Source organism: Deinococcus misasensis DSM 22328, assembly GCF_000745915.1.
Taxonomy (GTDB): domain Bacteria; phylum Deinococcota; class Deinococci; order Deinococcales; family Deinococcaceae; genus Deinococcus_C; species Deinococcus_C misasensis.
The window spans coordinates 174,747-232,417 of sequence record NZ_JQKG01000001.1 but is presented as its reverse complement, the minus strand read 5'-3'; the positions used below and the strand labels follow the sequence as shown (position 1 = coordinate 232,417).

Genomic DNA, 57,671 nt, shown 5'->3' with positions numbered 1-57,671 from the left:
GTGCGTCACTTTGAAAAGGCCATTTCGGGGAAAACGCCCCTGAAATACCCTCTGGAAACCGATGCCATGGTGCAAATGCAGGCTCTGGAACAGGTGCTCTGCAAAATCAACCACCCTTCGGTGTAGCGAAGGGTGGTCTTTGAAGGAAGGTATGGAGGTGTGTGAGGTTCAGTAAACGTAGGACAGCCACTGTCGGACAGTGTCCAGCAGTTCTGCACGCTGGAAAGGTTTTTTGATCACCTGACGTGCTCCGGCATCCAGAGCTTTTTGTTGCATGTTTTCGCTGTTCTCAGAGGTAACCACCAGAATGGGTGGCAGTTTTTCTGTGACACTTCTCAGCTGTTCCAGAATTTCAAGACCGTTCAGGCGGGGCATGATCAGGTCGAGCAGCACCAGGTCGGGTTTGTCGTGAAGAATGCGATTTAAACCGTCCTCTGGGTTGCTGGTGGTGACAATGTTCTGGTACTCCCCTGAACGCAATGCTTTTTCGATCAGAATCAGGTTGACGTTCTGATCATCAATCACCAGGATTTTGGGGTTGCTTGCCATAGGACCTCTTTCTCTAGTGGGAGTGTAAACGGTCAGGTGTCACAAGTGTCTTACATCGCTTTCATAAAGTGTAATCCATTGCAACTCCATGTGAAAAAGTGACGTACATTGATTCAAATGCTGCCCATCATCAAACAAGTGCTCGACAACTTCAAGTTCGACATCGAACCAAACAAAACCCCTGCCCAGAATGCCGAAGATGTGATCAAGGGGGCCTCCACCCTCTCTGCGGTCATTGCAGCTGAACCCATTCCCGTGGCCGACATTTTGCTGATCACTCCGGTCCAGATGAAAATGGTCATCCACATCGGCAAAATTTACGGCTTTGAACTGAACCGCAAAAGGGCCAGAGAGATCGTGATGGAACTTGGGGCGTCTTTTGCTTACGGTCTGGTGGCCCGTCAGGCCATGCGTCAGGTCGCCAAGGTGGTGGCCCCAGTGCTGGGTGGGGTGATCACAGCCCCTCTGGTGTACGGATGGACGTTTGCTCTGGGCAAGATGACCGAGGAGTACTTCAAGCGCAAAAAACTGGGACTGGAACTCACCGACGCAGAACGCAAGGAACTGGCCCGCAAAACCTTTGACGCCGAGTACCGCCGTGCCGAAGAGAACCCTGACCTGATCAGCAAAAAGTCCTTGCCCTCTCAGGCATCCAAAACCGAACCAGAGACCTTCAAACCCGATCAGAATTGAGGGTTGACACAGAGGCACCCCTCAAGAGGTGATTCTGCCTTCCAGCAAGAAATCCAGCACGCATTTGCGCCATACCTCGGGCTGTTCCCGCATGACCCAGTGCCCGCTTCTGGGAATGATCATGTGGCGGGCACCCGGGATTTTTTTCACAGCGTAATGGGTTCTGCTGGCTGGAGTCACCCGGTCTTGCTGGGCGTGCAGCAGCAAGGTGGGCACCTGCAACTGGGGCAACTCCTGATACAGGTTGGTGTTGTAACGGGTCCACCCGAGTTCAGACTGCATCCAGCGCAGGAAAGTCTCTGGATTGTGCATTTCGTCTTGCAGCTCCCTCAGGAGTTCACGGGTGACCAGTCTGGGGTTGTGGATCACCAGCAACTTCAGGACCAGTCCAAGCACCGCTGGGAACCTTTTGCTCACATCCCACAGCCACAGCGCAAACTTTTCTGCTCGAATGCCCAATCTGGGAATCAGGGGCACATGAATGGTCCCAAAAAGGCCGAAGCTGTCCACCAAAACCAGTTTTTCGAACAGCTCTGGATGCTTGAGTGCCACTTGCAGGGCAATGGCCCCTCCCATGGAAAAAGCCACCACCGAGGCTTTTTGCAAACCCACCGCCTGAAAAAAATCAGGCAGGAATTCCACGTGATCCCGGGTTTTGTAGCGCTTCTCGGGGTCGGTGCTTCTGCCATAACCGGGAAAATCTGGTGCAATCACATGAAAATGCTGGGCAAAGTGCATCAGGTGCTTGCCATAACTCAGCCACGCAGAGTCGATGGCTGTGCCGTGCAGCAAGACCAGTTCGGGTCCCTGTCCAGCTTCCAAGTAATGAATGGTGCGTCCATGGAGTTCCAATGTTCGAGAATGTTCCTGTTGCATGTGTCAACCTTGAGGACTGCCCTTTACAAGTGGTTTGTCTGCTGAAGCCCTCCTCTGCCTTAAGCAAGAAAAAAGGACAAATCAAGCGTGAAATGCCTTGAGAACTTCAGTGTGGTTGGAGGTGCACTGAAACCAGAGGTCGTTTCAAAAGCGTTCCATCTGTTAGTCTAATGGGAAACCATGACCCATGATTTCATTGTGATTGGCGCAGGCAGCGCTGGATGTGTGATGGCCCGCAGATTGCTGGATGCAGGGGCCAAAGTGCTGCTGCTGGAAGCAGGAGGCAAAGACGGGGATCCGCGCATCAAGATCCCTGCGGCCTTCAGCCAGTTGTTCCGCACCTCCTATGACTGGGAACTGTACACCCAACCCCAGAGGCACCTGCTGGGTCGCAGCCTGTACTGGCCCAGAGGGCGCACCCTCGGAGGCTCTGGTGCCATCAATGCCATGATCGTGATCCGGGGCCATCAGGAGGATTACAGCAAGTGGGGGAAGGATTGGGAATGGGAAAAGGTGCTGCCTTATTTCAAGCGCATTGAACAGCACTTCTTGAACACGCCTGATCATGGTCAACAGGGTCTGATGCATGTCTCAGAGAGGCAATTCACCCATCCCATCACCACGGCGATGGTTCAGGCCGCTTTGCAGATGGGTTTTCCAGCCTGTGCAGATTTCAACACCGGAAAGCCTTATGGTTTTGGCCCCTACCATGTGAACCACCGCAAAGGAGAGCGGCATTCGCCCTTTCATGCCTACCTGCAAGGCAAGACAGGTTATACCCTCAAAACCGGAGCGCAAGTGCTACGCATCCTGTTGCACCGCAAAGAGGCCAGAGGGGTTGCTTACCTCCATCAGGGCAGGGTGCAGCAGGCTTTTGCATCGCAGGGGATCATCCTGACCGCTGGAGCCATCCATTCACCACATTTGTTGATGCACTCGGGCATTGGGGATCCGCAAGTGCTGAAAGCAGCAGGTGTGGACTTGCAGCATGCTTTGCCGGGGGTGGGTCAGAATTTGCAGGACCATCCAGCGGTGCCTCTGATTTTTCAAGCGAAGGCTTCAGATACCCTTGAAACCGCCTTGCAAGCTCAAAACGTGCTGACTTATGCCCTGAAAAGGCAGGGTCCTCTGGCCAGCAATGTGGCAGAGGCGGGAGGATTCATCAAGACCCGCAGCGATCTTACTGCGCCAGATGTGCAGTACCACCTTGCCCCGGTGTACTACAGGGACCACGGCATCACCCCTCCGCCCATGGCTGCATTCACACTGGGACCCACCTTGCTGACCCCGGACAGCAGGGGAAAACTCTGGATTGATGGACCGGATCCCACCAAAGCCCCCTTGATTGACCCCCATTACCTTCACGAGCCCGATGACCTGTACCGTCTGGTGCGTGGTGTGGAAATTGCCAGAGACATTGCCCATCAGGCAGCCCTCAAACCGTACAGGGGCAAGGAGTTGCTGCCCGGACACAAGGACCTGCAGTTCCATGTCCAGAGCGCATTGCAGACCCTTTACCACCCTGTGGGCACCTGCCAGATGGGAGATCACGATCAGGCCGTGGTGGATGCCCGTTTCAAGGTGAGGGGTCTGGAACGCCTGTATGTGGCAGATGCTTCTGTGATGCCCACCCTGCCACGGGGCAACACCCAGTTTCCCACCATGATGCTGGCTGAACGGGCGGCAGAGTGGCTGCTCGAAGATCTGGGTCATCGCGTTGATTCGTGAAAAGAGAAGATTCGCCTGAATCCTCTCTTTCAAAAACCCCTTTGATCGAGACAACCTCTGGTTTTTTGTTCGAGACCCTATACCCAGGCCACCACTTGATTGCGGCCTCTGGATTTCGCTTCGTACAGGCCAATGTTGGCCCGTTTCAGCGACTGTTCCCAGGTGGTGTCTTCAGGAGAGACCACACTGATGCCCACACAACAGGTGACTTTCAGGGTGCCCTCGGGAAGGGTGTAGGTCAGTTGCCCGAGCCTGCGGCGCAAACGCTCGGCCAGCACAGCGGCATTTTCCAGACGGGCATGGATGGCCAGCACCACAAATTCCTCTCCAGAGAGGCGGGCGGTGATGTCCACGCCGTTCCTCACCTCTTGCTGGACGATGGTGGCCACCTCCTTGATCACCATGTCTCCGGCATCATGCCCGAAACGGTCGTTGATCCGGCGGAATTCATCGACGCCGATGGTCAAAATGCCAAAGCTTTCACCATAGCGCTTGAAACGCAAAAATTCTCCGAGCAGCAGTTGGCTGAAATGCTGGCGGTTCAAAACCCCGGTGAGGGGGTCCAGAATGCTTTCCTGCAGCAGTTTGTTGTTCAGTTCGGTGAGCTCTTGGCTGATTTTTTCGTTTTCACGTTCCAGCAGCAGGCGGTGAACTTCAGATTCCACCATCCGCGCAACAGGGGTGAACAGGTCAAGGTCCCAGTTCTGGGGCTCGGATGCATACACCCCGAGGTGCCCGAGGAGCTGTCCGGTGGCGTCCAGCAAAGGCCAACCCAGATAACTCTGGTGTGGGGCAGCAAGGGGGTGTTTTTCTTGCAGGCCCTCTGAAAGGACCACGGGGGTTCCTGCATACACTTCACGGCATGGAAGTTGGGAAACATCCAGCACCAGATCGGTCAAATCCTGTGCACCATCAAACCCTGCCACCAGACGCACTTGCGCCCGTGAAATGTCAATGGACTCGGCGATCAAAACCCTCGAAGCATGAAAAAGCGAAGACAATTCATGGGCCAGCACGCGCAAGAATTCGTGACTGGAACGCTCTCCTGAAGCCTTGAGGAGGCTGCGGAGGATCTGTTCTGGCTGTGTGGTCATTGCCTCATTTTAACCAAAATGGAACACTTTCGGACAGGGCAAGCACACTTTGTCTCTTCAGCCGTCTTGGAGCCAAAACCACAAACAAAAACCCGAGCTTTCGCTCGGGGTAAAGAGGGTTTGGGAACTCACTCAAGAGTAGAGTGCCACCACAAGATAAAACCCAAATGAAATTCGACCTTCATCAGAAGTTCAGCTGATTTTTGACTGCTGGGCAGCAAAAAAGAGCAGACAACACCATCACCTTTCAACGTACATCTGGTAATTCACGGTGCGGATGTCCGACATGGCGGTTTCCACATCGTTCCATGGCACATCGAAGGTCAGGAGGGTCTGGCTGGCCTCGGTTTCCTGCTTTTGTTTGCGTGGGGAAGACTGCACCGTTTGCCGTCTGGAGAAAAACAGACGGAAGCGATCGTGGGTCATCAGGCAGCGTGCAGTGTCATGGGCAGTCAACAGGGACTGCTCAGAGCACAAAATCGCAAGGTGGGCAGCCTCGGGGCAAGAGGGCCGTTCTTGCAGTTCATCGAGTTCCACCAGACCCGCCTGCACCATCACCTCCAGAGATTGCAAACGCTCTGGAAGGGGTTTGATGGTCTCAAAGCAGGACAGCACCTCTTGCAGGGGGATGATCGCCAGAAACTGGTCTTTGGCGTCCAGCGTCTGAGGCCCATTCACATACAGGCCCAGATAGGTGTGCAGGCCGGGGGTGGGTTCAACGCCGTACTGCGGATCCATTTTGGGTGTGAAAGGAGCAGGGTAAGCCACTGGACGGCCTTTGGCCCTCTGCATGGCCTCGGTTTCCGAGTGGGCGGCCACCAGCAGACGCCGGGTGGCCAGACAGTGCAACTTCACTTCAAAAGCATGCAGCTCACTGCTCTGGGAGGGGTCCAGTTGCAAGGTGTCATGCTCAAGGTGCTGGATGGAACTCCAGGTGATGTGGGGCGTGTCGCGCCACCCTTTGTGGGTCAGGAATGAAATCCAGAAATCGTCCCGGCTGGCATGAAACTGCAAGCGGTCCGGCTCGGGCAACTTCTGTGAAGAGACCAGCACCTCGGGGTGGTTGCTGCACAGCACATTGCTTTCCAGAGCTGTGGTCAGCACATGGCCCTGCACCGAGAAATTGGCCCCAAGGGTGCTGGCAGGCAGAATGCGAACCACATCCCACACGGCCAGCAGTTCATTGACCGGCAGATAAACCATTTCTTCGGTTCTCAGGGGTGTGGGGACCGACTGAAACTTCAAAAAGGGCATGGCTGGAGAAAGCTTTTGCACTTCTGGATCTTGAAACTCCGTGAAGGTGTACACCCCACTGTTCAAGGTCAGGGGTGTGGCCGGGCTTTCATGGAGGTGGGCAGCATTGAGGGTCACTCTGGCCTGATGCACGGCATCTTGTGCATTGTGCCCGAGGATGATCAGGGTGATTTCGGTGGCCTGTTCAAGGGTGACGGTATAGGTGTTCATGTGTGTCCTCGCGCGTTGGGGGGAGTGGGCTGGATACCGGCGGATTCATTGCAATGTCAGGTCAATGAAGACAGCACATGCACAGGTCACATTCACGTGCAAGGAGGATGCCATGCATCCTGAACTTCACGATAATGGGACGGTTCATTCAGAGTTCTTACAGCCGTGCTGCAGAAAAGAAAAGCAAATTTGAACAGTTTTTGAACATTTGGCTGCTTTGCAGGGCCAACCATCAAAAAACCCCTCCAGCATTGGAGGGGTCAGGAAAGAACAGGTTATTTTCGTGGTGGGATCACGTCAACGTCAACGGTGCGACCATTCTGAAACGTGGCTCTGGTGTTGCTCTGGGTTCGTGTGCTGCTCTGCTGTTGCACCTGTGCCCCTTTGAACATTTTCCAGATGGCCCTCGCCTGACGGTATCCTGTGCGGATCATTTGCACCGTGGCTTTGAACTTGCGGTATCGGTACTTGAGTTTGCTCCACATGCCCATGGTTTCATGATGAAAGGTGCTCTGGTGAGGATGATGTGTTGTTCAGACCCCATCAAGCGGCAGGCAAAACCCGGCTTTTCAGCTTCAGGAGGCCATATTTGGGCGCGAAGATCAGGGCCACAATGAACAGGATGGTTTGCAGGACCACAATGCAACCGCCCGTTGAGGCATCCAGAAAATAACTCAGGTAGGTGCCAAACACACTGCTGAACACCCCACTCGCCACCGCCCAGAGGATCATGCGTTCAAAACGGTCGGTGAGCAGGTAGGCGATGGCTCCGGGCGTGATCAGCATGCTGATCACCAGAATGATGCCCACGGTTTGCAAACTGGCCACGATGGTCAGGGCCAGCAAAGTCAGCAGGGCGTAATACAGGTAAGTGGTGTTCAGGCCGATGCTGCGGGCATGGGTGGGATCGAAGCAGAACAGCAAGAAATCTTTGCGTTTCAGCAAAATCACCAGCAGGGCAAACCCACCAATGATCACGGTTTGCAAAATGTCTCCGGTGGTGATGCCCAGCACGTTCCCAAACAAAATGTGTGACAGGTGCACGTCGCTCGGGGTGACCGAAATCAGGACCAGTCCCAGAGCAAAGAGGCCCGTGAAGACCACCCCCATCACGGTGTCTTCCTTGATTCTGGAGTGGGCCTTGATGAAGCCAATGGCAATCACGCTGCCCAGACCAAACACAAAGGCTCCCAGAGCAAAAGGTGCCCCGACCATGTAAGAGAGCACCACGCCGGGCAACACCGAGTGGGACACCGCGTCGCCCATCAGGGACCAGCCTTTGAGGGTCACAAAGCAGGACAGCACCGCACACACAGCGCCGACCAGAGCGGAAACCAGCATGGCTTTGACCATGAAATCGTATTGCAAGGGGGCCAGAAGCTCTGACATGTCAGTCTCCCAGCGCCATGCGAGGTGCAGAGGCAGCCATGCTTCTGGAGAGCAGGTGCTGTGCCCCAAACACCTGAGCGATGTTTTCGGGGGTGAACACCTGCGTGGTGTGTCCGTGGGCGAACACGCTCTGGTTGGCGATCAATGCCACCTCATCGCAGAACTTTTCGATGGACTCAAGGTGGTGCGTGGAAATCAGAATGGTGTGACCTTGCCCTTTCAGTTCTTTCAGCAGTTTGGTGATCAGGTCTTCGGTGGTGGCGTCCACACCGCTGAAAGGTTCGTCCAGCAGGAGCACGGTGGCTTCCTGTGCCAGAGCACGGGCCACAAACACCCGTTTTTTCTGGCCTCCTGACAGTTCACCAATCTGGCGGTCTTTGAAATCCAGCAGGTTCACCCGCCTGAGGGCCTGCTCCACACTCTCACGGTCTTGGCGTCCGGGGGTGCGCAGCCATCCCATGCGGCCATATCGGCCCATCATCACCACATCCCAGACAGTGACCGGGAAATTCCAGTCCACATCCTCGCTCTGGGGCACATAAGCGACCACGCCCTGCTTCTGGGCTTCCTGAATGGGTTTTTCGTTGATGCGGACCTCGCCCGAGTAAGGCTTGAGGAGGCCCATGATGCTTTTGAACAGGGTGCTTTTTCCGCTGCCGTTCATGCCGATGAGACCGCAGATGGTGCCGCTTTTCAGGCTCAGGGAAGCATTGACCAGGGCTTGATTGCCGTTTGGATACACAATGGAAAGGTTTTGCACTTGAATGCGGTGGGTCATGGGGTGCTCCTTCAGGGTTTCAGCCCCTTGATGAGGGTGTTGATGTCGTATTCCAGCAGTTTCAGGTAAGTGGGCACCTGCCCACCCTGAGCGGAAAGGGAATCCACAAACAGGTTTCCGCCAAATTTGACTCTGGTTTCTCGGGCCACCTGTTGCATGGCTTTGTCCGGCACGGTGGTTTCACAGAACACCACTGGAATGTTGTTTTTGCGAACCGCATCAATCACTTTCTGCACCTGTCTGGGGGTGCCTTGCTGCTCTGCATTGATGGGCCACATGTAGACCTCTTTCAGGCCATAATCCCGGGCAAGGTAACTGAAGGCCCCTTCGCAACTCACCAGAAAACGGCGGTTCTCCGGGAGGGTTTGCACGGCTTTTTTGAGGCGGGCATCCAGAGCTTTGATTTTTGCAGTGTAGGTTTTGGCGTTGTTGTTGTAGGTGGCTGCGTTCTGGGGGTCCAGTTTCACAAACGCCTTGCGGATGTTCTCCACGTAAATCACTGCATTTCTGGGAGACATCCAGGTGTGCGGGTTGGGTTTGCCTTGATAGTCCCCTTCCGAAATGTTGATGGGTTTGATGCCTTCGGTCAGGGTTGCAGAAGGCACGTTCTTGACCCTCTGGAAAAAGCGCTCGAACCACTTTTCAAGGTTCAGGCCGTTGTACAGCACCAGATCGGCTTTCTGGGCTTTCACCAGATCGCTCGGGGTGGGGTCGTAGCCGTGGATTTCTGCGCCGGGTCGGGTGATGGACAGCACGTCCAGTTTGTCTCCGGCCACGTTCTGGGCCATGTCCTGAATGATGGTGAAGGTGGTCAACACCACCTTTTTTTGTGCTTCAGCTGTGCCGAGCAGCAGCAGGATGGAAAAAATCAAGTGTTTTTGCATGGGTGCTCCTTGGAAAACCACAGGGGCTTCTGTCCCCTAATCTATATTTTAGGTATACCTAAAAATTGGTTTGTGTGCAAGTGCATTCAACACAAACTGTTTTGCAGGACAAGGCAGGATGTTTCAAAACAGCAAAATCCCCAACTTGCGTTGGGGATTTGAAGGGGTTGCTTGTGCCCGAGGGTTTACAGTTTGCCCAGTTCATCCAGCACATAAGCACTGGTCAGGATGCCATTGAGGTAATCCTGTACAGCAAAGCTTTCGTTGGGGCTGTGGGGAGCGTCGATGTCCAGCCCCATGTCCACAAACAGAATCGGTGCGCCCACAATGCGGGTGAAAGTGGCAGCAATCGGAATGCTTCCGCCCGTCCGAATGAACACAGCGTCCCGGTTGTACACCTTTTGCAGGGCACGGTTGGCGGCCTTCACATAAGGGCTGTTCAGGTCCACCACGAAAGGATCTCCGCCGTGATGCTCTACAGCTTCCACCTGGGTGCCCTCTGGGGCCAGAGTGGGGATGTGCTTCAGGGCCAGTTCGGTGATGCGTTTGGGGTCCTGACCGGGCACAAGACGCATGCTGATTTTGGCTCCCGCTTTGGCGGCTATCACGGTTTTGCTGCCCTCACCCTGATAGCCACCCCAGATGCCGTTCACATCCAAGGTGGGACGTGCCCAGATCCGTTCCAGCACGGTGTAACCTTCTTCGCCGGGGAATTGATCAATGCCAATGGAAAGGCCCCATTTCTCCTGATCAAACGGCAAACCTGCCCACATGTCCCGCTCTTCGGGGGTGAGTTCCTGCACCCCATCGTAGAAACCGGGAATGGTCACACGGCCCTTGTCGTCTTTCAGTTGGGCCACGATTTCACACAGGGCATTGATGGGGTTGGGAACCGCACCACCATAAGCCCCGCTGTGCAGGTCGCGGTTGGCCCCTTGAACGTGCACCTCGATGTAACTCAGGCCACGCAGGCCGTAAGTGATGGAGGGCACGTCTTCAGAGAAACGTGACCCATCCGAAATCAGGATCACATCGGCCTTGAGGTTGTCTTTGTTGGCCTCAAGGTACTTGGCCAGATTGGGGCTGCCGATTTCCTCTTCACCCTCAAACAGGATTTTGATGTTGACGGGCAACTCGCCTTGCTGTTGCAGCAAAGTCTCAATGCCTTTCACGTGCGCGTAAAGCTGGCCTTTGTCGTCGGTGGAACCTCTGGCATAAATGCGCCCATCCACCACGGTGGGTTCAAAAGGAGGGGTTTTCCACTCTTCCAGAGGGGCCTCGGGTTGCACATCGTAGTGCCCGTAAATCATCACGGTGGGCTTGCCGGGGGCGGTCAGGCGCTCGGCATACACCACAGGGTGCCCATCGGTGGGATCGATGCGTGCAGCAAAGCCCAGAGCCTGCAGTTTGTTCTGCAGGAAAGCTGCAGCTTGCTCCATTCCCGCTTTGTAAGCACTGTCAGCAGAGACGGAAGGCATGCGCAAAAACGCGAACAGCTCTTGTAAAGCCAGATCTTGATCAAATTGCATGACGGGATTATAACCCCAAAGGGATAGACATTTTCCAGAGGGTTGGACGCCGAGGGCAGAAGGCAGTCAGGAATCTCAGACACGTGTTGTAAGGGTGAGCGGGCAAAGGGACCAGCGCCCAGCGCGAAACGGGCCGCCCCGTGAGCGCGTAGTCAGGGTAAGACAACCTGCGGTCCCTCGTTTTGACCAAGACAGCATGCCTCGCCCTGCATTGCAAAAGCCAAAGATTTGAGGTTGCCTGAGCCTTCAGCCTTCAGCCTTCTGCTGTTTGCCCCTCAGGGCAATTCCAGAATCACGCCTCTGGCCCTCGAATCCGAAAGGCCACCATCCACGTTGATGCACTTGCCATTGGCATACATGTAAGGCTCGGTGAGCGTCAGGACGGCATCCCGTTCAATCCCGAGCATGTAATGGATGGGGGTGTGCCCGTGCACAATGCAACTTCCGCCAAAAGCATTCAGGACAGGAGCAATCAGGGCAGCGTCATGAAAAAAAGCCCGCCGTTCGGTGAATTCTTCGAGCAGTTGGGACCAGAGTGCCGCGTCTCCTTGTCGCATCACCTCGCGAAAAAACCAGTTGACATCGCGGAGGTTTCGGGCGTACCGCAGGTACATCAGGCTGTCTGCATGCATGAACAGGTACTCGTTCAACTTGAGCAGCATCGGGCGGTTTTGGAGCCAATGGATGTGGTGCTCTTTGAGGTGTTTGAGGTCACGCTTCTGCCCACCATTGTTCAGCCAGAAATCTTTGAGGGTGAACTGGGTGTCTTTGCGCTGGTAATTGGGGTGCAAGGCAGCCGCCAGCAGCATCATGTCATGGTTTCCGAGCAGGGCATGCACTTGCTCTGGAGCCTGATGGGACAGGCGCATGACCACATCCAGCACCTCTTTGCCATGCTCTCCACGGTCGGTGTAATCCCCGAGGAACACCAGCGTGTGGTTTTTCCCGGTGAAGTTCACTTCCCGGTCGATCAGACCGTGTGAATGCAGCAGGTGCAGCATTTCTTTCAGTCGGCCATGGATGTCGGAGAGCACGAAAATGGACATGTGGTTTTGCCTTTTTGACCTTTACAGTTTCAGCAAGATGCCAGGGGGCCTTGAGTCTGCCAGTCCACCGTCAATGTTGATGCACATCCCCTCGCAGTAGAGCAGGGCGTCTTTGAGGACCCGCAGGTAGAAATCGGCTTTCTCTCCGGTCATGTGGTAGATGGGGGTGTGCCCGTGGATGATCCGGCTTCCACCGAAGGTGCTCAGGATGTTCCGGGCATTGTTGGGTTGATGCAAAAAGGCTTTGCGTTCGCTGAACTGGGCGATCAGGTCGTCCCATTTCTCTGGAATGGGAATGCTCAGGAGGTTCTTGAAAGCTGCATTGACTGCATCGATGTTGCGCCCGAAATTCAGGTACATCAGGCTGTCTGCATGCATGAACAGAAACGGACCAAACTTGAACATGACCGGAAGGGATTGCAGGAAAGCAGCATGTTCAGGGGTCATGCGTTCAAGGTCGCGCCTCTGGCCTCCGTTGCGGAAAAAATGATCAATGCGCGGAGAACAGGCGGTGGGACTGTCGTAATTGGGATGGTGGTAGGTGGCCAGCAAATGCAAATCGTGGTTTCCCATCAAAGGAAACACATTGCTGGGGGCCTGTTTTTTCAGGCGCATCACCAGTTCCAGAACCTCAATGCCATGTTCACCACGGTCGGTGTAATCCCCGAGCAGGATCAGCAGGTCTTCCTCGCTGCCCATCCAGTCCAGATCATCGTCGATGATCCAGGCTTGCTTCAGGTGCTGCACAAAATTGGCATAGCGACCGTGGATGTCGCTCATGACATACAGGCTCATTCGTCGTTGGTCTCCTGGGGTGGGGGCAGGGTGCGGAAATGGGTCATCCGTTCAGACAGGTCTTTGTGGATGCGGCTGATGTCCAGCTCGAAAGCAGCTTGCATGTCTTCCAGACGGTGCCTCAGGCGCATGATTTCTTCCACGCCTGCCAGATTGACCCCGAGTTCCTGGGTGAACCTGCGGATTTCCCTGAGGTGGTCGATGTCCCTTTCGCTGTACAGGCGGGTTTTCCCACTGGAACGGCCCGGACGGATCAATCCCTTGCGCTCGTACAGCCTGAGGGTTTGCGGGTGCATGTCCACAAGCTCTGCTGCAATGGAAATCACATAGACGGGGCGGTCTCTGGGGTCCAGTTGCCCGGCTTTGGAGGGCAGGGCCAGAGGTTGGCTGTTCACTTTTTCTTCAATGGCCGACTCGATGCGGCGGATTTCAGACTCAAAATCGTCCTGCAGGTCGTCCAGTTCGTGCTGCAGGCGCATCACTTCTTCGACACCAGCCAGATTGACCCCGAGTTCCTGGGTCAAACGGCGAATTTCCTTGAGGTATTCAATGTCTCTTTCACTGTAAAGACGCGTTTTCCCACTGGAACGACCCGGACGGATCAAACCTTTGCGTTCATAAAGTCTAAGGGTTTGCGGGTGCATGTCGACCAGTTCTGCCGCAACCGAGATGACGTATACGGGACGGTCCTTACCTTCATTCGGCATGACCCCAGTATACAAATGTTTTCCCAGTGTAGGGATGTCAGGATTCAAACAGATTCGGGAACATCCTCATGGCTGAGTGCGTAACATGAATCAAGGAGGACGCCATGCGTTTCTTGATTCATGTTTTGTTGATGTTGCCGGTCAGTGTGTACCTGTCTTACCTGTTGACCCGCATCTCTGGAAAAATCTGGTTGGGCTTGCTGGGTGGGGTGCTGGGCGTGGGTGTGGTGGGTGCCTTGATGGGTGTCCTGAAATTCACGGGATGGCTCAACCTCGGTGAGAACCCGTGGGAAGCGGCTTCCCAGTACACCCTGGTGTTTGGCTGGAACGTGGGCCCGGTGGCCGGACTGATTGGGGTCCTCTGGGGTTTGCTGGAAAGAAACAAAAGAAAAGCCCTCAAGGCGGTGGGGGTGAAAGATTGAAAGCCACCCTCCAGAGCAGTGAACATTACCTGTGGGGAAATGCCTGTGACGGATGGAAATTGCTGAATGGTGCAAACCTCAGTGTGATTCAGGAACGGATGCCTGCGGGTACACAGGAGGTGGCCCACCACCACCAGAGGGCAGAGCAGTTTTTTTATGTGCTCTCTGGGGTTTTGACCTTGCGCCTCCCTGAAGGGGATGTGGAGTTGCACCCTCAGGAGGGTTTGCATGTGCCTGCAGGCAAAGTGCACATCGCCATGAACCTGAGCGGTCAGGATGTGCATTTTCTGGTGGTGTCCAGCCCGAGCACCGCAGGGGACCGGGTGGTGACCGAGCAGTTTGCTTGAAGGGCATGTTGGCAGGGTAAGCGCAAAGTTGCTGTGGGGGCAATGCAAACAAAGGAGCCATCAGCCGTCAGCCAGAAGGAAAGTTTCCTTGCTGCCTTTTCAGGTTCAAATCTGATCTTTGCCTTTGGGTCTTTCTGTATTCAAAGCCAAAGCCTATGGGTGTGCTTTTTGCTGAAAGCTGAGGGCTGACCACGGACCGCTTCTTCAGTAGACAGGCCAAGCCTCAGACTTTGTGCTCACCCTCAGCATGTTGGATATTGTACGCACATGGTCCTGCTGAAAACGGTAAAGTGAACCCCATGCGTCAAGCGATTGTTTTTGATCTGGACGGAACCCTGATTGATTCAGCCAAAGACATCACCGTGGCCTTTCAACAGGCATGTGTGGTGTGTGGCCACCCTGAGCCCGCAGCGGAGCACGTCAGAAACCTGATTGGCAGACCCCTGCGTGAGATGTTCCACCACTTTCTTCCCGATGCAGACATGGATCAGCTGATTCTGGCGTACCGTGCCCACTACGATGACCACTGCACGGTGTACACCCGGTTTTACCCCGAGGTGCTGGATGTGCTCTCCGAACTTCGAAGAAGGGGATACCTGCTGGCGGTGGCCACCACCAAAGTCCCGAGGGTCGCCCGACGGGTCAGCGAAAAAATGGGCCTGACCATGCACATGGACCACATTCAGGGCACAGAAGGTTTCCCACACAAACCAGAGCCAGATGTGATTTTCACTGCTCTGGATGCTTTGGAGGCACAGGGACTCTGGATGGTGGGAGACACCACCGCAGATGTGCTGGCCGGGAAGGCTGCAGGCCTCAAAACCTATGGAGTGACTTGGGGAACCCACGGCCGGGATGTGCTGGAAACCGTGCATCCAGATGTCATCTCAGATGACCTGAAAGGCCTTCTTGAGGTGTGTCCTCCACTGAACATCTTGTAACAGGTGTGGAACACTCTGGGTGCTGGACTGGGTTCTGCGTTATGATCCTGCTATGCGCGAACAATTTGATGCAGTGACCATCGAAGATTGCAGAAAATTCACCGGAGCGAAATGGCAGCAGTACGGACCAGAGGCCCTTGCCCTCTGGGTGGCCGACATGGATTTTCCCATTGCCCCAGAGATCCAGCAGGCCATTCAGGAACGCATCACCCACCACATCGGATACCCTCAGCATGGTGGAGACCCCGAGTTGCAACAGGCCATTGTGGACCGCATGCAGGAGCGCTTTGGCTGGGAAATTCAAACCAAAGACATCATGATGATTCCCGGTGTGGTTCGCGGCCTCTATGGTGGTGTGATGGCATTGACCCAGCCTGGAGAAGGGGTCATCACCCAGACTCCGGTCTATCCGCCTTTCCTGATGTCCATTGAAAACACCGGGCGCACCGTGCAGGCCAACCCGATGGTGTACACGCCAGAAGGATGGCAACTGGATTTCGACCAGTTGGAAGCCGTGGTCACTCCAGAGAGCAAAGTGCTGATGATTTGCAACCCACAGAACCCCACAGGCAGGGTGTTCACCCGTGCTGAGCTGGAAAGACTGGCAGAGTTTGTTTTGCAACATGACCTGCTGGTGATTTCAGATGAGCTGCATGCCGACCTGATTTTTGAAGGTCAGCACACGGTTTTTGCCAGCCTCAGTCCCGAGATGGAGCAGCGGACCCTGACCCTGTATGGACCGGGGAAAACCTTCAATCTGGCAGGTCTGGGGATGGGATTCATCATTTCCCGCAATCCTGCATTGCTGGCAAAAGTACGCAAGGCCACGGTGGGCATGCTTCCAGAGCCCAATGTGCTGTCCATGGCAGGCACACTGGCAGCCTATACCAGAGCGCAAATCTGGGAACAGGAAGTGGTGGCTTACCTGAAAGACAACCGCGATCACCTGAACGCCCGCCTCAAAGCCGAACTGCCAGAGGTCAAAACCGCTTCTCCAGAAGGCACCTACCTGCAACTTCTGGATTTCACGGCTTATCCATTTGCTGCAGAGGTGCAAAAAACCCTGCTTGCAGGTGGGGTGGCCCTCAACGATGGTCCTCCATTTGGCAAAGGTTATCAGGGGTATGTGCGCCTCAATTTTGCCACCAGCAAACAGATTCTTGACGAGGCTCTGGACCGTCTGGTAGCCACCGTCAGGCAGCACGCTCCAACCGTTTGATTCGTCTGGGTTTCAAGACCTCCAGCATCTGGAGGTCTTGTTTTTAAAGCATTTGCCGGAAGAACAAGCGCTTGTCTCTCTGATGGATGTTTTTGGAAATGGGAAGATTCTTTTCAATCTTCCCATTTCATGGATCAATGCTGGATGGGGTTTCTCCGGGCTTTAGCACTCTGGGAACGGTCAGGATTTCCAGCAATTCAAAACCTGCCCTCTGACCAGACACTTCGGATTGAGGAAGGGTGTAAGGGTCCGCGGCTTGCAGGTTCACCTCATACCCCAGATCCTGCAAGGCGCCGAGGGTGAGTTTGCTCAGGGGCATGGGGTTGCTGGTGGAGAATCCAGTCATCAGTTCAGATTTGAAGGTTTCTTCGTCCCAGTGTCCACACTTGGTGCCTGCGCCATACTGGTTTTCCACCGGAACCCCTCCGGTTTTGCCCAACTCATGAAAATATCGGGTGGCATGTTCTCCAGTGAAAGAGATCTGGTTGGAGTTCAGGCATCCACCCTGGTTGTCGTATTCCAGATGGTCGTTCCAGAGGGTGCCAATGCCCAGCACGTGGCCCATTTCATGCAGGATCACGTTTTGCAACGTGCCGTCCAGTTCACGGATTTGCAGATCGTGATGGTCAAAACGAATCATGCCCGTGATGGGCAAACCCTTGTTCTGTCTGAGCAACAAAGGACCGGATTGTGCCATGACTTTTCCTGGGCCATCGATGTTGACCGATGAAATGGTGATTTGAAGGTCATCGATGGGGGGTGAACCTGCAATGTCTGGAAGCCCTTGTTCAATGACCGTTTCCCATCTGCGAGCAGCAGCTTGAAAGAGGGCTTTTTGCTGTGAATTCAGCAGGCTGTTTTCAGAGAAGACCAGCGTGATGTTGAACGGTTCTCGGGTGAAGGGTGGGGTGGATGCAGCAGGAGAGCCACATGATGTGAGAGAGGCCAGAACCAAAGTGGACCAAACCATCTGTTTCAATGTCTACCTCCAGCAGAAAGGGTTGGGTGCAAAAGAAGCCGAGTGAAATCAAGATCATCTCTAAATATAAAGATTTCTTTAGATTTTAAATGAGCAAAACATGTGCAAGAATGACTCATCTCTCATGAAATTTCCTGCAAAAGAAAGAACAGATCGGCATTCCTCAAAGATGAAATCCATCTGGAATATTGTTTTTTAAGATCCAAAGAAAAATATGGATTTTGATTTCGGGTAAACCTGAGATGCAGCTGAGTGAGATTTGTGGGTGAATTTCAAGAAAAAAGTGTGAATATGCCCTTTCTTGATGATGAAAAAATCCGATCAAAATCACAAAACCTTACAAATTTACAGGTTCATCTCAGTTTTATCTTGGTTTGCATTAAGATTATGGTCGGTCTGAAGTTAAACTGTGGAACATCTAAATACATGAGGGCTTTACCTTGATCATAAATGTAAATGAGTGCGAAATATCATACATTGCACTTTTCGAGTTTGTAGAATTCTAATTCTCGAGTATGAAGCATCAGGAATAAACCTTATCAGAGGGTTCCTGCTTCACTCATGATTTCCTGGAGGATCAAATGTTGAAGACCCGTATTGGAATGTTAGCCCTCACCGGTATGCTCGCCCTCGCGTCCTGCGGTACCCAGAGTCCCAGCAGCATCACCCAGCCTCCTGTGAATGCCACCACCGTCTCGGTGACTTTCGCCAACCCCAACAATTACACCATTGTGGTGAAAGACAGCAGTGGCAACACCGTCAGCAACCTGGCTCAGGTGGCCCCCGGCACCTACACGGTGACCTTCAGCAAAGCGGGATACAAAACCGTCACCCGCACCTACACTTTCGTGGAAGGCCAGAACTACAACCTTGAAGTGCCCACCCTGGAAGCCATGTCCGGTGCATTCTACGTGAATGCTCAGGGTCAAATGGTGGAGATCACCCAAGCCGATCTGAACAATGCCGGCAGCAAGTTTGTGTTCTATGCCTGGCTGGAAAACGAAAACAACGGAATCTGGATTCACAACCTCGATCAAAACAAAGACCCAGGACAGCCCTTGCCCGGTGAGCAGGACGAAGTGGCCCCCACCAACACCCAGAACCTCGCTGCAGGTTGGGTGGGTTACAAAGCGGCAGATGGCAAGGTTTACCCTGTGATTGGCGCTTCCGTGCGCTGGGACATTCTGGAGCAAACCGGCAGCGTGCGTTTCAGTGCTGCTGACGATGGTGGAAACTCTGGTGGAGTGGTGCCCCAGTACATCAGCGACAATGCCCTGACTGCTGAAACCTTCACCAACCGTGCAGGAAACGCCAACAATGCCCGTTTCCCCTCCAGCGTGCAGTACCCCTTGTACAACGTGACAGGTGTGGGCACTCCAGACCTCAACGGTTTCACCTGGACTGCCCTCAACCATGATCCCAAGTACTCCACCGCAACCGCCAGAGTGCGTGCTGTGGCTTACGTCAACGGCACCGAAGTCACCAAACAATTCCTGAACAAGACATTTGCTCCAAGTGCCAAACTGGTGATCAGCAAAGACCCTGCAGCCCAGGAAACCCTGATCAACCAGGCCAAGACCTTCAGCATCACCGTCAAGAACGAAGGCCGTGGTCCTGCCACCGGCATCAAACTGAACGACAAACTGATGTCCGGCAACGCTGCTGTCTACGGCATCACCGCACCCGCAGGCACCACCGCCAACACTGCCGATGGCTTTGATGTCACCTTCGATCTGGCTCCCGGTGAATCCAGAACCTTCACTTTCCCCGCGCAGGCCTCTGAAACAGGTGTGTACTGTGACATGGCCACCATCACCCAGTACACCAACGGTGCTTTCGGGGTGCAAAATCCCAGCGATCTGAGCGATACGGCCTGCTTGACCGTGCGTGCACCCAAACTGAACATCATCAAAGAGTTTGTGGATGCCAACGGCAATGTGATTGCCGATCCTCAAACGGTCATGACCAACACCGATGCCCGTCTCCGTGTGACCGTGAAAAACGGTGGAGACGCCACAGCCACCAACGTGGTGGTCACAGACAACCTGAACGGTGGTGCCAGCGCCGCCTACAGTGTCAGCCAGCTGCCCACCGGCACCACTGCCAACACCAACGACGGCTGGGCTGCCCCGGCCTTTGATCTGGCTGCTGGTCAAACCCGCACCTACCTGTTCAATGTGCGTGCTTCCGCCGATGGCCGCTACTGCGACACCGCCAGCTTCACCAGCAGCAACGCTGGAACGGGTTCTGATGATGCCTGCTTGATTGTGGCCACCCCCAAACTGAACATCACCAAAGTCAACAACGTCAGCAACGTGTTCCCCGGCAGCAGCTACCAGAGCACCATCGTGGTGTCCAACACTGGCAATGCCACTGCAACCGATGTGGCCGTGAAAGACCTGCTGGGCCAACTGCAGGGTGGTACAGCCTTTGTGAACTTCGGCAGCGGTTCCTACACCGTGACGGGCAGCAGCACACAGGGTTCTGTGGCCAAGACCGGCAACACCATCACCACCGTTCCTGAAACCATGAACCTGGCTGCAGGCAGCAGCATCACCCTGGTGCTCACCAGCACCGTGCCTGCCGGAGCCGCTCCTGGCCAGTACTGTGACGTGGGCAGCTTCACCAGTGGCAATGCTGGCAACGGCGAAGCCCGTGCATGTGTGGAAGTCCGTCCTTACCTCGCTGAACAAATTCAGCTTGTGGACGCTGCTGACCCCATTGTTGCTGGAGGCGCAACCACCACCTACACCGGCACCTTCATCAACGAGCAGCGCTCCAATGAAAGTGCTGTGCGCAACAGCTTCAACTTCGTCTTCGGCTCCAATGACCCCAGAGCCACCCTTGGCGGTGCTTTCAACTTCAGTGACATTCAGGTCTACATTGATCCCACCCCTGTGCGCGATCCCGTCACCGGAGCCATCACCTCCAACTACACCAATGCTTCCTCCAGACGCCTGGCTGCCACTGAATTCACCACCACTGCCGCTTCCGGTACCGGCACTGTGCGCGTGACCCTGCAAGACACCCTGGCACTTCCCATCGGCGGTGTGTTCTACATCCGCACCACTGTGGGCGCTCCTGCAGCCATCAGCGCTGGAGATTACTACTCCACCGTCCAGTGGACCAACTTCGGTTCTGTGTCCAACAACCAGCTCAACCCCTTCTCCAGCGAACCCACCACCGTCATCAAGTAAAATTTCACCTCACGCCTGTTCACCTCAAAACCCTCTGGAATTCCAGAGGGTTTTTTGTTGCACTGGTAAAGTGGGACCATGATCCGTGCCCTCTCCATGATCAGCCCTGACATCCCCGACTGGAAAAACCACCCCGAGAGTGTGTGGGTGGATGTCTTGGCCCCCACAGCAGCTGAATTGCAAGAACTCCAGAAAGTGTTTTCCATCAACCCTCTGGCGCTGGAAGATGCCCTGACCGAAGGCCACTGGAGCCGCTTTGAAGCTTACCGTGAACATGCTTTTCTGGTGTACCGGACCCTCAAACCCGGTGTCAAATGCAATGAAGACACCGAACGCCTGAGTTTGTTCTGGTATCCCGAGACCGACACCCTGATCACCTTGCGCCTTCGTGAAGTGGAATACCTCAACAGTGTCTGGCAAAGTTTTGAGCCTGTTGTTCACGGTATTGAAGAACGGGTGATCTACCATTTGCTGTCCAGAGGGACAGATTCTTTTTTTGACTTCACGGACACCTTGAAAGAGGAAACCGATGTCCTCGAAGAGTCCCTGTTTCAGACCCAGTCGTCCCCTCAACTGGTCCGTCAGGTTTTTCAATACAAGCACCTGATCATGTCTGCCCGCAGGCTGGTCAGCAGTGCCAGAGAAAGTGTGGCCGCTTTTTCCAGACACGCGGCTTTGATGTCTCAGGAAAGCCAGCACCATCCTGAAGAACTCTCCATGTATTTGCGGGATGTGGTGGATGTGCTGGGCCGCACCTATGAATCTCTGGACTCTTCGCGTGAAGTGCTCACCAGTGTGCTGGACGTGAACCTGACCTTGCAGTCCAACCGCATGAACGAGGTGATGAAAACCCTCACCACCGTTTCCACCATCTTCTTGCCCCTGACCTTTCTGGCAGGGGTGTGGGGCATGAATTTTGAACACATGCCCGAGCTGCACCTGAAGCACGGTTACTTGCTGTCGTGGCTGGCTTTTTTGACGCTCGGGCTGGGGTTGGGCTGGTACTTCAGAAGGCGGGGTTGGTGGTGAGCCTTTATTTTTGCTGGAACCTCAAGAGCATGCCGTTCTTGTCATCGGTGAAATAAAAGCTGCCATCTGGCGCGAAGGAAATGTCCACGGGTGCGCCTTGCTTCTGGTCTTTTTTGGTGTCCCAGTCCCAGACCAGATTTTTCAAGGGGCCTTGTGGAATGCCCTGGTCATTGACCGCATACATCACCAAACGATGTCCATTGGCACGGTAGCCATGCAAGCCCACCACCACATGGTTCTTCAGGACAGGCAAAGCATTTGCAGGACTGTAGGCGATGCCCAGAGGGGCACTGTGTCCCGGTAGCAAAATGGTGGGTTTGACGCTGTTCTGGCACTTGAAGGTTTTGAACTCTGGCGCATTCACCTGATTGTCGTAACAGTAAGGCCAACCGTAAAAACGGCCCGCCTGGATCACGTTCAGTTCGTCGTGGGGCAAGTCCTCATCATCAACTTTGAGGATGCTGGCCAGCGCGTCCCGGCTGTTTTCGGCTTGCAGCAAGGTGCCTGAGGGGTGCACGGCCAGTCCCATCGAGTTCCTGAGTCCTTTGGCCAGTGTTTCTGAGCCCAGCACTTTGCCACCCTGTTCCCAGTCGATGTTGAACTTTTTGAGCAAAGAACGGGTGGCGGTTTCTGTGCAGGCACTTTTGCCTTTCTGGTTTTCGCAATTGTCGGTGACCGAGCCGTAATTGACGACCAGTTGGTTCTGTGCATCAAACACAAAGCTTTTCAGAGGGTGCCTTCCGTCGTCTGGAAGCCCTTTGATCCAGACGGTGCGGCTTTTGGGATCTTTCAGGTCAAAACGCAGAATCTGGCTGTCTTCGGCCACATAAATCTGCCCATCAGGCCCCTGACGGATGCCATGCGGACGGTCCAACCCCGAGAACAACCTTTGCAATGGTTTGCCCGGTGTCCACAGAGCCACTCCACCCAACTTCGCACCCCAACCTCCCATTTCCACGACCAGCACACGCCCATCCGAAAGGGCCAGCACCCCTCTGGGAAATTTCAAGTTTTTCTGCACGATGGCCACACAGTAACCTTTGGGGGTTTTGACGTTCAGTGCAGGCAAACCTCCACACTGTGCGGCTGAAGCACTGCTCAGCAGCATCAAGCCCAGTGTGCTGTACACCAGAGGTCTCATGAACCTTGCGTTTCCATCAGGTAATCCATGGCCAGTCGGTAGCCATAAACCCCCAGACCGCTGATTTTCCCTTTGCAAACTGCTGCAGTTACCGATTTGTGCCGGAATTCTTCGCGGGCATCCACATTCGAGATGTGCACCTCCACGACAGGCAATTTTTGTCCTGCAATCGCGTCCCTCAAAGCATACGAATAATGGGTGAAGGCTCCGGGATTGATCACGATGCCCGTGAAACCGTGGCTTTCGGCTTCATGGATCCATTCCAGCAACTGGCCTTCGTAATTGCTCTGGCGACAGGTGACGTTGGTGCCCAGTTCTGCGCCCCAGTTTTCGCACATGGCTTCCAGATCGGTGAGGGTGGTGGCCCCATACACACCGGGTTCACGGGTGCCCAGCAGGTTCAAATTCGGTCCATTCAAAACAAGAATCATGCGGCTCCTTTCAGATGAAGCAGGGACAGTCATGCCCAGTCTAACTTGAAACCATTTGAAAAAGGGTGAACCAGATGGCTCACCCCGAGAATCCAAACCTCAAAGGTCTTGCAAGAACTGCTCGAAACTGTCCTGCTGAACCTGCAAAGGCACACGGGCAAGATAGGGGAGACCGTGGTCTTGCAGCAGAGTGAAACGCACCCCTTCAGCATCGGCTTTTTTGTCTCGGGCCATGTAGCCATGAAGCACCCCAAAATCCCGATTGGGCAAAGGAACGGGTTTCATCCATTCCAGAAAACCTCTGGTTCTGGAGGTGAGGTCCTGCCCACCCATGTTGCGGGAAAGGAAGGCAGCATAGTGCATGCCGTAAGCCACCGCTTCACCATGGGAAATCTGGTGTTTGGAGACGGCTTCCAGAGCATGTGCCAGCGTGTGACCAAAATTCAGGTAAGCCCGCTCTTTTTTCTCGTGCGGATCAATGGACACGATGTGGGCTTTCACCTGAATGCTGCGGGCCAGTTCTGCGGCAAACACCTCACTGTGGATGTCTTCCAGTTCGTAGAATTTGCTGACTGGTGCTTCTTTGTCCAGTAGGTGGTGCTTGAACATCTCGGACATGCCTTCTTTGAAGACCTGCGGAGAGAGGCTTGCAAGGGTGCCCAGATCGGCATGCACGCTCTGGGGTTGCCAGAACGCACCCACCAGATTTTTCCCCTCTGGCAAATTGATGCCGGTTTTTCCACCCACACTGGCATCCACCATCCCGAGCAGGGTGGTGGTCAGGTTGATGAACCGCACCCCACGCAGGTAACTGGCGGCCACAAAGCCCACCAGATCGCTGGTGGCCCCTCCGCCCAGAGCCACAATCAGGCTGTCCCGCGTGAAATTGGCTGCGGCCAGTTGAGACAGCACATCTGCAAGCACGGTGAAGTTTTTGCAGGCTTCTCCGGCAGGCAGTGGAATCAGCAACCGGACGCGGTCTTTCAGGCGGTCGAGGGTGCTCTGGGGCAGGTTGCTGTCGTAAATGAGTGCGGTGTTGGCAGGCAAATCGAGGGTTTCCAGCAAATCGAAACCCACCGTGACGGTGTAAGGCTCACTGACCTGAACGTGAATCTTGTGCATGACGGTACTCCCAGAGTTTCTCGATGATCTCCAGCACCACCTGCTCGCTGGGATGATGGTCGGTGTGGATGTGGATGTCCCCCTCTGCATAAGCGGGACCCCTCTCCTGCAACAGGGTTTTGATGCGGGCCACGGGATCTTCGACTTTGAGCAAAGGGCGGTCACTCTTGCGGGTGCGCTGGAAAATGGTTTCTGGGGTGGCATGCAACACCACCACCGGACCTCTGGCCTTCAGGACTGCCCGGTTCTCTGGGTTCACGAATGCCCCTCCGCCCAGAGACACCACCGCCAGATCCAGATGGGTGGTGCGCTTCAACACTTCCCGTTCATAGGCCCGGAAGGTTTCTTCTCCGTAATACTCGAAAATCTCGCTGATCTTCATGCCACTGACCCGCTCGATCACCTTGTCGGTGTCCACGAAGTTCAGGAGCAAACGGCGCGACAGTTCCCATCCCACCCGGCTTTTCCCGGTGCCCATGAAGCCTGCCAGAGCCAACCAGCGCACCGGACGGTCAATTTTGGCATGGCTGAACATCAATTCGTCCATTCCGGAAAGGCTTTCCGTGCAGCTCGGGTGTCCATTCAGTACTCGGCAACAAATTTGCGGTATTCCTGCACCCGTTCTTGAATCTCTGGAAGGGTGTCACCGCCGAACTTCTCAAGGATCGCCTCTGCCAGCACGTAACCGATCACGCACTGCATGATCACACCAGCAGCAGGAACGGCCGTGGTGTCAGAGCGTTCCAGAGCGGCATCGGCAGGTTGCTTGGTGACCACATCAATGGAAGGCAGGGGGTTCATCAGGGTGGCGATGGGTTTCAGGGCGATGCGGACCACCAGATCTTCACCATCGGTCATGCCCCCTTCAAGGCCACCTGCGCCGTTGGTGGTGCGGTAGTACCCTTTGCCGTCTTCGCGGTAAATGGCATCATGCACCTGAGAACCGGGCATGCGGGTGCCACGGAAGCCATAGCCGATTTCGATGCCTTTCACGGCCTGCACGCTCATGACGGCCTGCGCAATACGCCCATCCAATTTGCGGTCCCAGTGCACATGGGAACCCAGACCCATCGGCAGGTTCTTGAAGCGCACTTCCAGAATGCCCCCGAGGGTGTCGCCATCCTTTTTGGCCTGATCGATGCGCTCCACCATCTTCTGGGAGGCCTCGGGATCAGGGCAACGCACCAGAGAACCCTCAATGGCATCCACAAGGTCCCAGGTGAAAGGCACGTCGCAATCAATGTCACACAGGCTGGACACGTAATTGATGCCCACAATGTCCAGTTCGGACAGCAGTTTCAGGGCAATGGCACCCACAGCCACCCGCATGGTGGTTTCGCGGGCACTGGCGCGTTCCAGCACATCACGCAGGTCCTTGTGGCGGTATTTGATGCCTCCAGCAAGGTCGGCGTGACCAGGACGGGCACGGGTCAATGACTTCTTGCGAGGCTCGTTTCCCGGTTCTGGGCTCATGATCTCGGTCCAGTTGCGGTGGTCTTTGTTCTCCACCACCATGGTCAGGGGTGCTCCGGTGGTCCGACCGGCACGCACGCCAGACATGAAGAGCACCTGATCGGTTTCAATTTGCATCCGGCGACCCCGGCCATAACCACTCTGGCGTTTGGCCAGCCATGGGTTGATGTCTTCAGCCGTCAATGGAAGTTGTGAAGGCAGCCCTTCAATGATGGTGGTCAGCTGTGGACCGTGAGATTCGCCTGCGGTTAAGAACTTCATGCTATGCAGCTTAACACTTCTGCTCTGGAAGCTTTGAAATCCTTCTAAACAAAAAAACCTGCCGCTTGAGCGGCAGGTGGACAAAGCAACAGTTGGAGAAGGTTGTTTATTCGACAGTGTTGGCGGTGATCACCAGCATCAGCTGGGTTTCTTTGTCTTCGATTTCGGTCTTCTTGAACAGACCACCAATCACAGGAATGCTGGAAAGGACGGGGATGCCTGTGGTGTTGTCTTTCTTGTTGATGCTCAGCAGGCCACCCAGAAGCACAGTGGAACCGGATTTGAACGAAAGCAAGGTGGAAGCTTCGTTGTTGGTCAGGTTGATCAGCTCTGGATCTGTAGGGGCAGTGGTGAAGTTCTTCACGCTGGCATTGACCTTCATGGTGATGGTGCCATCGTTTGAAACCTGCAGGTTGCTGATGTTGACCGTGACCCCGTAGTCCAGTGAACGCTCAATTGTCACACCTGCACCCACAAGGCTCACGGTCAAGGTGCCCCCAGATTTGATGGTGGCAGGTTCTGCCTGACCGCTTTGCAAGGTCAAGCTGGAGTCATCCACACGCTTGAGCAGGTTTTGACGTTCCATGGCTTCCAGTGTGGCTCCCAGGTTGAAGCCCACCAGGTTGTTGGCTGCGTTGAAAACCGACTTGATGCCTTCCGCTCCAAATCGGAGGGTGGAGAAATTGCCAAAAGGGGCCGTCCAATCCAGACCAAGGGTGTTGGCTGCAGTACGGGTGATTTCCTGAATGCGAACCTGCACGTTCACCTGTGGAACACGCTTGTCCAGAGCCAAAATGGCATCTGAAATCTGATTGAGCTGGGCCTGGGTGCCACGCACAATCAAGGAGTTGGTGCGAACATCGGAAATGATGTCTGGGGCTTGCGTGGCCACATCTTGTGGTTGGGCATTGTTGGCGTTGTTGGCATTGGCATTGGGATTGACAATGATCAGGTTGGGATTGTCATTGTTGGCGTTGTTGGCGTTGTTGTTGGCTGCAAAGGTTTGGGTGAGCACGGCTTTCAGATCGTCTGCTTTGGCATTGGAAAGCTTGAAAATCTGCTGGATGCGCACCACAGGTGCAGGTTGCTCAGGGGCAATGTCCACACTGGACAGCAGGGTTGCAATTTCCTCTTGCTGTTTGGCAGTGGCAGTGATGGACAGGGTGCGGGTGGTTCCCACACGGTTGATGGTTGCTCCTGGAACTTCCGCTTTCAGGAAGGTGATGATTTCATCTGGAGCAATGTTGGTGGTGTAGAAACGTCGGACAGGTGGCTCGGCAGCAGGCACTGCTGGAGCATTGTCCACCTGCACAGGTTGTGGAGCAGGATCCACACTGGCCAGCAGGGTTGCAATTTCCTCTTGCTGTTTGGCGGTGGCAGTGATGGACAGGGTGCGGGTGGTTCCCACACGGTTGACCACAGCTGAAGGCACTTCGGCTTTCAGGAAAGCCACGAGGTCTTCAGGAGCCATGTTCGCAGTGTAAAAACGACGTTCGGTGGGCTCTGGAGCAGGCACAACAGCAGGGGGGGGTGGGGGTGGATCGATGGTGGCCAGCAAAGTGGCAATTTCATCGTGCTGTTGTGCTGTGGCGGTGATGGAGAGTGTACGGGATTGCCCCACACGGTTGATTTGTGCTCCAGGCACTTCGGCTTTCAGGAAGGCAGCCACCTCATCTGCGGAAAGGTTCGTGCCATAGAAGCGACGCTCGGTGCTCTCTGCCACAGGGGTGGTTGGAGCGGTGGTGACCACATCGATCACTTGAAGCAGACTTGACACTTCCTGCTGCTGTGCTGCAGTGCCTGAAATGGCAATCAGACGGCTGGAGCCAAAGCGGGTGATGGAAACATCTTTGGCGGTTTCCTGCAGGAATTTGATGACAGAGTCGGCATCGGTTTTGACCGTGTAGAACGATCTGACCACGGGTTCAGCAACCACTTTGGGCAGCTCAACAGGAGGTGCAGGACGGAACTTGTCCACCACAGATTTGGGACCCACAACCACAATGTCATTGCCGAGGATCTCAAAATCAAGGTCATTGAGGCGAATCAACAGATCCCAAACCTCTCTGAAGGGCTTGTTGGAAATGTTGTAGTTGACTGTTTTGTCAACGGGAACCCCATCTGTGACCACAGTCAGGCCCACAGAGTTGCCCAGTGCTTGCAGCAAAACCACCAGGTTGTTGCTGCTGCTGCCTGTTTGGATGGTCACTGCAGATTCGAAGCGTGATTCTGTGGGTAAAGCTGGAGCCGCAAAGGCCACACCTGCCAGCAGACTTAAAACCAGGAGATTACGTTTTAACATCACTCACCGCCTATCCAGAGTCAGCTCCAGAGTTTCCTCTCCGAGCTGTAATGTGACTTGTTGTTGAGAAATAGCCTTCACCAGAATGTCCGTACCAGCAAGCTTTTGTCCAGTGGCAGCCACCAGGTAGCCTTTGTTGCTGTTGAACACTGCCGTGCTGTTGGGCCCGATCACCACAGAACTGAAAGCCAATTCCAGGGCTGTGGCAGTTTTGATCAGGGCACTTTCAGCCACTGGAGTGTCGGTGGGAGGGGTTTTGGAGGTGGGGACCACCAGTGAAGAAATCAGGACGGGCGTGGGAGCAGAAATGATGGTGCTCTTTTGCTCTGGAACCGCAACACTGCTGTTGGTTTTGGGTTGCGCCACACTTGGAACAGGAAGTGGAACAACGCGTGGAGGCTTGATGGTTGTTGGGTTTCCTGTGGAACCGCCGTTGGAACCGCTGTTGGAGTTGCCAGAGGTGGGACTGGGCAGGCCTGTTCCAGGCAGCACCACCACATTGTCCCCAGTTCCAATGTTGCCAATGGGTTGACCGCTGTTGAAGTCAGGCTGGGTGGGAATGGTCCCTGTATTGACCGGGATGGCTGGAGGATTGAAAGTGGAGGTGGAAGTGGAAGTGGAAACCTGGTTTGGATTGCCAGAGGTGTTGCTGGCATTCTCTTGCACAGGGATGCTGACCGGAATGAATGGGTTGGATGTGCGCCGGCTGGCACCCGTGGCTGTTGTTGTTTCAGAATCGGATTCCACAATCACGGTCCGATTTGAAGTGGTCAAAAAGGGCAACTCTTTCACCACCAGGGGTTTGCCAATCTGTACGGGGCCATCAGGACCGGTGGGTTCCACAACAGGTGGATTGACCACAGTGGCATCCTGATTTTGGGTCAGAAAATAATAGGCCCCTCCACCTCCCACGGCCAGCAGGGCGATGACAATCCAGAGCAACGGTCCTGAAGATGTTTTGTTGGCGGGTCCGGTCATGACGCATTTCCTCCCTCGGGAGCTGAAGTTCCGCCGGGTTGAGCAGGAGGAGTGGTGCCACCCTCAGGTTGGGTTTGAGGTTGGCTTTGCTGAAGGGCCTTTTGGACATCAAAGGTGTACACCGTGATGGTCAGAGCAGCTGTCAACTTTGGATTGCTTGCAGTGCTTCGGTTGACGCTTTCAATTTTCAAGTTGATGTTGTTGATGGTGGAGAAGCGCTGCAGTTCTTGGATTGCAGAAACCACGGACAACAGTCCTGGGAAGGTGGTGTCCAGGTTGAGGGCCACATTGATGGGAACCACACCTGCAGGAAGGGTGCTCTGGTCCACCGCTTGAGGGGCGATGCTCAACAGGGTGCTTCCAGAATCGGCCACAATTTGGCGGAGGTCTTGCAGGAACTCTCCAAAGCGCAAGGTTTCAGGCAACTGCTGCAAGAATTCTTGTTTTTCCAGTTCCAACTGGGCAACTTCAAGCCGCAGTTGAGGCAAGCGCGCCGCTGCTGCTTTGGCACGGTCCAACTGCAATTGCAGGTTGTCCTTCTCCAGGACCTTGTTGGCAATTTCAACACCTTTGGGCTGGTACAGCCAGAAATACCATCCCAGGATCAGCAGAAGCGTTGCTGCAATGGATATGAAGGCAATGTCACGCTGTTTGAGCTTCATGGGTTGGTCCCCTGCGCAGTGGTGGGAGTGGTAGAACTGCCTGTGGTGCCGTCAGCTGGAGTTTCCGTTGCACTGGCTTTGACAAGATTGACGTTGACCGTGAAGTCATACTGGCTGGATTCTTTTTGACGGGTGGCATTCTGGAACTGTATGGCAAAATCCTGACTGTCTTCAAAGGCTTTGACAAAGTCAATCAGTGCCTGGTTGGTTTTGGCTGTGCCTTGAATGGTCAGCACTTTGCTTGCAGGACGTCCATCAAATGCAATGGTGTTGGCTGCCGGGAGGGCCACCCCGAGTGTGTTGAGTGCAATGGTGGGGTTGGTCGATCCAGTGGGAATCTGGCCGACAAACCGCTCAATGTCTCCACGCCAATCGCTGGACAGGGCCTGCAAGTTGGCACGCACATCGCTGTAAACGCTGAGTTCCCGCTTTTTCTGGTCCAGAGCATTTTGTTCAGCAATGTCTGCTTTGCGGGCTTCCAGCTCTGCGCTCATCACGGTCACTTCTTCGTTGAGCTGGTTCAGCTCATTGATTCGCATGATGTGCATGGTGGCAGCCACACCAAGGGCCAGAACAGGAACCACTACGGCGGCCACAGTCCACAAATTGGTTTCGCGGTGGACCGCAAGTTCTTTTGGAAGCAGGTTGATCTTAATCAATGCCCTTCACCCCTCGTACCGCCAGACCCAGAGCCACTGCGAATTCAGGACCGAATTCTTTCAGGTAGGCGGGGTCAATTTTGGCGATTTTGGTGTTGGTGACCATCCAGGGATTGCCCACCTCCACATACAGACCAAGGGTGTCGCTGATGGCCTGAGAAAGGCCAACCAGTTTGGCGCCACCTCCAGAGAGGCAAACGCGGTCAATCACGATGTCTCCGGCCTGAACACGGTAAAACTCCAGACTGCGTCGGATCTCGGTCAGCAGGTCTGCGAGCACAGGACGGATGGCATCGTACACTTTGGCACTGGAGTAGGTATCGTTGCTGGTGTCGATGTCCAGAAGGTCTTCGTTGTCTTCGGTGGGCAGGGTGGCTGCACCATACTGCAGCTTGACGTTTTCTGCAGAGTAGAAATCAAGCTGGAAAGCTTTTTGCACTGCAGTGGTGAAATCGTCTGCAGCAATGGAAATGTTGCGGGTCATCAGGAGCCGGTCTCCACGCACCAGTGCAATCACGGTGCTGGAAGCGCCGATGTCCAGCATCACAGCAACTTCTCCCTGCTCGGAGTAAGTGCCTCCGGTCAGGGTGCTTTTGCTGAGGTGGCTTCCCATCAGGCTGCCACGCAAGGCCCTGAGGGCGGCGAAAGGCTTCACATCAATGGCGATGGGTTCCAGACCGGCCAGTTTGAGCACTTCGACATAACGGTAAATGATGTCTTTGGGTGCTGCTGCAATCACGATTTCCATCTGTCCGGTGTCGTTCTGCACGTCTTTTGGGTTGTCCAAAAGGTCGTAATCCAGAACCACATCGTCGACAGCATAAGGGAGGTATCTTTCGGCTTCCCATTTGATGGATTCATCGAGTTCCCGGCGGTCCATGACTGGCACAAAGATGTTGCGGGTGACGGCGGCTTGGTTGGGGATGGTGGTGATCACCTGCTTGGTCTTGATGTCGTGTTCACGAATCAAGCGGCGGATTTCTTCTGCGAGTGCCTTGGGCTCGAAGACCTGTCCATCCTGCATCGTACCGCTGGGGGTGGGTGTGCTGACCGCCTTGATGAGGTCAGGCGGAGACCCTGGATTCAGCTCGACGATTTTGATGGCGCTGGCACCGATCTCGAGTCCAATCGCATTCTTCCGCGACCATAGCTGATTGAAGAAATTTTGCACGCTACCTCCGGGATTTCTTTAACTTGATCTTAACACACTGTTACAAATTATGGAGTTTTTCACACCATTTCGGCAAGTTCTCACATCCGAGTCTTAAGATTTTGGCTTTCTTGCAAGCAAAAATTCGTATAGGCAGGACTTGAAAAAAGCGTTCCAGGCGTAGCCCCAAGTGTAGCCCTTCTGGGCTTTCTCAGGAGAATTGTGCCATGCGGGAGCCAGAAAGTACACCTCGGCGCTCGTTACAATTTGGCTGTTCAAAGGCTCTTTTTTCAGGGCGGCATTCAGGTAGCCACGCAATCTGGAAGCGGTAAAAAGCAAGTTCTGGTCGGCCTTGAGGAGCACCAGGCGGGCCTGGGCTTCGTTGCTGGGAAAGCGACTGACATTCAAGCCAAAAGAGGCAAACCTGGGTTTTTGCAGCAAGCTGTCTTCCCAGGACATCTGTGCAATGCCCACCGTGCGTGACAGGTTGCCTGTAACCCCACTGCTGCCATAAAGCTGGGCATTGCGCAAAGCAATCACATCGGTGAAATTTCGCAGTTTGCCGGCCAGCCCATATGCACTGTCTGTCCCTGAGAGTTCGTTGTCCACCACCCCGGCCAGAGCTGCAGGGGGAAATCGGAAAGCTCTTGCTGCCCTCAGGATGCCTTTGCGTTGGGCAAGCACCTGAGAGGGCACCAGACGGATCGGACTGTGGTCATTCAGAAACAGTTCCAGCTCTTTTTCAGACCCAAAAGATTGGTTTTGCACAGCATGAAAAAAACCCAGCCAGGTGTTGACCTGTTCCAGAGCCACTTCCGGGCTGTTGAAGACACTTCTGCGGCCTGCTGTCACATCTTGATTGCCCAATTCCTGATGCAGCAATTTCAAGAGCGCCGAAGTTTTGGATTTTCCCAGGGTTCTGCGAGAGGTCAGGTAAAGGTTCCAGTGGATTTCCAGAAGCCGAATTCGGCGCTCTGCAGAGATTTGAAGGCGATCAAGGGTGCTTTCAAAGGCCACCGACTGGGGAGCATAATCCCTGAGCACATCTGACCTTGGAACCCCTGCGGGAGCATCAGGCAGGTTGCTCACAGCTTCAGGGGTCTGGTTCAGGGCACGCTCCCGCAAATTTTCAAAATACTTTGACACGCCCCAGGACACACTGGGACTGAGGCTGAGCATCACCACCAGGGTCAGGGTGGCAACATAATATCGTCGTTTCGGCTTTCCCGGTCCAGAGGTGCCCATGCAGGTTCTTCAGGCATGATACCGGGTTTTTCGAGGGGATGTTCCCATTTTTCTGAGACGCCCTTTTTTCACCAGATGGCGCAGCAACCGGGAGGTTTGCTGGATGTCCAGACCCAGCATTTCACGCAGTTCGGCGTTGGCGGTGCCCTCAGGTTTGGACGCTTCTTGAAGCACCAGATGCTCAAGGTCCGGGTTGTTCACATACCCTCTGGGCACCACGACCACCACAGGCTCAGTGGCTTTGTTTGCCGTGACTGTTGGCTGCACAGGCTTGGTTTCCAGAGGCTTGTGATGCAACAGGTTTCTGGAGGCCCTGGCGAGTTCATACAGGCTGGCTTTGCCCCGACCTGTCCGAACAATCAACTCTTTTTCTTCCATCAGGTGCAGCAGACGCACAATGCGGTCCTCTGGAAGTTGCAGGGCTGCAGCAAGGTCGGTGCGGTTGCCTTCTCCCATGCGGTTCAGGTAACTGAGCACAATCAGCATGTCCAGACTGAAGGTCTGCATTTCTTCCTGTTTGCGGGCCACAAATTTCACAAAATCGGCATCAAAGCCGGGGTTGTGGATGCTCAGGGTGACGGCATCTTTATATGTGGTGAACTCTGGGGGTTCTTTGCCGTGACGCAAGAGCAGTTGGTACATCTTGTCCACACCCACCCCTGCACGCTCCACATAGCCCAGTTTGGCCAGAGCTTCCGCCAGAATGGGGTTGCGCCGTTTGGGCTGGTGGCGAAGGATGTTCTCGGCAGTGATGCCTCCCGGCAAGCCACCGGGGTTGGAGATTTCCAGACGGTCCGGGTAGTGGTGGATGTGTACGGTGTCCCTGAGCTGGTAGTCCCGGTGCATCATGGCGTTCAGGATGGCTTCGCGGTACACCACCTCGTCGAAGTCCCACACTTCAATTCTGAACAGGCCCACTTGCAGTGGAGAAAAACTGTTGCGAAGCTGGATCAGGTCACGCAGGCGTTCCACCATGGCTGGGAGGGGTTGCAAGAGGTCTTCACGAAAAGAGAACTCCACATCTCCATGGGGATGGTGGTAATAACTCACCTCGGCCTGAGGGATCAGGCGTTTGAGTGCCTGTGGGGTGCCTGCCATCAGAATGCCTGCCAGATTGGGTTTGAGGGTTCCATCCACATCCACCAGCAGGTTCAGTTCTCGCAGGAAATCCATGTCTGCAAGCTGACCCAGACCCGAAGCCCGGCCCTGCAAGCCGCGCCTGAGTCTGCCCACTTCCAGAGGATCAATGTCCGACAGGCTGCTCATGGGTGGAACGGTTGCCGTGAAATCCGGCTGTGCCTGAGGGCTGCGGTCCCAGAGTCCTTCGATGGGGGAGAGCTTCAGGCCATCCCATGCCAGCACCTCACCATCTCTGGAGGCGAGCAGGTAAGGGGCCTGAGGCACATACACCACCATCACCGAAGCCCCAAAAGCCTGCTGGTGGTGGGCATTCACACTGAGTTTTCCGCTTGAAAGCTCAAAAATCGCATGGGTGATCTGCAAAGGATGGATGTCGGAAGCGTCCTCCATGTGCCCACCCGCAGCACCCACAATCAAAATGCCCCCTCTGGCATTGGCCAGACCAATGGCATACCTTGCGAGGGTGTCCGGCCCCACCTGCGTGGTCAGCAAAATGCGTTCGGGGGTGGCCCCTTCACGGATCAGTTTTTCCAGATTGTCGATCAACGTTTATCACCTGTGTCCAGCATCAAGGGCATCAGTGTATCGGACTTCAGGGGAAGAAGGCAAAGTGCATGAGGCCCTGCAACCAGAGCCGAGGGCCAATCGCATGAGAAAAAGGCTGTGGAGGCAGGTGACACACTTGTTCACCGCTTGAGGTTCAGTCCTGTGTTGTCCACCAGAGACGCATGATTCGCACAGGTTTGACCCAGACCAGAGCCACCCTCTGGCCTGAGCCGTAAAGCACAGCGTTTTGATCAAAATTCGATCCCAGTTGGAGGGCCGCTTTCAGGGAAATGCCCCGAATCAAGCAGCCCGGTTCTTCCCATTCCCCTTCGCCAGCCACATAAAAATCCACTGGGAAACCCAGAGCCCGCACAGCTTGTTGCAAAGCCTCATGCCGACTTTGGTTTTCCTGAAGGGTCAGTTGCCTGCTTTGTGGATTGAAGGCCGTCACCATTGCCCACCGCTCAGGCAAGGCCAGAGGCAGATGGGCTGGATGTTCATTGAGGTAGAGCCTGATGTGGTTGAGTGCATATGGGCTATTCAGATACGCCTGAATCAGGGTTGCTGGGATCGAGGGTGGGTTCGCTCGCATCGTCTTCCTCGCTGGTGTCCACGCTGACTTTCATGACTTCGCGCAGCACACTGGTGGCAAAAGCGCCTTTGGGCAAAAAGAAGCGCAGCCAGTACCCATCTTCGGTGGGCTCAAAATCAATGTCTGTGAAAAGCCTCGTGATTCTGCGGTCCCCAAGTCTGGAACGGAAATCATCGAGGGTCACCCCGAATTCGGCCAGCACTTCCTGTTCCAGAGCGCCTGCATCCAGCGTGAGGGGTTTGATTTTGCGCCCGTACAGGGTTCCAGTTGCTGAGACCTCGCCACGCAGGGCTCTGGGACTCTCGTCGAGAGATTCCACCAGAAAAACCCCGCCTGTGTCGTGTTTTTTGGCCATGTCTCCCAGAATGAGCTGGTCGTAAATGCCCCGCTCGATTCTTCTGGACAGAAAACCATTGAACAGCAAGGACTGCACACTGCTGATCAAAAACCGCCGGACGGGGGTGCTGGCTTTGCCTTTGAAATTCTTGCGGGCAATGTCCAGCCCCATTTCGGCATTTTTGCCTTGCAGGCCGAACCTCTGGGGACCGTAGTAATTGGGAATCCCAATGGGCTTCAGGGCTTCCAGAACCGCTGGAACATGGCTTGCATCGGCATCCCTGACCCGGATGGAGAATTGGTTTCCTTTCAGGTGCCCGATCCCGAGTTTGTTGTTGTGGCGTGTGGTTTCCAGAATCCGCACGCCCGGCATGTCCAGAGCATCCAGTTGTTTTTCATAACGGGCAGGCAGGCTGATCCACTGTGTGGTGATGGCATGGCGGTCTTTCAGTCCGGCCACCCCCACCTTGTCAAAGCGCACCCCAAGTTGCTCGCCCAGCATTTTGACCACGTGGTTGCTGTTCTGACCGATTTTTTCGATGTGCAGGTATAGAAAGTCACCTTCTCCAGAGAAAGGGTAGGCAGGCACTTCATCCACCTGAAAGTCTGCAATTTCGGAACGGATGCGCCCTCCGGTGCCCGGAAGGTCCGTGGTGATGTAAGCAAGGTCATCCCAATTGAAAAGTAAGCTCATGGCGTTTTACACGTTAAGGGATGGCTCAGGGGAATACAAATGAAGGGTCTGGTGAAGGGTCAAGGGCTGAGATTAGGGGTCAGGCATGCCTCGCCCAGTTGCCGAGAGCCGAGAGCCCAGAGCCGAGGGCAAAAGGCATCAAAACCTCTCCGGGATCAGACAGGGATTTCTGTTTATGGCTTGTGGTGGTTTCTGTGATCAGGTTCTTCTCTTCTCGGTCTGCTCAATCATCAACAAAACCTTGGATTTGTGCTTTGATCCAAGGTCCGGGGTGCCTCAAATCTGTATAGACAATTTTGGAAATTTGCGCAACGTTCTGGCCCTTGTTGAGACAGCCATACCCGGTCCAAAAAGGGGGTCTATGATGGGTTCAGGATGGAAGCGAGGGAGCGCCGCACTCCCTCGCAATCAGGGAGGAGAACCATGCACGACGTTGGCAGCCACACCTTTCCCCTGGCACCCTGGGGGATCACAGAGCCGCACTGTGATCCCCTCAGGAACCAGCTTGCAGAGACCCTGTTCGCTCTGGGGAACGGGTACATCGGCCAGAGGGCCACTTTTGAAGAAGGGTATTCGGGGCCTGCTGGAACCTCCAGAGATGGCACCTTTTTGAATGGCTTTTACGACATTGAGCCGATCCAGTATCCAGAGAACGCTTATGGACTGGCCCGCCGCAACCAGTTCATGTTGAATGTGCCCAATGCCAAACGGGTGCAGCTCTGGATCGACAACGAGGCTTTTGATGTCTTTCAGGGAACGCTTGAAACACATCAACGTTCTCTGGACTTCCGCGAAGGGGTGCTGCACCGTGAGGTGGTCTGGACCTCAGGCTCTGGTAAAAAAGTGCGGATCCAGATTCGCAGACTGGTGTCTTTTGAGCACAAGCACCTGTTCGCCATGGAATTTCAGGTGACCGCCCTGAATTTCTCTGGACCCATCCGTCTGGTGTCCAGTGTGGATGGAGAAGTGCGCCACCTCGCAGCAGGAGATGACCCCAGAGTGGGTTCCCATGTCAGTGCGCCTCCATTGATGCTTCAGGAAGTGGTGCAGGATCAGGACTTTTCGGCTCTGGTTCACAAAACCCGCAACAGTGGTTTTGGACTGGTGAGTGCCATCGACCACCAGTTGCAGGCGTCTGATTTCAGTAGCAGTTTGCAAGGCCAGAGGCAATCCTCTGAACACGATTACCAGATTGACATTCAAGAGCACGAGACCGTCACTTTGCACAAGTACGGTGCTTATTTCACCTCAAGGGATTTTCCAGAGGCAGAGTTGCTTCCTCGGGCCAGAGAGCTCTTGACCCATGCCAGACTGGGAGGGTTTGAGAGGCTGGTTCAGTCGCAGAAAGCTTACCTTCAGGCGTACTGGTCTGAGGCCGATGTGGAAATCTCTGGGGATGATGCCCTGCAACAAGGCATCCGGTTCAACCAGTTTCACCTGCTGCAAAGCGTGGGCAAAGACGGCAAAACCAATATTGCCGCCAAAGGGGTCACCGGAGAGGGCTACGAAGGCCATTATTTCTGGGACACTGAAATCTACATTTTTCCGGTGATGCTGTTCACCCGCCCCGAGATTGCCCGCAAGCTTCTCGAATACCGCTTGCAAGGGCTGAACCATGCCCGGGAACGCGCCCGTCAGATGTCTCACAAAAAAGGTGCACTGTATCCATGGCGCACCATTGCTGGCGAAGAGTGTTCGGCATATTTCCCTGCAGGAACTGCCCAGTACCACATCAACGCAGACATCGCTTACTCCATCAAGCTTTACACCGAAATCACCGGCGATGAATCTTACCTGCTGGAAGGTGGGGCAGAGGTGCTCATGGAGACCGCCCGCATCTGGATGGGGATTGGGGCGTTCATCGAGCCCAGAGGCGGTGCTTTTTGCATCAATGAAGTGACTGGACCCGATGAGTACTCCGCTCTGGTGAACAACAACTTTTACACCAATGCCATGGCGAAAATGCACCTGCAATTTGCCAGTCAAGTCGCTCGGAAACTGCAAAAACTGCACCCCGAGGTTTTCCAGCAGGTGGCCTCTCAAATGGACCTCGGCCTGTCCGAAATCGATGGCTGGCAACAGGCTGCGGAACGGATGTACTTGCCCACAGATGAAAAGCTGGGGGTTCACCCACAGGACGATTCCTTTTTATCCAGAGCCGTCTGGGATTTTGAAAACACCCCAAGCGATCATTATCCTTTGCTGCTGCATTATCACCCTCTGGTGATTTACCGTTACCAGGTGTGCAAGCAGGCGGATGTGGTGCTGGCCCTGATGTTGCTGTCAGACCAGTTCTCTCTGGAAGAGAAAAAACGGGACTACGATTACTACGAGCCCCTCACCACCCATGATTCGTCCCTGTCCTCTTGTATTTTCAGCATCATGGCGAGTGAAGTGGGATACCGCCAGAAAGCCTACGACTACTTCATGGACACGGCACGGATGGACCTCGACAACCAGCACAACAACACCCAGCACGGGGTGCACACCGCAGCCATGGCTGGCACGTGGATGGGAGTGGTGTACGGTTTCGCCGGGATGCGTTCCCATCAAGGGGTGTTGCACTTCAATCCCCAGTTGCCCCAGAGCTGGATCCATTACCAGTTCAAAGTGCATGTGAGGGGGCAGCTTTTGCAGGTCCGTGTGGAAAACGGGCAGGCCGAATACCTGCTTTTGAAAGGAACAGGTCTGGTCCTCCAGCATGGAAACCAGAACGTCCACTTGCAAGAAGGGGCAAGCCAGAGCCTGCCTCTGGAAGGGGAGGGGGCATGAAGCTGGAAGCCGTGATTTTCGATCTGGATGGGGTGATCACAGATACTGCCCACTACCATTTCTTGGCATGGAAGCACCTTGCAGAGCAAATCGGTGTCCCATTTGATGAGGTCTTCAACGAGAAACTCAAAGGGGTGGACCGGATGGGCTCTTTGAACCTGATTCTGGCGCAGGGCGACTTGTCTTTTTCAGAAGAGGAAAAGGTCGCTCTGGCAACCCAGAAGAACATGCACTATCAGGAACTCATTGCTGGCATGACCCCGGCAGACCTGTTGCCCGGTGCAGTGCAGGCTCTGGACTCTGTGCGTGCAGCAGGGTTGAAAGTTGGGTTGGCGTCTGTGAGCCGCAATGCCTTTACGGTGCTGGAAAGCCTTGGCATCACCGACAAGTTTGATTACATCGTGGATGCCAGCACCATCCAGAGGGGCAAACCCGACCCCGAGATTTTCCTGAAAGCGGCCCATGAACTCGGGGTGGCCCCTGAACACTGCTTGGGCATTGAAGATGCGGTGGCAGGAGTGGCGTCCATCAAGGCAGCAGGCATGTACGCCGTGGGGGTGGGTGATCCTGAGGTGTTGTCTCAGGCAGATCAGGTGATTCCTGATTTGACAGCCTTCAACATTCAAGCGTTTCTGCAATAAATTGCTGAATTTCAGAACCCTGCTTTTGGCAGGGTTTTTTGCTTTTTGGAAAAGCATTTTGATTGGAATTTGAAAAATTAAAGATCAGCGCATCAGGGAAAACCCTGAGTAAAATCCCATAAAAAGCCTCATGTGGAACTTGTGCCCGAGGGGCTACCCTGCAAGTGTCTTGCATGCTTTCTTTTGAAGCTGTTCCATTGAACTTTGCCTTCACAACCTGAAACCCGAACCCTCAGCCCAGCAACCAGACGTCCAACTGCGTTGCCTGAAGTGTTCCAAGGGGGAACCCATGAAAAACTGGATCAAAGCCACTCTGGTGCTTGCCGGAGGAAGCCTCGCGTTTGCCTTGCAAAGTTCGGTGTTGCAACCGGAAGTGCTCACCCCTTATCCGTTGCCGTTCACCTCCCAGGTTCCAGGTGACATTGATGTGCAACAACTGGATGCCTTCAATGCCCAGCAACAGTTTGATCAATCCCAGAGGATGTTTGACATCTTCGCATGGCAGGCTTTTGTGGGCCTCAACTGGCCTGCAACCGCAGATGGACAACCCGACAACACCCTCAACATTGGCCAGAAAAGCGATCATGGCGTGGTCTGGGAACACTGGAAGCACGATTATGAGGTGTTCACACCTGATGGGCAACCCCCGGTTTTGACCTCAGCTCAGGGAAAAGACACCCACACGGTTCAAAACACAGGCAACACCATGCCTGACGAGGTGGAAGAGGCCTTGCAAGCTTTTACAGGACCTCTGGTGGACAAAAACGGCAACTGGGTCACTTACGAAATCCGCATGAGTCCCAAAGAAGTGGATTATGTGGTCAACAACAACCTGTACTACGTGCAGGGTCAGGTTGATTTTGTGAACAGTGGGCAAACCATTTCTTTCCCTGCTGGCGTCTACAACGGAGACATTGGGGCCATTGAACTGAAAGCCGCATGGCGCATTCTGGACCCCAAAACCGATGACCCTTCCCGCTACTTCACCACCATTGGAGACATCAACATCAACGATCCAGAGCAGTTCAGCAAACCTCTGGTGAAAAAAGATGTGCTGCTCGGGTTGGTGGGGTTCCACATCTCTGCCAAAACCCAGTACGCCAAGCAGTGGATCTGGGCCACTTTTGAGCACGTAGACAACCTTGAAGTGCCGCCCCTGACCTACAACGGCCAGCGTTTGATGCCGTCTTTCTACAACCCCAACAACCAGCTTTTGCCTGTGAACACTGAGCCCCCTTTAAACGCAGTGATTCCCGGCCAACCCATCCCGAGCGGTCAGTATTACAACGGCTGGGATCCCACCTTGATTTACCAGCCCACGCAAGCCCTGCGCATGATTCCGATCCCCACCGACAAGCAGCAACTCAATCAACAGGTGCAGGCCGCTCTGGCCCAACTGGTGCCCGGAAACGTGTTCCAGTATTACCAGTTGATTGACACCCAGTGGCCCACCGACCCCTCTGCACCACCCACACCCACCTTGCCTTTTGATGCAGGTGTGTTCCCCAACAGCATCACCAACAAAGCCGGTGGAATGGTGACCCCCACCTACCTCACCAACATCACCATGGAAACTTACTTTCAGGCAGGAAACGAACCTGCATGGCACCAGATTGAAGGTTTCCCCCAGAGCGAAACCACCCCGATCTTTGGCACGGAAAGCTGCACCGGATGCCATTCCAGTGCGGGGGTTGCCATTGCTTACGATCCCAAAAAAGCCCTCAGCAGCACCAACCCCCTGTATGGGGTTCCGCTGACCGGGGACTTCAGTTGGCTTTTGCAGCAAAAAGCCAAAATCCGCCAATGAAAACCGCCAGAGGTGCCTTTCCCAAACATCAGGTGCCTCTGGTCTGATGCATGACCCCAAACGATTGCCAATTGATTTGAGCTTGCCGCCCCTGTGCAGGCTTCTTTCCGCCTGACCCGCAAGGGTGAGGACCTGTTTGATGGGAGCAGACCATGACCCAGCTTTTGAACAAACAACTTGAGCTTGCCCAGACCAACCAGAGTCAGGACGACAGCTATCCTTTCGTGCCCGTGGACCAGTTCACCCCAAACCTTGGGCAGTGGCAGCAACTCGGGAATGTAGAAGGATATACCCTGACTGGCAACACCCTCCAACTGAACATGCAGCAAGGCCCCGGTCCGCTGCTGTACTTTTATTCCCCCACCCTGTTTCGGGTGCGATTCAACAGCACAGGGAATTACAGCACAGACAACTCTTACGCCGTGGTGAACACCCAGTTTGGTTTCGATGCCAGCACACTGAAAGTGCAGGACACCGGATCCCAGATTGTGGTGCAGACCGGGGCTCTGGAGGTGGTGATCCTCAAAGATCCATACTCCATTCAGGTGTACCGCAACGGGCAACTGATCCATCAGGACACCTCCAGTTACAACCTCGTGTACACCGGAGAGTGTGTGGCGAATTTCAAGGTGTATCCCGCGAACGCCATGTACTTCGGGTTTGGTGAAAAAGCAGGCTCCACCCTTGCCAAAAACGAATTCACCATGACTTTCTTCAATTTTGACAACTTCACCTATGCCACCAGCCCACTTCCAGAGGGGGAGCAACCCGGTCCCCTGAACCCCAGTGAATCCCTGTACAACTCGGTGCCCTTGCTCATTGAAGTGAACCCCAATCCCACGGGGGCTTTTCAGGGGCAGGCTTATGCTTATGGGATTTTCTTTGACAATGTGGCCCAGTCTTACATCAACATCGGGGCCAGCGATTATTCGAACATGTATGGCAAGTATTACTTTGGAGCCCTGTTTGGGGATCTGAATTATTACTTCATGGCCGGTTCTGTGGCAGCGGATGTGGTTCAGCAGTACACCGCACTGACCGGAACCCCACCCATGCCCCCCAAGTACGTGTTTGGTTACCATCAGGGGTGTTACGGCTACTACGACCAGTACCATGTCATGGCTGTGGCGAATGCTTACCGCTCAGCGCAGATTCCCTGTGATGGCATCCACATCGATGTGGATTTCCAGAACAACTACCGCACCTTCACGGCATCTGGGCTCAAGTTTCCAGATGCACAGGCGATGTTCTCTTACCTGTCCCTGATTGGCTTCAAGTGCAGCACCAACATCACCGCACTCATTGATGCCAACCCCTATGACGAAAATGGCAACACAGGCCCCAGTTCAGAGCCTTATCCTGCTCTGGAGACTGGGCTTTCAGAGGGGGTGTTCATCACCAACTCCAGAGCCGGTCAGCCTGCCACCACGGACCTGTTCGTCGGCAACGAAAATTACGGGGTCAACACAGGCATCAACCCTTACATGGCACAACCCGACACCGGAAGCGACGTGCTCGGGTCTTACGGATACTACCCGGACTTTGGTCGCCCCGAGGTGCAAGCCTGGTGGGGCAAGCAGTACCAGAGCCTCTTTGACATGGGTTTGCAAATGGTCTGGCAGGACATGACCGATCCAGCCCTCTCGCCCGGTGTGGACAATCCTGCCACATACAAAACCTTTCCCGGCGACCTGATGGTGACCTCATTCGGTGAACAGGTGCCCAGTGCCAAGGTGCACAACGCTTATGCTTTGCTGCTCAGTCAATCCACCTACGAAGGTCTGGCCCAGATTCGGCCCAACCTGCGCAATTTCATCATTGCCCGAGGGGGTTACGCTGGCATTCAGCGTTACGCAGGCCTCTGGACCGGAGACTCCGCCTCAAGCTGGGATTTCCTGCAAATCAATGTTCCAGAGGTGCTCAATCTGGGCCTGTCCGGCATTCCGATCTCGGGGTGTGACATTGGGGGGTTTGCCAACGGCTCGGCATCCGAGGGGGATTTTTACGTTCAGGATGGACGCGCCTACGGCCAGATCACCAATTATGAACTGTTCACCCGCTGGATGACCCTCGGGGCATTCCTGCCATGGTTCCGAAACCACTACGATGGTTATTCCAAGGGTTTTCAGGAGCCTTACAACTACGGTGAACCGGTCCCGAGCAATTGCCGAAAGTACATCCAGATGCGTTACCAGTTGATGCAGGTGTTCTACGACGCCATGTACCAGTGCACCCAGACTGGACTGCCCATCGCCAGAGCCATGCTGCTCACCGACCCTCAGGACCCCAACATTTACAACCATCTGGACGATCAATTCTTGGTGGGACAGGACCTTTTGATTGCCCCCATCCTGTTTCAGGCCGAAACCGCAAGCCCACCCATCAGCCCCACCAGAGACATTTACCTGCCTGCCGGTTGGGATTGGTACCCTTACCAGAACAACGAAGAGCCTTTGCCTGCCCCGGCTGCAGGAGGGCAAACCATCAGCTATTACGCCCCTCTGGAACAGGTCATGAACATCCTGCCCATTTATGTGCGTGCAGGGGCCATCTTGCCCAGCAGACAGGTCGAGCAGTGGGTGGGCCAGTTGCCCAGCAACCCCCTGACCCTGAGCATTTACCCCGGCCCAGACCGCCAGTACACCCTGTACCTCGATGATGGTCTGACCACCAATTATCAGTCCCAGCAAGCCTACCGCCTGACCGAAATCAGCACCCAGAGCTCTGGCAACCAGAAAACCGTGTCTGTGGTCCGAACCCACGACCAGTACACCCCGGCAGAGCCTTACTTCTTTGTGGCCCTGTTGTCCACCAGCATGCCCCAAAACGTCACGGTCAATGGACAGGTGCTCTCCAATGTGACCTCCAGCAGTGGCGATCAGGTCGGCGCAGACAATCTGCAAGCCTCTGGGAGCAATGCGTTTTATTTCAATGTCAGTTTGCAGACCACCTTCATCAAGGTGTACGACAACAACCCGAACCTGCAAGTCGTGGCGACTTTTTAAAGCATTTTCTCAGAAGCATAAGAGGTTGTTTCTCTGTCCAGGGTTTTGAAATGGCAGGAATCCTCTCAATCCTCCCATTTCACTGATCTGCTTCAGAGACCATTGAACCTTCAGACACAAAAAAAGCCCTCGACACACGAGGGCTTTTTCTTTCAGTGCAATCACTTTTTCGGCAGGTAAAAACTGAGCACAAACACCAGAGTCACCCCCAGCAAAGCAAGCGAGGCTGCCCATCCCAGTGCACGGTCCTTGTTGCCAAAAGCCCGAACAGCCACGATCAGGGCTGCCAGGAGAGGAATCAACATCAGGTAAAACGCGCTGTAGAGGCTGAGGTCTGGAAAAAGCACCCCAACCAGCAAAACGCCCAGACCGATTGCGTAAGCCACAGGAAAATATTTCTCGGGCAAGATGTTTTTCATAACCAGTACTTCCAGATCAGGTTCCCTGCGGTGTAAATCAAAAGCAGAGAGAAGAACAGTTTGAGTTGCTGGGCCGGAATCCGTTGTTGCAGGTTCGCCCCGAGTCTGGCTCCCACCAGAATGCCCAGAGCAATCGCGCATGCCACTCTGGCATCCAGCAGTCCTGCAGCCTGATACACCAGTGCATTTCCGGTGGCGGTGATGCCCATGATGAAGGTGCTGGTGGCAATGGCTTCACGGATGGGCAGGCCCAGCATCAGGTTCATCACAGGCACCTGAACGGTTCCTCCACCAATGCCCAGCAGTCCAGCCATGATGCCCGCGAAGCCCATGGCTGGCACCACGTAAGGGCTGGGTTTGTCCCGCCCGGTTTCCACCCGTTTCATGCCTTTGATCAGGGTGTACGCGCTGTAAAGCAGCAGCAAGGCGAACACCAGAGCCACGTAAGCAGCAGGCAGCACCAGACCCAGCACACTGCCCACCGCTCCACCCAGCACGGTGTAAGGGGAGAGCAGATACCCGGTTCGCATCTGAATCAGGTTGCGTTTCAGGTAACCTGCCGTGGAGGCAATCCCCACAGCAAGCACCCCAATCTGGCTGATGGCGATGGCTTCCTGAATCCTCAGGTCATGCCCCAGCCTGGGTGCAATGAATTCCAGAGCAGGCACCACCACCACCCCACCTCCAAGGCCCAGAATCGCGCCGAGCACTCCGGCCAGCAGTCCAATCAAAATTCCAGCGATGATCATGGTCAGTACCCTGCCACCTGACCGTCGGTCCGACCATCGCTGCCACCCGAGAGCACCCCGGTTTTGGGGTCCCTCCAGATGATCTGACCACGCCCAAAAGCGGAGGAGTCTGCCAGCACACTGACCTGATGGCCCATGTCCTGAAGGGCTTGAACCACATGGCGGGGCATGTGGGCTTCAAACTCCACCTTCAGACCAGAGGTCCATTGCCATCTGGGTGCATCCAGCGCCACCTGCGGATTCATCCCGTGGTTCAGGGTGTTCAAGACCATTTGCAGGTGCCCCTGTGGTTGCATGAACCCTCCCATCACCCCGAAAGGCCCAACAGGCTCATCCCCTCGGGTCAAGAAGCCCGGAATGATGGTGTGGTAAGGCCGTTTGCGCGGTTTGAGTTCATTGGGATGCCCGGAAACCAGATTGAAGTTGTGGCCCCGGTTTTGCAAGGCAATGCCCGTGTTGGGCACCACGATTCCACTGCCAAACCCCATGTAATTGCTCTGGATGAAAGACACCATGTTGCCTTCACCATCTGCGGTGCACAGGTAAACCGTGCCATGAGAGGCAGGATCTGCAGGCTCAGGGACCCAGGCCTGACCAGAGATCAAACTTCTGCGTGCTGCTGCATGTTCTTCAGAGAGCAACTTTTGCACCGGAACATCCACATGCTCCATGTCACCGACATGCTGGAAAGCATCCGCAAAAGCCAGTTTCATGGCCTCGATTTGCAGGTGCAAGCCCTCTGGGTCTTCACGGTGTTTGGGAAGCTCAAAACCCTTGAGGATGTTGAGGGCTTCCAGAGCCACAATGCCCTGCCCATTGGGTGGAATCTCCCACACCTGATGCTCCATGTAATCCACAGAGATGGGTTGCACCCACTGGCTCTTGTGCAGCGCCAAATCTTCAAGGCGGATGAACCCCCCAGTGTCTTTGGCAAAATGGTCCATGCGCTTCGCCAGATCTCCAGAGTAAAACTCCTCAGCCTGACTTCGGGCAATCGCTTCAAGGGTTCTGGCATGGCTTTCGCTGCTCCAGAGTTGGCCAGCGCGGGGTTCAAAACCTTCAGGGGTGAAGGTTTGCTGCCATCCCTTGAATTCCTCTGAGGTGTTGGATGCATAAGCCCTGATGACCCGTTTCCAGTTGTGGGCCAGCACCGGACTGAGCGGATAACCCCCTCTGGCATATTCAATGGCTGGAGCCAGCACCTGATGAAAAGGCAACCGCCCAAACCGCTGGTGCAGGTCTGCCCACGTTCTGGGTGCACCGGGTACTGTGACTGGAACCCAGCCTTTGCTGGGAATCTCGGAAATGCCCATGCCCTGCAAGGCATCTCTGGACAGCAAACGGGGTGCCCGTCCTGATCCGTTCAAGCCGTGCAGTTTGCCTTCGGTCCAGACCAGAGCAAAAGCATCCCCTCCAATGCCGTTGCTGGTGGGCTCCAGCACGGTCAGGGCTGCTGCTGTGGCAATGGCAGCATCGATGGCATTGCCCCCTTCCCGCAGGATGAAGAGCCCGGCCTGTGCAGCCAGAGGTTGCGAGGTGGCAACCATCCCTTTGCTGGCATGAATGGGCTGACGAAAGGGTGAGTAAGGGTTCAACATGCACTGACTCTAACATTTGCCGAGGGCCGAGGGCAGGGTCAATGCAAAGTCACTGTCCGGGCGACGCAAACAGAGAACCATCAGCGGTAAGCCAGAAGGAAGGTCTACTTTCCATTGACAACTTGAGTGAGCTTGGCCTTTTGGTCTTGCTGTCTTCGAAGGCAAAAGCTTCTGAAGGCTTTTCGCTGAAAGCTGAGTCCCCAACACTGACAGCTCCTGACAAAATCCGCTACATTGTCCCCATGCAACCCACCATCCTGATCACTGGAGCCACCGGAGGCATTGGCATCGCCCTTGCCCGCTTGCTGAAAGACCATGCCCAACTGGTCCTCCTTGGCCGAAACCCTCAAAAACTGACCTCCCTGCAAACAGAATTCCCAGAGGCCCGCACAGAAGCCCTGCCCTTGACCGATGCACAGGCCGTACAGGCCCTGATCGAAACCCTTCCTGCTCTGGATGCAGTGGTGCACTGTGCAGGTGAGGTGGTGCTCTCCAGCATTCAGGACAGCCAACTCGAAGACTGGGAAAGCATGTACCAGAGCAACGTCCTGACCGCTCTGGTGCTTACCCAGCAAGCCCTGCCCCAACTGCGTGCTTCCAGAGGGAAAGTGGTGTTTGTGAACTCAGGGGCAGGACTCAGGGCCAGTCCGGGCTGGGGAGGCTACGCAGCCAGCAAATTTGCACTTAAAGCTCTGGCAGATGCTTTGCGTCAGGAGGAGCCCCTGATCAGCGTCACCACGGTGTATCCGGGCCGGACCGCCACCGACATGCAAAAGCAGGTCCGAGACATGGAACACGCCGAATACCAGCCCGAGAAATACGTCCGTGCAGAGGATGTCGCTCAGGCCATCAAAACGGTGCTGGACATGCAGCGGCCCAGTGTGATTGAGGAGCTTTCCATTCGACCGGGGTGAAGGCAAAAGGGGGAATGCCGAGGGCCAGGCGACTCAGCGCGAAGCGGGCCGTTCCGCAAACGCGTATTGGAGTCAAAGACAGTGCCGAGAGCCGAGAGCTAGAAAGGCAGAAGGCATTGTAGGGGCGAGGCGTGCCTCGCCCTTGGCAGAAGGGTTTGCTTTCTTGATGCAGGGCAGAACCACATCTTGCTTTGAACTGTCAACTGAGAACTGTGAACCGTCCTCAAACAACAGGTGGAAGGCCGATGGCTGACTCCTGACCACTGACGGCTCTACAAGGTGATTTGCCCCTATTTCTGTCAGCCCTCACTCCCTATACTGCAAACACGATGCAAGACACGTTGGGCCGCCCGCTAAGAGACCTGAGGATTTCGGTGACCGACCGATGCAACATGCGCTGCACGTACTGCATGCCCAAAGAAATTTTCGGTCCAGAGTATGCTTTCCTGCCCCAGTCTGAACTCCTCAGCTTTGATGAAATTGAGCGGGTGGCCCGCATTTTTGCTGCTCTGGGCGTGTGCAAACTGCGCATCACAGGCGGAGAGCCTCTGGTGCGGAAAGGCTTACCAGAGCTGATCCAGCGGCTTTCTCAGGTGCCCGGCATTGAAGACATTGCCCTCACCACCAATGGACTGTTGCTGCCCCAGTTGGCCCAGCCTTTGCGTGAAGCAGGTTTGAAACGGGTCACCATCAGTCTGGACGCTCTGGACGATGAGACCTTTGGCCGCATGAATGGCCTGAACATCAAAGTGGAGCGGGTCTTAAAAGGCGTTCAGGCTGCCGAGGAGGCCGGTTTTGAACTGGTCAAAATCAACTCGGTCATCAAAAAGAGCCAGAACCTGCACGCGGTCATGGACCTTGCAGAGCACTTCAGGGGCACCAGACACACCCTCAGGTTCATTGAGTTCATGGATGTGGGCAACCACAACCAGTGGGACATGAAAGACGTGATTCCCAGTCGGGACATCCTTTCCATGATTCATGCCAGACACCCTCTGGAGCCTGTCAATCCCAATTACAAGGGAGAGGTGGCCAAACGCTACCGTTATCTGGACGGTCAGGGTGAAATTGGCTTCATTTCCAGCGTCACCGATGCGTTCTGTGGCACCTGCACCCGAGCCCGCATCTCCAGCGATGGTCAAATTTACACCTGCCTGTTTGGCACTTTGGGTTACGACCTCAAAACCCCACTCAGGGCAGGGGAGACCGATCAGGAACTTTCAGGGCGCATTACAAGGCTCTGGTCGCTCAGGACAGACCGCTATTCCGAAGAGCGTGCCATCAAACCCAGAGAGAACAAAATCGAAATGTCGCGCATTGGCGGTTAAGCCACCAGCAAGACAAAATCAATGGCTCTGGATGCACCAATCCACACATCCAGCACAGCCAGAATCCCCATGATGGAAAACCAGAATCCCTCGGGTTTTCGGGTGGTTTTCTGCAAGAACTGCGCTGCAAGGGTGATGTCCTGATCTCCTTGCGGGGTTTTCAGCAGGTAAAATCCCAATACATTGCGCAGCACGTACAGAGCAAAGTCGGTTCTGAGCAGAAAAAAGAGCGCAATCCAGAAGGGTTCCAGTCCTTGAGGAACGTGCACCCCTGAGAAAACCAGCATGCCTTCAGCACACAGTCTGGTGAGCAGCACGCCTGCCAGAGAGATCCACACATTCTGCCCATCTGTGAATTTGTTCAGTGGGGCATCGGTGACGGCCCAGATCCATTTTCCATCTTGTCTTTTCCAGAGATGGAATCGGGCTTGAGGATACCCGCACAGCCTTGCGGCCAGCACATGTCCCATCTCATGAATGCAAACAAAAACCAGCAATGCCATGAAAAACGCTGTGAAAAACTGCAGAACAGAAAAAAACACCTGTTCAGTTTAAATTGTTTGACCAGAACCTTGGATGGAATGCCTGTAAACGTTGATCCTTTTCAGATCAAAGCAGACCGAATCCAAAGATCATCTTCAAAAACACAGGCTTCTGCCAGAGCATGTTTTCTGATGGCTGAAAGCTGATGGATGATCGCTGTTCAAGCCTTCAAAATTCTGGGAAGCCAGTGCTCCAGATGGTCCATGCGCAAATTCAGAATTTTGGTGGTTGGGGCCGGATCACCGGTGTTGCCTGCTTTGAGCATCAGGTACTGGTCTCTGGTGATGGGTGGGTTGGGCAGGATTTGCATCAAGGGAACCGCCAGATCCATCAAAGGAAGAGGCACATGAAACAGGGGTTTCCTGCGTTGCAGGGCGTTCAGTTCCAGATCCAGCAGTTCTTTGAAGGTGTACTCTTTGGGTCCCACCAGTTTGAACGTCTGGTTGTTGGTGCGGGGATTCAACAGGGCCTGTGCAAATGCAGCAGTCACATCCCCGATCCACACGGGTCTGAACGGAAAATCGCCTTTGCCAATGACGGGCACCACAGGCCCCAGAGTCACCAGGTCTTTCAGCACGTTGCCAAAGAAGTCATCGCCGGGTCCAAAAATCAGGCTGGGTTGAAAAATCGCGTGGGTCAGGCCACTGTTTCTGACCAGTTCTTCGGCCTGTCCTTTGGTGTCAAAGTAACGGCTCTTGTGGCCTTTTTCTGCACCCAGAGCACTCATGTGCACGAAGCGTGCGCCCACCTGTTTGGCTGCCTCCAGCACGTTGCGGGTGCCTTCCACATGCACTTTTTGAAAGGTCTGGGCTCCTTTTTCGCGGATGATGCCCACCAGATGGATGATCGCCTCGGGTTTTTCTTCGGTGATGGCTCTGGCGGTTTCAGTGGCACTGGTGACATCCAGTTTGCGTCCTTTTGCTCCTGATGGGGCTTCTCCTTTTCTGGAGCAGGCCACCACTTCATGTCCGGCTTGCAGGAGTTCTTTCACCATTGCGGTGCCAACAAAACCGCTGGCTCCGGTGACCAGAACTTTCACTGGACCTCCATGATCATCGGAGGACGGACCATCTCCTTCATGAAGTCAAGGTTTTTGAGGGTGATCTGGCGGTATCCGGTTTCGATCAGGCCCTCTTGTTTGAGGTCCATGATGATCTTGGAAACACTTTCACGGGTGCTGGATGTGCCTTCTGCCAGCAACTCATGGGTGCAGCGCAGGTACAGTTCGTTCTCGTCGTTTTCGCCACCCAGAGGGGTGTCCACCAGTTCCAGCAGGTAACGGACCACGCGTTCACGCAGGTCACCGATTTGCAGGTGGTATTCGTGCATCATCGCCCTGCGCAATTGGTCGCTGAAGGAAATGGCCATCTGGCGCATCATGTACTCGTCCATCTCCTGCATCTGGTAATTGGTGATGGTGCTGCGGGTCAGGGCTTCCACGCTGTGCTGGTACACCCGGCCTTCCAGAACCTCTTCACCAAAAAAATCGCCGGGCAGAATGTGACGCACAGTGATGGGACGACCTCTGGTGGTGACTTTGACCACCCTGAGCAGTCCGGTTTCACAGCGGTAGAAGGAACGGGCGACTTCGCCATCGCGGTAAAGGATCTGGCCTCTTTTTAAACGCATTTTCTCGCTCATGCTTTGCCCTCCAGCATCTGAATCATGTGATCGACAGCCTGCAAAGTGTCTGTGCCTAGATACGTGCCTCCGAATTCTTCTGCCAGAGTGGGCTCTGCATTGAGCAGGGCTCCACCCATGATCACCGGTATGTCCAACTCGCGCAGGTCTTCTGCATGTTCACGCAAAACCTGTGTGTCTGAAGCCAGTCCCACGCTGAGCAGAATCGCATCGCCTTTGTGGGTGTGGGCGTAGTGCATCAGGTCTTCCAGAGGGGTGTTGGCCCCAATGTAATGCACCTGCACGCCCCGTTTTCGCAGCAGCACACTGATCATCAGTGCACCAATTTCGTGGTATTCGCCGGGAGCGCAGGCCACGATGACCCTCGGGCCACCCAGAGGTTGTCCCAGCAGGTCCAGCAGGATTTGAATGCGCCCCCTCAGGAAAGCGGTGGCATGGTGTTCTTCGGCCACCGTGATGTGCCCCTGTGCCCAGAGTTCACCCATGCGGGCAAGGGTGGGCTGGATGATTTTCAGCAACACATCTTCAACGGTGAAGGAAATGGAGGCGTAATTGATGATCTGGGCTGCACGGTTCTGGTCTGCTTTCAGGCAAACGTCCACCAGTTCCTGAACAACCTTTGTGTGTTCGTCTTGTTGAGGTTCGGTTTCCTCGGGGGCCTGCTTGCTTTTCAGCAGTTCAACTGCTCTGCTGACGGTCACACCATTTTCGATGTGTGCCTGAATGAATTGGATGCATTCAAGGTCGTTCTGACTGTAAAGGCGGTATCCGTTGGCGGCCCGATTGGGATTGGGAATTCCGTAGCGCCTTTCCCACTGCCGAAGGGTGTTGGCGGCAATGCCAGTGCGCTCTTCGACTTCTGAGGCAGTAAACAGTGGGGTGGTTTTGTTCATGGTGGTTGCTCGCCTCGCTTTGTATATTCTTTGTACAAGGTTATTGTACATGTTTTGGTGTGAAATGCTACAGGGTTGGGGCAGAAGGCCAAAAGCTGGAGGCAGAAGGCCCTTGAAAAACGACAAAAAGTCTGTATTTGAGATGTTTATCAGGTTGAATGGGCAGGCCCCCATCTGCAAACCCTGAACAAGCCTTGATCAATCTCTGAACAAAGCTGAGAGAAAGCTCAAGTTTTTGCGGTGTGTCGCCTTCAGCTTTCTGCCTTTGCTTTTTGCGTTTCCAGCAAGATTTCTCTTGAATGTGTCTAAAATCACTTTCTTTCCCTGATTTTTTAATATCCTCTATATGCACTGAGCACAGCGAGCAATTGCTGCAAGCAGTGAAGTGACGTGGAATGGTCCGGTAGTGTAGCGGTTAGCATAACTGCCTGTCACGCAGTAGGTCGCGGGTTCAAATCCCGTCCGGACCGCCAGAGAAGCCCCCGAGTTCAGGCTCGGGGGTTTATCGTGTGAAAGCAGCATTTCGGCACATACTTGTGCAGGGTTTGAGGAGTGATGGCATGTCAGGACATGTGTCTCTTCTCAGGTACGCCAAACAGGGCTGACCAAAAAGTGTAAAATGGTCGTTTGGATGCCGTGAAGGCAAGCAGTCCTGTTTCAGCGAAAGAAAGGTAGACAGATGGAATACCGCAACATTGCAATCATTGCCCACGTGGACCACGGAAAAACCACCCTGGTGGACGGGCTCCTCAAACAAACCGTACAACTCGGCCACGGCGAAGTCATCGAAGAACGCGCCATGGATTCCAACCAGCTTGAAAAAGAGCGTGGAATCACCATTCTGGCCAAGAACACCGCCGTGATGTACAAGGGCGTCAAGATCAACATCGTGGACACCCCCGGACACGCCGACTTCGGCGGAGAAGTGGAACGCGTCCTCGGCATGGTGGACGGATGCCTCCTCCTCGTGGACGCCGCCGAAGGCCCCATGCCACAGACCCGTTTCGTGCTGCGCAAAGCCCTGGAACTGGGCCTGCGTCCCATCGTGGTCATCAACAAAATCGACCGTCAGGATGCCCGTCCTGAAGAAGTGGTCAACCTGACCTTCGACCTGATGGCCGAACTGGGTGCCACCGACGAGCAACTGGATTTCCCCATCCTGTACTCCATTTCCCGTGAAGGCAAAGCCTACCGTGATCTGGAAAACCCCAAAGACGACTTCACCGACCTCTTCGACATGGTGCTGGACCACTGCCCCCCACCCTCTGTGGACATTGATGCCCCCTTCCAGATGCTGGTCACCAACCTCGATTACAGCGAGTACTTGGGCCGCATCGTGATTGGACGCGTCAAACGCGGCAAAGTCAAAAAAGGTGAATTCGTCAACCTGATGCACAAAGACGGCACCATGACCAAAACCCGCGTGACCCAGCCCTTCACCCACCTGGCCATGAAACGCCTTGACGTCGATGAAGTGAGCGCAGGGGACATCGTGGCTCTGGCCGGCATCGAAGACGCACAGATCGGTGAAACCGTCGCTGACCTTGCCGACCCCGAGGCTTTGCCCATCATCACCGTGGACGAGCCCACCGTGTCCATGGTGTTCCAGCCCAACACCAGCCCCTTCGCTGGCAAAGAAGGCAAATACGTCACCTCCCGCCACCTCAATGACCGTCTGAAAAAAGAAGTCATGACCAACGTGAGCCTCAAGGTCGAAGAAATCCGTCCTGACGAGTTCAAAGTCTCTGGTCGTGGTGAGCTTCACCTTTCGATCCTGCTGGAAACCATGCGCCGTGAAGGTTACGAAGTGCAAGTGGGTGCCCCTCAGGTCATCACCCGTGAAATCGATGGTGTGGTCTCCGAGCCTGTCGAGCACCTCGTCATTGACGTCCCCGAGCAGTTCTCCAGCACCGTGATCGGCGTGCTGTCCAGCCGCAAAGGTCAAATGGTCAACATGGAGCCTCAAGGCAGCCGTGTGCGTGTGGAATTCAAAATTCCTTCCCGTGCCCTGTTCGGCTTCCGCACCCAGTTCCTGTCCATGACCCAGGGTGAAGGCATCATGAGCCACATCTTTGACGGATACTTCCCCTGGGCTGGCGAACTCAAAACCCGCCAGAACGGTTCTCTGGTCAGCATGGAAAACGGCCCCAGCTTTGCCTACTCCATCTTCAAACTGCAAGACCGTGGCCAGTTCTTCATTGATGCAGGCACCGAAGTGTATGTCGGCATGATTGTCGGCGAAAACGCTCGCGAAGGCGACATGAACGTCAACGTCTGCAAAAACAAAAAACTGACCAACGTGCGCAGTGCTGGTGCCGACGAAGCCCTCACCCTGATTCCCCCCAAGCGCCTGACCCTTGAAGACGCTCTGGAGTACATCGGTGAAGATGAACTGGTGGAAATCACTCCCCAGAGCATTCGTCTGCGCAAGAAGATTCTCAATCCTTCCATGCGCAAGTAATATGGATTTTGACAGGGGCTTCCTGTAAAGGAGGCCCCTTTTTGAAGGAGTTCACATGAGATATATGAAATTCGGCTTGGGTTCTGCTGTAATCGCTGCTGTGCTGGCTTCTTGTGCCCCTGCATTCACCCCTGTGGTGTATGACCAGAAAAAAGACATTGAATCTCTGGGAGATGTCAAAGGTCAAGAAGTCTGGGAAGTGGTGGGCATTGGAGATTATGCATGGTACGGTTATGCCTTCAAAGTGCCATCTCTGAAAAAACTGACGTCCACCAGTCTTGCGAGCATGAAACTGCGGGACTTTGGATATGCCAAACTGGACCTCAGTGTTTCAAAAAGAGAGACAGAAACCGTTTTGTGGGTTGATCTTGACCGCAATGTGAATGACCCTCAGAATTTTTCCGAAGTCCTCTGGGGATACTCTTGCCGGGTGGTCCTTTCCAAAGGTGAGGTGACCGATGAGATGGTTGGCAACTTCACGGATCGCACTTCTGCCACCAACACCACCCTTTCTCTGGAAGCGGCAGCAGACAATTTGCAGGGTTGGAAAAAAGGCGCTTGCATGATTCGCAGGGTTCAACCTGTTGTGATTGAGCCTCCTGTGACTCCAAAACCAGAGACGCCCACCCCCGAAGTTCCCCCCACTGAAGAACCTGCCAAACCTTGATCGGAAAAATGGCACACACCTGAAGGTTTGCTTCAGGTGTGTTTTTTTGAGCCATTGGGTTTGTCTTGATGGACATTCGATGTACCATGGAAAACCTGAATGAAAGAAATCACCAGCACCCAGAACCCTGAACTGAAACTCCTGCAAAAGCTCCATGAACGCAGGCATCGCCGCAAGGAAGGCAAATTCCTCATCGAAGGGGCCAGAGAAGCTTCCCGCGCCTTGCTGGCCGGAATGGACCTTGAAAAGCTGTACTTCTGTGAGGACCTGTTCAGCCCAGAGGCCCATGAACTCTATCCTCAATTTGATGGTCTGGAGCAAGTCAAACTGTCTGCTGCGGCCTTCGAGAAAATCAGTCTGCGGGAAAACCCGGACGGGATGGTGGCTCTGACCTGCATCCCAGAATTCACGCTGGAAGATCTGGAATTGCCCGGAGATGCTCTGGTGCTGGTGTTGCAGGGTCTGGAAAAGCCGGGAAACCTCGGGGCTTTGCTGAGAACTGCAGATGGTGTGGGTGTCCATGCGGTGTTCATCACTGGAGAGGGCACCGATCTGTACAACCCCAATGTGATCCGGGCCAGTCAGGGAAGCCTGTTCACACAGCATGTGTTCGCAGCAGAAGATCAGGCCTTGCTGGACTTTTTGAAATCCCGCAACTTCACCATTCTGGCTGCCACACCGCACACCCAGAAGACCTACTGGCAGGCAGATTACTCTGGAGCCACAGCAATCTGTCTGGGAACCGAACACGACGGTCTCAGCGATTTCTGGATGCAGGAGGCCACCGAGAAGGTGGTGATTCCCATGCAAGGCACTGCAGACAGTCTGAATGTGGGCATTGCAGGGGCTTTGCTGCTGTATGAGGCCCTGAGACAGCGTCAAGGACAAAATCAGGCCCCCTGAAACCAGAGGGCCAAAAATGTGGAAGAAATGTTCACCGTATTCGGTAAAGGGGAAGTCTCAGACTTTGATCTGATTATCCTCTGGGTGTCTTACGAAATTCTCACAGGGCTGGGACATTTGATTTCATCCAATCCTGATACAGTTGGTCAGGATTGGTTATGCGAACAGAACTCAGCACCATTGCCATCGGCCAGACGGTGACCCTACAGGGCATCAACCCCCAGCATCCCATGCGCAAACGCCTGTTTGAACTCGGGTTTGTGCCGGGTGCAAGCATTCGCCTGCTCAGAAAAGCCCCCATGGGCGATCCCATCGAAATGGTGGTCTCTGGCACGCACTTTGCTCTCAGGCAGCAGGACATGCAGCACATCTGGGTTCAAAAATGAGCACCACCGTTCAGGCCAGAACCGTGCTGGTGATTGGGAACCCCAACGTGGGCAAGACCACCCTGATCAACGCTCTGGCCGGAACCCATCTGAAAGTGGGCAACTGGAGTGGCGTGACCGTTGAAAAACGAGAGGCCCGGTTTGACCTGCAAGGGGTGTCCATCCACCTGACTGACCTGCCCGGCGCATATTCTCTGAGCCCCCAAACCCCAGAGGAAATCATTGCACGAACAGCCCTGCTGGACGCAGCTCCAGATTTGATCATCAATGTGCTGGATGCCGGACAACTGGAACGCAACCTTTACCTCACCCTGCAACTGATGGAGTTTGGTCTTCCCATGGTCCTCGCCCTCAACCTGATGGATGAAGCCAAAAGCAAGGGGCTCAACCTGAGTGCAAAGGCTCTGGAACAGCAGATGGGTGTGCCAGTGGTGGAGATGGTGGCGTCTCAGGGCAAAGGGGTGCAAGAGCTCAAAAAACACATGTTGCAACCTCCTCAGGCCCCCAGCTATCAGGTCCAAACCCCAGGGTCTTTGCAACATCACA

54 protein-coding genes and 1 tRNA gene (2 of these 55 cut by a window edge) are annotated in these 57,671 nt (G+C 54.7%); 21 read left to right on the top strand and 34 right to left on the bottom strand.

Annotated elements, in window-relative coordinates; translation table 11 throughout:
* Positions 1–126 carry the 3' end of a Gfo/Idh/MocA family protein gene (locus tag Q371_RS01030; protein ID WP_034334918.1) on the top strand. The gene continues 822 nt to the left of window position 1, outside the view, so only the last 126 of its 948 coding nucleotides appear in the window; its start codon lies off the left edge, out of view; its stop codon occupies positions 124–126.
* 42 nt (positions 127–168) lie between these two features.
* Here the strand turns inward: Q371_RS01030 and Q371_RS01025 are convergent, their stop codons facing one another.
* The gene (locus tag Q371_RS01025) at positions 169–549 is read right to left on the bottom strand and encodes a response regulator (RefSeq protein WP_051963051.1); all 381 of its coding nucleotides are present in this window, start codon (positions 547–549) and stop codon (positions 169–171) included.
* Between the two features lie 117 nt (positions 550–666).
* Here Q371_RS01025 and Q371_RS01020 point away from each other — a divergent pair, with 117 nt between their 5' ends.
* Positions 667–1,242 (top strand): YcjF family protein, encoded by a 576-nt coding sequence (locus Q371_RS01020; protein ID WP_051963050.1) that lies wholly within the window; start codon positions 667–669, stop codon positions 1,240–1,242.
* A 21-nt stretch (positions 1,243–1,263) separates the two neighbouring features.
* Here Q371_RS01020 and Q371_RS01015 read toward each other — a convergent pair whose 3' ends face one another.
* Entirely contained in the window at positions 1,264–2,118 is an 855-nt protein-coding gene (locus tag Q371_RS01015; RefSeq protein WP_084571149.1) for an alpha/beta fold hydrolase, read from the bottom strand.
* A gap of 180 nt (positions 2,119–2,298) precedes the next feature.
* Between Q371_RS01015 and Q371_RS01010 the strand changes: the two genes are divergently transcribed.
* Positions 2,299–3,846, top strand: coding sequence for a GMC family oxidoreductase (locus tag Q371_RS01010; protein WP_034334913.1), 1,548 nt, complete (start codon positions 2,299–2,301; stop codon positions 3,844–3,846).
* 77 nt (positions 3,847–3,923) lie between these two features.
* On the opposite strand, the gene Q371_RS25035 is transcribed toward Q371_RS01010, so the two are convergent.
* The 10 genes from Q371_RS25035 to hspR all read right to left on the bottom strand — a co-directional run bounded on the left by Q371_RS25035 (position 3,924) and on the right by hspR (position 13,532).
* Positions 3,924–4,940 carry a GGDEF domain-containing protein gene (locus Q371_RS25035; RefSeq protein WP_051963049.1) on the bottom strand — a complete coding sequence of 339 codons (1,017 nt, stop codon included), beginning with the start codon at positions 4,938–4,940 and terminating at the stop codon, positions 3,924–3,926.
* A 240-nt stretch (positions 4,941–5,180) separates the two neighbouring features.
* On the bottom strand, positions 5,181–6,404 hold the full coding sequence (locus Q371_RS01000) for a hypothetical protein (RefSeq protein ID WP_034334910.1): 1,224 nt from the start codon (positions 6,402–6,404) through the stop codon (positions 5,181–5,183).
* A gap of 275 nt (positions 6,405–6,679) precedes the next feature.
* Complete coding sequence (locus Q371_RS00995) at positions 6,680–6,895, bottom strand: hypothetical protein (RefSeq protein WP_034334909.1); 216 nt, start codon at positions 6,893–6,895, stop codon at positions 6,680–6,682.
* A gap of 52 nt (positions 6,896–6,947) precedes the next feature.
* Positions 6,948–7,793 carry a metal ABC transporter permease gene (locus Q371_RS00990; RefSeq protein WP_034334907.1) on the bottom strand — a complete coding sequence of 282 codons (846 nt, stop codon included), beginning with the start codon at positions 7,791–7,793 and terminating at the stop codon, positions 6,948–6,950.
* 1 nt (position 7,794) lies between these two features.
* The gene (locus Q371_RS00985) at positions 7,795–8,571 is read right to left on the bottom strand and encodes a metal ABC transporter ATP-binding protein (RefSeq protein ID WP_051963048.1); all 777 of its coding nucleotides are present in this window, start codon (positions 8,569–8,571) and stop codon (positions 7,795–7,797) included.
* Positions 8,572–8,582: 11 nt separating this feature from the next.
* Complete coding sequence (locus tag Q371_RS00980; protein WP_051963047.1) at positions 8,583–9,455, bottom strand: metal ABC transporter substrate-binding protein; 873 nt, start codon at positions 9,453–9,455, stop codon at positions 8,583–8,585.
* A 185-nt stretch (positions 9,456–9,640) separates the two neighbouring features.
* Positions 9,641–10,984, bottom strand: a complete 1,344-nt coding sequence (locus Q371_RS00975) for a dipeptidase (protein ID WP_034334905.1) — start codon at positions 10,982–10,984, stop codon at positions 9,641–9,643.
* 275 nt (positions 10,985–11,259) lie between these two features.
* Complete coding sequence (locus Q371_RS00970) at positions 11,260–12,030, bottom strand: metallophosphoesterase family protein (RefSeq protein ID WP_051963046.1); 771 nt, start codon at positions 12,028–12,030, stop codon at positions 11,260–11,262.
* A gap of 21 nt (positions 12,031–12,051) precedes the next feature.
* Positions 12,052–12,825 carry a metallophosphoesterase gene (locus tag Q371_RS00965; RefSeq protein ID WP_034334904.1) on the bottom strand — a complete coding sequence of 258 codons (774 nt, stop codon included), beginning with the start codon at positions 12,823–12,825 and terminating at the stop codon, positions 12,052–12,054.
* Entirely contained in the window at positions 12,822–13,532 is a 711-nt protein-coding gene (gene hspR, locus Q371_RS00960; RefSeq protein WP_034334902.1) for a heat shock protein transcriptional repressor HspR, fused homodimer type, read from the bottom strand. Before hspR ends, Q371_RS00965 begins: the two co-directional genes overlap by 4 nt.
* A gap of 104 nt (positions 13,533–13,636) precedes the next feature.
* Between hspR and Q371_RS00955 the strand changes: the two genes are divergently transcribed.
* The 4 genes from Q371_RS00955 to Q371_RS00940 all read left to right on the top strand — a co-directional run bounded on the left by Q371_RS00955 (position 13,637) and on the right by Q371_RS00940 (position 16,461).
* Positions 13,637–13,954 (top strand): hypothetical protein, encoded by a 318-nt coding sequence (locus Q371_RS00955; protein WP_034334899.1) that lies wholly within the window; start codon positions 13,637–13,639, stop codon positions 13,952–13,954.
* A complete protein-coding gene (locus tag Q371_RS00950; RefSeq protein ID WP_034334896.1) occupies positions 13,951–14,301 on the top strand; it encodes a cupin domain-containing protein in 351 nt (116 codons plus the stop codon). Before Q371_RS00955 ends, Q371_RS00950 begins: the two co-directional genes overlap by 4 nt.
* A gap of 299 nt (positions 14,302–14,600) precedes the next feature.
* Complete coding sequence (locus Q371_RS00945; protein ID WP_034335321.1) at positions 14,601–15,242, top strand: HAD family hydrolase; 642 nt, start codon at positions 14,601–14,603, stop codon at positions 15,240–15,242.
* A gap of 52 nt (positions 15,243–15,294) precedes the next feature.
* Complete coding sequence (locus tag Q371_RS00940) at positions 15,295–16,461, top strand: MalY/PatB family protein (RefSeq protein WP_034334894.1); 1,167 nt, start codon at positions 15,295–15,297, stop codon at positions 16,459–16,461.
* Between the two features lie 127 nt (positions 16,462–16,588).
* Here the strand turns inward: Q371_RS00940 and Q371_RS00935 are convergent, their stop codons facing one another.
* Positions 16,589–17,431 (bottom strand): leishmanolysin-related zinc metalloendopeptidase, encoded by an 843-nt coding sequence (locus Q371_RS00935; protein WP_245618181.1) that lies wholly within the window; start codon positions 17,429–17,431, stop codon positions 16,589–16,591.
* A gap of 590 nt (positions 17,432–18,021) precedes the next feature.
* Between Q371_RS00935 and Q371_RS00930 the strand changes: the two genes are divergently transcribed.
* Positions 18,022–20,637: a phage tail tube protein gene (locus tag Q371_RS00930; protein ID WP_034334891.1), complete on the top strand. Its 2,616-nt coding sequence runs from the start codon at positions 18,022–18,024 to the stop codon at positions 20,635–20,637.
* A 78-nt stretch (positions 20,638–20,715) separates the two neighbouring features.
* A complete protein-coding gene (locus Q371_RS00925; protein WP_034334890.1) occupies positions 20,716–21,666 on the top strand; it encodes a magnesium transporter CorA family protein in 951 nt (316 codons plus the stop codon).
* Between the two features lie 4 nt (positions 21,667–21,670).
* Here Q371_RS00925 and Q371_RS00920 read toward each other — a convergent pair whose 3' ends face one another.
* From Q371_RS00920 to truD, 14 genes are all read right to left on the bottom strand, one after another.
* On the bottom strand, positions 21,671–22,807 hold the full coding sequence (locus tag Q371_RS00920; RefSeq protein ID WP_034334889.1) for a PQQ-dependent sugar dehydrogenase: 1,137 nt from the start codon (positions 22,805–22,807) through the stop codon (positions 21,671–21,673).
* A complete protein-coding gene (gene aroQ / locus Q371_RS00915) occupies positions 22,804–23,238 on the bottom strand; it encodes a type II 3-dehydroquinate dehydratase (RefSeq protein WP_034334886.1) in 435 nt (144 codons plus the stop codon). The genes Q371_RS00920 and aroQ overlap by 4 nt, the downstream gene beginning before the upstream one ends.
* Positions 23,239–23,337: 99 nt before the next feature.
* Positions 23,338–24,360 (bottom strand): 3-dehydroquinate synthase, encoded by a 1,023-nt coding sequence (locus Q371_RS00910; RefSeq protein WP_034334884.1) that lies wholly within the window; start codon positions 24,358–24,360, stop codon positions 23,338–23,340.
* Positions 24,332–24,907, bottom strand: coding sequence for a shikimate kinase (locus Q371_RS00905; protein ID WP_157442429.1), 576 nt, complete (start codon positions 24,905–24,907; stop codon positions 24,332–24,334). Before Q371_RS00905 ends, Q371_RS00910 begins: the two co-directional genes overlap by 29 nt.
* Before the next feature lie 35 nt (positions 24,908–24,942).
* Complete coding sequence (gene aroC, locus Q371_RS00900) at positions 24,943–26,094, bottom strand: chorismate synthase (protein WP_034334881.1); 1,152 nt, start codon at positions 26,092–26,094, stop codon at positions 24,943–24,945.
* Positions 26,095–26,200: 106 nt separating this feature from the next.
* Positions 26,201–28,303, bottom strand: a complete 2,103-nt coding sequence (locus Q371_RS25030; protein WP_169743760.1) for a type II secretion system protein GspD — start codon at positions 28,301–28,303, stop codon at positions 26,201–26,203.
* A gap of 96 nt (positions 28,304–28,399) precedes the next feature.
* Positions 28,400–29,374 (bottom strand): hypothetical protein, encoded by a 975-nt coding sequence (locus tag Q371_RS00890; protein WP_034334879.1) that lies wholly within the window; start codon positions 29,372–29,374, stop codon positions 28,400–28,402.
* Positions 29,371–30,036 carry a type IV pilus inner membrane component PilO gene (locus Q371_RS00885; protein ID WP_034334877.1) on the bottom strand — a complete coding sequence of 222 codons (666 nt, stop codon included), beginning with the start codon at positions 30,034–30,036 and terminating at the stop codon, positions 29,371–29,373. The genes Q371_RS00890 and Q371_RS00885 overlap by 4 nt, the downstream gene beginning before the upstream one ends.
* Positions 30,033–30,695 carry a hypothetical protein gene (locus Q371_RS00880; protein WP_034334875.1) on the bottom strand — a complete coding sequence of 221 codons (663 nt, stop codon included), beginning with the start codon at positions 30,693–30,695 and terminating at the stop codon, positions 30,033–30,035. Before Q371_RS00880 ends, Q371_RS00885 begins: the two co-directional genes overlap by 4 nt.
* Positions 30,688–31,866, bottom strand: coding sequence for a type IV pilus assembly protein PilM (gene pilM / locus Q371_RS00875; protein ID WP_034334873.1), 1,179 nt, complete (start codon positions 31,864–31,866; stop codon positions 30,688–30,690). The genes Q371_RS00880 and pilM overlap by 8 nt, the downstream gene beginning before the upstream one ends.
* Positions 31,867–31,959: 93 nt before the next feature.
* Positions 31,960–33,090, bottom strand: coding sequence for a hypothetical protein (locus Q371_RS00870; RefSeq protein WP_051963043.1), 1,131 nt, complete (start codon positions 33,088–33,090; stop codon positions 31,960–31,962).
* Positions 33,091–33,099: 9 nt separating this feature from the next.
* Positions 33,100–34,776: an ATP-binding protein gene (locus tag Q371_RS00865; protein ID WP_342668488.1), complete on the bottom strand. Its 1,677-nt coding sequence runs from the start codon at positions 34,774–34,776 to the stop codon at positions 33,100–33,102.
* 154 nt (positions 34,777–34,930) lie between these two features.
* A complete protein-coding gene (locus Q371_RS00860) occupies positions 34,931–35,368 on the bottom strand; it encodes a DUF3293 domain-containing protein (protein WP_084571148.1) in 438 nt (145 codons plus the stop codon).
* Positions 35,313–36,398: a tRNA pseudouridine(13) synthase TruD gene (gene truD / locus Q371_RS00855; protein ID WP_051963041.1), complete on the bottom strand. Its 1,086-nt coding sequence runs from the start codon at positions 36,396–36,398 to the stop codon at positions 35,313–35,315. The genes Q371_RS00860 and truD overlap by 56 nt, the downstream gene beginning before the upstream one ends.
* A gap of 423 nt (positions 36,399–36,821) precedes the next feature.
* On the opposite strand from truD, the gene Q371_RS00850 reads away from it, so the two are divergent.
* From Q371_RS00850 to Q371_RS00835, 4 genes are all read left to right on the top strand, one after another.
* Complete coding sequence (locus Q371_RS00850) at positions 36,822–39,170, top strand: glycoside hydrolase family 65 protein (protein WP_034334870.1); 2,349 nt, start codon at positions 36,822–36,824, stop codon at positions 39,168–39,170.
* Positions 39,167–39,811, top strand: coding sequence for a beta-phosphoglucomutase (gene pgmB / locus Q371_RS00845; RefSeq protein WP_034334867.1), 645 nt, complete (start codon positions 39,167–39,169; stop codon positions 39,809–39,811). Before Q371_RS00850 ends, pgmB begins: the two co-directional genes overlap by 4 nt.
* A gap of 289 nt (positions 39,812–40,100) precedes the next feature.
* Positions 40,101–41,618, top strand: a complete 1,518-nt coding sequence (locus Q371_RS00840; RefSeq protein WP_034334865.1) for a hypothetical protein — start codon at positions 40,101–40,103, stop codon at positions 41,616–41,618.
* Positions 41,619–41,770: 152 nt separating this feature from the next.
* A complete protein-coding gene (locus tag Q371_RS00835; RefSeq protein ID WP_051963040.1) occupies positions 41,771–44,623 on the top strand; it encodes a glycoside hydrolase family 31 protein in 2,853 nt (950 codons plus the stop codon).
* 161 nt (positions 44,624–44,784) lie between these two features.
* Here the strand turns inward: Q371_RS00835 and Q371_RS00830 are convergent, their stop codons facing one another.
* The 3 genes from Q371_RS00830 to Q371_RS00820 are packed head-to-tail and all read right to left on the bottom strand — an operon-like array spanning position 44,785 to position 47,389.
* A complete protein-coding gene (locus tag Q371_RS00830) occupies positions 44,785–45,042 on the bottom strand; it encodes a hypothetical protein (RefSeq protein WP_034334862.1) in 258 nt (85 codons plus the stop codon).
* A complete protein-coding gene (locus tag Q371_RS00825; protein WP_034334860.1) occupies positions 45,039–45,791 on the bottom strand; it encodes a sulfite exporter TauE/SafE family protein in 753 nt (250 codons plus the stop codon). The genes Q371_RS00830 and Q371_RS00825 overlap by 4 nt, the downstream gene beginning before the upstream one ends.
* 2 nt (positions 45,792–45,793) lie before the next feature.
* Positions 45,794–47,389: a gamma-glutamyltransferase family protein gene (locus Q371_RS00820; RefSeq protein WP_034334858.1), complete on the bottom strand. Its 1,596-nt coding sequence runs from the start codon at positions 47,387–47,389 to the stop codon at positions 45,794–45,796.
* Positions 47,390–47,631: 242 nt separating this feature from the next.
* Here Q371_RS00820 and Q371_RS00815 point away from each other — a divergent pair, with 242 nt between their 5' ends.
* On the top strand, positions 47,632–48,303 hold the full coding sequence (locus Q371_RS00815) for an SDR family oxidoreductase (RefSeq protein WP_034335298.1): 672 nt from the start codon (positions 47,632–47,634) through the stop codon (positions 48,301–48,303).
* A gap of 329 nt (positions 48,304–48,632) precedes the next feature.
* On the top strand, positions 48,633–49,631 hold the full coding sequence (gene moaA / locus Q371_RS00810; protein WP_034334855.1) for a GTP 3',8-cyclase MoaA: 999 nt from the start codon (positions 48,633–48,635) through the stop codon (positions 49,629–49,631).
* On the opposite strand, the gene Q371_RS00805 is transcribed toward moaA, so the two are convergent.
* From Q371_RS00805 to Q371_RS00785, 4 genes are all read right to left on the bottom strand, one after another.
* Complete coding sequence (locus Q371_RS00805; RefSeq protein ID WP_281174269.1) at positions 49,628–50,134, bottom strand: zinc metalloprotease; 507 nt, start codon at positions 50,132–50,134, stop codon at positions 49,628–49,630. The two genes, moaA and Q371_RS00805, sit on opposite strands and share 4 nt — an antisense overlap.
* Positions 50,135–50,334: 200 nt before the next feature.
* Complete coding sequence (locus Q371_RS00795) at positions 50,335–51,213, bottom strand: complex I NDUFA9 subunit family protein (protein WP_034334850.1); 879 nt, start codon at positions 51,211–51,213, stop codon at positions 50,335–50,337.
* Positions 51,210–51,815, bottom strand: coding sequence for a Crp/Fnr family transcriptional regulator (locus tag Q371_RS00790; RefSeq protein WP_051963039.1), 606 nt, complete (start codon positions 51,813–51,815; stop codon positions 51,210–51,212). Before Q371_RS00790 ends, Q371_RS00795 begins: the two co-directional genes overlap by 4 nt.
* The gene (locus tag Q371_RS00785; protein WP_034334846.1) at positions 51,812–52,708 is read right to left on the bottom strand and encodes a MerR family transcriptional regulator; all 897 of its coding nucleotides are present in this window, start codon (positions 52,706–52,708) and stop codon (positions 51,812–51,814) included. The genes Q371_RS00790 and Q371_RS00785 overlap by 4 nt, the downstream gene beginning before the upstream one ends.
* A 397-nt stretch (positions 52,709–53,105) precedes the next feature.
* Here Q371_RS00785 and Q371_RS00780 point away from each other — a divergent pair.
* The 6 genes from Q371_RS00780 to feoB all read left to right on the top strand — a co-directional run.
* Positions 53,106–53,181 (top strand) — tRNA-Asp (locus Q371_RS00780).
* Positions 53,182–53,387: 206 nt separating this feature from the next.
* Positions 53,388–55,169 (top strand): translational GTPase TypA, encoded by a 1,782-nt coding sequence (gene typA / locus Q371_RS00775; protein ID WP_034334843.1) that lies wholly within the window; start codon positions 53,388–53,390, stop codon positions 55,167–55,169.
* A 64-nt stretch (positions 55,170–55,233) separates the two neighbouring features.
* Positions 55,234–55,836 (top strand): hypothetical protein, encoded by a 603-nt coding sequence (locus Q371_RS00770; protein ID WP_034334840.1) that lies wholly within the window; start codon positions 55,234–55,236, stop codon positions 55,834–55,836.
* Positions 55,837–55,935: 99 nt separating this feature from the next.
* Positions 55,936–56,739, top strand: coding sequence for a TrmH family RNA methyltransferase (locus Q371_RS00765; protein WP_034334838.1), 804 nt, complete (start codon positions 55,936–55,938; stop codon positions 56,737–56,739).
* A gap of 158 nt (positions 56,740–56,897) precedes the next feature.
* Positions 56,898–57,125, top strand: coding sequence for a FeoA family protein (locus tag Q371_RS00760; RefSeq protein WP_034334837.1), 228 nt, complete (start codon positions 56,898–56,900; stop codon positions 57,123–57,125).
* Positions 57,122–57,671 carry the beginning of a ferrous iron transport protein B gene (gene feoB / locus Q371_RS00755; RefSeq protein WP_034334835.1) on the top strand. It continues 1,616 nt past the right edge of the window, so the window shows 550 of its 2,166 coding nt (coding positions 1–550); the start codon lies at positions 57,122–57,124; the stop codon falls past the right edge of the window. Before Q371_RS00760 ends, feoB begins: the two co-directional genes overlap by 4 nt.

Coding starts and splice junctions, on each gene's coding strand:
- Q371_RS00980 (WP_051963047.1), bottom strand. CDS start 9,455: ATGCAAAAACACTTGATTTTTTCCATCCTGCTGCTGCTCGGCACAGCT.
- Q371_RS00785 (WP_034334846.1), bottom strand. CDS start 52,708: ATGAACAAAACCACCCCACTGTTTACTGCCTCAGAAGTCGAAGAGCGC.
- Q371_RS00830 (WP_034334862.1), bottom strand. CDS start 45,042: ATGAAAAACATCTTGCCCGAGAAATATTTTCCTGTGGCTTACGCAATC.
- typA (WP_034334843.1), top strand. CDS start 53,388: ATGGAATACCGCAACATTGCAATCATTGCCCACGTGGACCACGGAAAA.
- moaA (WP_034334855.1), top strand. CDS start 48,633: ATGCAAGACACGTTGGGCCGCCCGCTAAGAGACCTGAGGATTTCGGTG.
- Q371_RS00790 (WP_051963039.1), bottom strand. CDS start 51,815: ATGAGCGAGAAAATGCGTTTAAAAAGAGGCCAGATCCTTTACCGCGAT.
- Q371_RS00965 (WP_034334904.1), bottom strand. CDS start 12,825: ATGAGCCTGTATGTCATGAGCGACATCCACGGTCGCTATGCCAATTTT.
- Q371_RS01025 (WP_051963051.1), bottom strand. CDS start 549: ATGGCAAGCAACCCCAAAATCCTGGTGATTGATGATCAGAACGTCAAC.
- Q371_RS00975 (WP_034334905.1), bottom strand. CDS start 10,984: ATGCAATTTGATCAAGATCTGGCTTTACAAGAGCTGTTCGCGTTTTTG.
- Q371_RS00850 (WP_034334870.1), top strand. CDS start 36,822: ATGCACGACGTTGGCAGCCACACCTTTCCCCTGGCACCCTGGGGGATC.
- Q371_RS00890 (WP_034334879.1), bottom strand. CDS start 29,374: ATGACCGGACCCGCCAACAAAACATCTTCAGGACCGTTGCTCTGGATT.
- Q371_RS00805 (WP_281174269.1), bottom strand. CDS start 50,134: ATGGCATTGCTGGTTTTTGTTTGCATTCATGAGATGGGACATGTGCTG.
- Q371_RS01000 (WP_034334910.1), bottom strand. CDS start 6,404: ATGAACACCTATACCGTCACCCTTGAACAGGCCACCGAAATCACCCTG.
- Q371_RS00935 (WP_245618181.1), bottom strand. CDS start 17,431: ATGGTTTGGTCCACTTTGGTTCTGGCCTCTCTCACATCATGTGGCTCT.
- Q371_RS00760 (WP_034334837.1), top strand. CDS start 56,898: ATGCGAACAGAACTCAGCACCATTGCCATCGGCCAGACGGTGACCCTA.
- Q371_RS01015 (WP_084571149.1), bottom strand. CDS start 2,118: ATGCAACAGGAACATTCTCGAACATTGGAACTCCATGGACGCACCATT.
- Q371_RS00990 (WP_034334907.1), bottom strand. CDS start 7,793: ATGTCAGAGCTTCTGGCCCCCTTGCAATACGATTTCATGGTCAAAGCC.
- Q371_RS00885 (WP_034334877.1), bottom strand. CDS start 30,036: ATGAAGCTCAAACAGCGTGACATTGCCTTCATATCCATTGCAGCAACG.
- Q371_RS00930 (WP_034334891.1), top strand. CDS start 18,022: ATGTTGAAGACCCGTATTGGAATGTTAGCCCTCACCGGTATGCTCGCC.
- Q371_RS00920 (WP_034334889.1), bottom strand. CDS start 22,807: ATGAGACCTCTGGTGTACAGCACACTGGGCTTGATGCTGCTGAGCAGT.
- Q371_RS00995 (WP_034334909.1), bottom strand. CDS start 6,895: ATGGGCATGTGGAGCAAACTCAAGTACCGATACCGCAAGTTCAAAGCC.
- Q371_RS01020 (WP_051963050.1), top strand. CDS start 667: ATGCTGCCCATCATCAAACAAGTGCTCGACAACTTCAAGTTCGACATC.
- Q371_RS00770 (WP_034334840.1), top strand. CDS start 55,234: ATGAAATTCGGCTTGGGTTCTGCTGTAATCGCTGCTGTGCTGGCTTCT.
- Q371_RS00820 (WP_034334858.1), bottom strand. CDS start 47,389: ATGTTGAACCCTTACTCACCCTTTCGTCAGCCCATTCATGCCAGCAAA.
- Q371_RS00765 (WP_034334838.1), top strand. CDS start 55,936: ATGAAAGAAATCACCAGCACCCAGAACCCTGAACTGAAACTCCTGCAA.
- Q371_RS00925 (WP_034334890.1), top strand. CDS start 20,716: ATGATCCGTGCCCTCTCCATGATCAGCCCTGACATCCCCGACTGGAAA.
- Q371_RS00825 (WP_034334860.1), bottom strand. CDS start 45,791: ATGATCATCGCTGGAATTTTGATTGGACTGCTGGCCGGAGTGCTCGGC.
- Q371_RS00815 (WP_034335298.1), top strand. CDS start 47,632: ATGCAACCCACCATCCTGATCACTGGAGCCACCGGAGGCATTGGCATC.
- Q371_RS00940 (WP_034334894.1), top strand. CDS start 15,295: ATGCGCGAACAATTTGATGCAGTGACCATCGAAGATTGCAGAAAATTC.
- Q371_RS00910 (WP_034334884.1), bottom strand. CDS start 24,360: ATGCACAAGATTCACGTTCAGGTCAGTGAGCCTTACACCGTCACGGTG.
- hspR (WP_034334902.1), bottom strand. CDS start 13,532: ATGCCGAATGAAGGTAAGGACCGTCCCGTATACGTCATCTCGGTTGCG.
- Q371_RS00955 (WP_034334899.1), top strand. CDS start 13,637: ATGCGTTTCTTGATTCATGTTTTGTTGATGTTGCCGGTCAGTGTGTAC.
- Q371_RS00860 (WP_084571148.1), bottom strand. CDS start 35,368: ATGCGAGCGAACCCACCCTCGATCCCAGCAACCCTGATTCAGGCGTAT.
- pgmB (WP_034334867.1), top strand. CDS start 39,167: ATGAAGCTGGAAGCCGTGATTTTCGATCTGGATGGGGTGATCACAGAT.
- Q371_RS00905 (WP_157442429.1), bottom strand. CDS start 24,907: ATGGACGAATTGATGTTCAGCCATGCCAAAATTGACCGTCCGGTGCGC.
- Q371_RS00945 (WP_034335321.1), top strand. CDS start 14,601: ATGCGTCAAGCGATTGTTTTTGATCTGGACGGAACCCTGATTGATTCA.
- Q371_RS00840 (WP_034334865.1), top strand. CDS start 40,101: ATGAAAAACTGGATCAAAGCCACTCTGGTGCTTGCCGGAGGAAGCCTC.
- truD (WP_051963041.1), bottom strand. CDS start 36,398: ATGAGCTTACTTTTCAATTGGGATGACCTTGCTTACATCACCACGGAC.
- Q371_RS00985 (WP_051963048.1), bottom strand. CDS start 8,571: ATGACCCACCGCATTCAAGTGCAAAACCTTTCCATTGTGTATCCAAAC.
- Q371_RS00835 (WP_051963040.1), top strand. CDS start 41,771: ATGACCCAGCTTTTGAACAAACAACTTGAGCTTGCCCAGACCAACCAG.
- aroQ (WP_034334886.1), bottom strand. CDS start 23,238: ATGATTCTTGTTTTGAATGGACCGAATTTGAACCTGCTGGGCACCCGT.
- Q371_RS01010 (WP_034334913.1), top strand. CDS start 2,299: ATGACCCATGATTTCATTGTGATTGGCGCAGGCAGCGCTGGATGTGTG.
- Q371_RS25035 (WP_051963049.1), bottom strand. CDS start 4,940: ATGACCACACAGCCAGAACAGATCCTCCGCAGCCTCCTCAAGGCTTCA.
- Q371_RS00970 (WP_051963046.1), bottom strand. CDS start 12,030: ATGTCCATTTTCGTGCTCTCCGACATCCATGGCCGACTGAAAGAAATG.
- aroC (WP_034334881.1), bottom strand. CDS start 26,094: ATGAAGTTCTTAACCGCAGGCGAATCTCACGGTCCACAGCTGACCACC.
- Q371_RS00870 (WP_051963043.1), bottom strand. CDS start 33,090: ATGGGCACCTCTGGACCGGGAAAGCCGAAACGACGATATTATGTTGCC.